This window comes from Flavobacterium myungsuense, assembly GCF_042677265.1.
GTDB classification, from domain to species: domain Bacteria; phylum Bacteroidota; class Bacteroidia; order Flavobacteriales; family Flavobacteriaceae; genus Flavobacterium; species Flavobacterium myungsuense.
Window position 1 is genome coordinate 115,344 of sequence record NZ_JBHTIZ010000013.1, and the last position, 57,671, is coordinate 173,014.

Sequence of the window (57,671 nt, forward strand, 5' to 3'; positions counted from 1 at the left end):
TTTTAAGAAAAATAGGGCTTAATCGTAAAACTTAATTATGTTTTTTAGAAAGGAAATTGCGTCTTTTATTTTGTTTTTTTTTATTACTTCAGCTTTTGCTCAAAAAAGCTCGTTTAAAGGTATAGTAATTGACAATCAAACCTTGGAGCCGATAGAATATGCTAGTGTTTCTTTAGTGAGTCAAATTGATAATTCTGTAGTTTCAGGAGTAATAACAGGTAAAAACGGAAATTTTGTTATTCAAAATATACAATCAGGTAATTACAAAATCAAAATCTACTTTATAGGCTATGAAATTCAGTATTTAGAAAACATTCTTCTTAAAAATAACCAAGTCTTAAATTTAGATACCTTCAAATTACAACGAAGCAATCAATCGTTAGAAGAAGTTATTATTAAAGGAACAAAATCAAATTTTTATAATAAAATCGATAAGCAACAATATAAAGCTGACCAATTTGCAACGGCAAATGGAGGAACTGCAATTGATGTTATAAAAAATTTACCCTCTGTTACAGTTAATGGACAAGGTGAAATTAGTCTTCGAGGTTCTAATGGATTCATGATTTTGGTAAATGGAAAACCAGTACTTTCAGATGCTCAAACTCTTTTGAGTCAATTACCAGCCAATACAATAGAAAATATTGAATTAATAACCTCACCTTCGGCAAAATATGACCCTGATGGAAAAGGAGGTATAATAAATATTATTACCAAAAATAATAAGAATGGTATAGCTCTCATATCAAATTTATCTGGTGGACTTCCAAGTATAAATGATTATGATAATTTAGAAAAACCAAAACGATTTGGTGGCGATATAACGTTTAATTATAGAACCAAAAAATTTGATATTACCATTAGTGGAAATTATCTTCGAAATGATGTCAATGGATATCGTGAAGGAAATGTATTTACCAAAAACTTTATTAACAACACAATCACTCGATTTCCATCGAATGGAGAACGAAGTTTTGACAAGTACAATTACGGAACCAAAACTGCAATTTCTTATACAGCAAATAAAAATGATGTTTTTAATTTCGGTTTCTTCATAGGTAAAAAATTCCAAGCCCGACGCGCAGATATTGTATATAATAATTCAACATCTGATTTAAACACCAATGCTTTAATAAGTGAAAACGCGTATTTTAATTCGAATGTACAAACCAAAGAAGGTACATTTACCCTAACAAACCTTGATTACACTCATACTTTTGCAAACAAATCAAATTTGATGACTTCACTGTTATATGAAAATGCAGATTTATATGGCAATACAATCAACAAGAATTTAGATTTAGCAACAAGATCGATTGTATTACAAGAAGTAAATAATCCCTACAAAAATCCAATAGATGGCTTCCGATTTAAATTAGATTATTCAATTCCAATTGGTTTAGGGAAATTAGAAAGTGGTTATCAGTACAGATTCGATCAACAAAACGGTAAGTTTGATTACATCGTAACACCAATTTCTGTTCAACCAGACGCTGCCAACTTCAGAGGAACTGCAAAATCAGTAAACCATATTAATGGGTTCTATTCTCAATACAGCGGCAAAACAAATAAATTGGATTACATAGCTGGATTGCGCTGTGAGTACTCGTCAAGAGAAGTTGTTTTATCCACAGATTCCAATCCTCATTTGTTGAAATTGAGTAATTTATTTCCTTCAGCCAATTTATTATATACTTTTAATACTTATTGGAATGCAAAATTAGGCTACAGTAAAAGAATACAACGCAACAATAATTTTGAATTAAACCCAATACCAGAAAGAGAACATTCAGAAACATTGGAACAGGGAGACCCAGATTTGAAACCTCAATTTGTAGATTTAGTTGAATTAGGCATGAACCACAGCTTTAAAAAAGGAACTTTATTTGCAACATTATATTATCAAAATATCAAAAACCCAATTCAACGGGTAAATAGTGTTTATGCTGATACAATTCTAAATAGAGTTTTTACAAATGCAGAAAAAGCAAGGTTATTAGGATTAGAATTTGGAACTAATTTAAAACCTGTGAAATGGTTTTCTTTATATTTAGGTGGAAATATCTATAATTATAAAATTACAGGGAAATTAAATATTTTAGGGATTACATCAAACGTGGATAATTCTAATTGGGCCTATTCGCTAAATACTAATAGTACATTCAATTTGGATAAAACTTTGAGTCTTACAGCCAATATAAATTATACTTCAGCAAAACCTACTGCTCAAGGTGAAGATTCCCGTTTTTTATCACCTAATTTATCCGCAAAGAAAACCATTTTGAAGGGAAATGGAACTATTGGAATACAATGGCAAAATATCAATTTTGGCAATATGGGTTCTAACCAACAACGAATTACAACTTTCGGTGCTGATTTTTATACTACAACTAACTACACATACGAAACAAACGTTTTACTATTGAATTTCAGTTATAATTTTAATAAAATAAGTAGTAAAAATAAACTTCCAACCAGTGAAATAGGTGAGAAAGAATTTTAGATTTATTCTAAAATAATTTGAATTTATATTTTTATGTCCGCATGTAACTAAAAAAAGTGCAAGTGCACAGTTGCATAGATGGATAAACGAAAGCGAAACTGCTTTACCAAGACTTGAAAAACTTGGGTATAAATCAGGTATTAGATTATTTACTCCAGCTCATGTGAGGGTTATTATAGATGAGTTTGGGGAGCCGTGATTTATTGTTTTTTAAATGTTTTGCATCTACCCAAAAGTGGCGATTTCTAAGCACATCACTTTAAAGCAAGTACAGCATTATCACTCTGCTTTATTAAATTCTTCAAACCATTTTTCTATTCTCCTGATTTCTATCGCGTCTCTTTAGAAATGATTTTTTGCGACTTAAGCTTTTTAAGCTTTTCCTGAAGTTGTTTCAATTGTTGAACTAACATGTAATGTAATTTTTAAATTATAAATTCAAATTTTCCGATTAAAATGACGAATGGTCTGTTTTTTTAATAGCATCGGAAATTGTACTCATTTGCCTTATCGTTGTTGATCCCGTTTACATTAGCATAATAGTGTAGTAATACCAATGACCGCTATCGAACAGGTATTGCTGCAGGTGTGGAATTCATTGCTTGTCCTGCCCGGAACTGCTGCTCATTAAAGATTTAAAAGTACAAGATAAGAACCAAAAGCCCAAGAGAATTCCGTCCGCCGAAACCGCTGCTGATAGCGAACTACAGCCGAAGATTACAACGTCCTGCCACACTTGCAGCAATTCCCATGTTAGCTACAGTAATTCTCTTAAGGCTGCTACAAATTCTTTTCCATCACCCATTTTCATTTTCTTTTTGTCGTCAAGTATGTAAGGGATACCACTTTCTATTTTTTTAACAACGCCGTTTTTGTCTAAAAATATGTTTACAGGAAATGCTTCCATATTCATAGAGTCAGTAAATTTTTTAGCATTTGCAATCTGCGTAAAACTAAACTTATGCTTTTTGTAAAATGCTTTAACCTTTTCAGATGTTTCAAATGTTATTGCAATAAAGTTTACAGAGTCCTTTAATTGGGTTTTAATTCCACTCAAAACTGGCATTTCTTCAATGCAAGGTTTGCAAGTTGTAAACCAAAAGTTAATTAATGTAGGTTTGCCTTTTAAGTCATTTATGCTAATCTTTTTATTGTCTAATGTCCTTAAGTTTGGTAAATGAAACTCCTTGTCCATATAGTCGTCTGGTTCAAATGATTTACTTTCTTTAACTTTTGGGTCACCGATTTTAATGTCCCATTTATAAGTATAGATTAAACTGTCCTTAGTCCTTTTTATTTCTTTGAAATTATCTTTTATAACTATTTTAATGTCTTTTGTTGGAAAAATGCTTTTCATTTTTTCAACTTGGGCGTCTTTTAGTTTAGAATAAGTAACTGTGTCCACAATTTCTCCTTCGTTTGTCTTTATGTACTTGGTTTGTCCAAAAGCAACGGAAGTCAAAATGCTTAATGTTGTCAGAAGAAGAAAATTTAATTTCATAATTATTTTCAAATTTTAGTGGTCGAATATTATTGTAGCTAACTTGTAAATAGACGCTAAAAACATTCGCTTATCACCCTAAATTGGGGTAGATTGGCGAAGGTTTGTATCCCATTATTTATTTCGAAAAAGTTTGAAATAAATTCACAATTTGTAAAGATAATAAAAAATGCCCACATATATCTACACACACCGCTTTAGAGCTACACACGCCCTCACACGCCCTTTCAACAAATAACTTATCCTGAAGTTTGTCTCCTAAAGAACACACAACTTGATGGAGCAACCTACACATAACGCATTATTCACTACCGCTTCGGGAGTTGTTGGTGGCGTTGGTAAAGCCATAACGGCAAAGCCACTTTTATTAGCCATTACATTACCTGGACTTTCTACTGTTATCATTTATGCAGTTGTATCAGCTGTGGCTGGTTATGTCGTAAAAAAAGGGCTTGACGAATGTTCTTTTCGCATCAAAAATTATTTTAAAAAACATAAAAAATAATTCAGATGAACAAAGTAGTTGGTTTAGCAATAGCAGGAACAATCGTTTATGGAATCGTTAAGTTATTAAAGGTTCAAAACGTATCAGAATTAGCAACGCTTTCGTTGTTAAATCCTCGCGTGCATCAAATCAACTTAGGTGGTTTGTATTTTAGAACAGAGGTTTCTATCAATAATCCTTCACGTGATAGCATCAACATTACTAAACCTGTTGTATCACTTTCAACCAATGGAAAATTCCTTTCGCAATCCAATGCTGAGGATAAAATCATTGTCATCAAACCTCTTGGCGTTACTCAAATTGACACCATCGAATTACAACTATCCTGGACTGTTTTAGCAGGATTGTTATCCAATATAATTACCAAAATTCCAAGTGTGATTGCAGCCTTTAAAGCTGGCAACAAAAAGAATATAGTAGCACAACTTGGAATTCCAATGGAAATGTCTTTTAGTACTTATGTGAACGGCATCTTTTATCAATCACCCCCAACGAAACTTATCTGATGAAAAGCCTGTCACATATTCCTATGAAGACCGTTACAAGCGGTTACCGTTCTATCAAAGACGGGAGTCGTTTCAATGCTTACTTTCCACCGCCTGATGAACGCGACCGTGTCATCATAAACGATGGTGAAGTAACAGATACCGTGGAACTAATGGAGAAGGTAGTTTGGAAGTACCTTGACGACACCAAGCGAATAGCTCCATTACTCCAACGGTCATCTACAATTGAAACATGCCAGGCTATTTGGGAATTTGTTTACCAATTCATCCAATACAAATTGGATAAACGTGGACTAGAACAACTTCGCAGACCTGCACGCTCATGGGCAGAACGCTCTACTGGCGTGGATTGCGACTGCATGAGCATTTTTGTTTCAAGCATATTAACCAACCTTCAAATACCACACAGTTTTCGCATTACCAAGTACAGTGCCGATTCCTGGCAACATGTATATGTGATTGTGCCCTTACACGACAGCAGAAAATATTGTGTTGTTGATGGCGTGTTATCTGAATTCAATTACGAAAAAACTTACACCGATAAAATGGATTATACTATGAACTTAAAAGGCATAAACGTAGCTGTCTTGAGTGGTGTTCCTGGTAATGACTTGCACGATGCTGTTATGGCAACATCGCTTACAGGTTTTGACTTAGGTGCAACATCACCACAAGAAGACTTAGACAAACTGTATCAAAATTTAGTAGCCACTCGTAACGCTGTGGCTCAAAACCCTGGACTGGTATCATCGGTAGATGATCCACAGGCATTGCTTAAAATGTTGGACTATGCTATACAGTATTGGTACACCGACAAACGAAATGAAGCACTGGAAGTACTTGCAAAAAACGAGGCGCAGCTTAACCTCCGAAATGGTGTAAATACGATTAACGGTGTTGACCTAGACCCTGATGATTTAGCCCTTAGTGGTATTAGCATTAAGAAATTTTTTACCAATGTAAAAAACACGGTAAAAACGGTAGGTCAAAAAGTGGGTGATGCCGCTAAAGTTGCTATCAAAGCAATTGTAAAATTCAATCCGCTAACTATTGCAGCTCGTGCTGGTTTTTTGTTAGCCATGAAAATCAATATGGGTAAAATGGCTTCCAAATTAAAGTGGGCTTATGCAACCCAGCAACAAGCTGCTGCAAAAGGCGTGAATGCTGCCACCTGGCAAAAAAGTAAAAACGCACTTGCCAAAATTGAACATTTGTTTGCGGATAAATTACAAGGTAAACGAAGTGCCCTGCAAAATGCTATCCTTAGAGGAAAGGCTGGAAACCTTAATGGTTTTGTGGAAGATGATATGCTAGGACAATTGGGCGACCCTGCTACGGGATCAGTTATTGCAGCAGCAACTCCTGTAATTATTGCAGCCATAAAAATCATCAAGGAATCAGGCTTATTTGCCAAAAATGAAAACGTAGATGTCAATAATCTAAAAAGTGAAGCCATGTCTGACCCAACGGCAGCGGCAGCAGTGGCAGAAATTCAAGCAAGCGAAAATGCTGGAGCCAATTCCGACCCACAGCAAAACAGATCATTAATCACAACGAGTGACAGTGGCAGTGCAGTAGCTACTACCGACCCTTCCACTACTCCCACAAGCACTGGCGGAGGCATTATGAATTTCATAAAGAAAAATCCTGTGCCAGCGGCAATTGGTGGAGGCTTGTTAGCCTTTGGTATTTATCAATTGGTAAAACCTAAAAAAGCGACTAGCCTTTCAGGTTATGGAACTAGAAGAAAGCCTGCAACTACTCGTGCTAAAAAGCCAGCAACCACTAGAAGTACAGCAGCAAACAAAACAACAGTAAAATCAGTAAAATTATTTTAAAAATCTAAAAATCTATATCATGGCAGTTCAACGCAAAAAAACAACCAAGCTCAGTGGCCAAGCTGTGATGGGTGAAATCAAAACCTTGGCTATGCTTACTGGCGGTGTCGTAATTGGCTCCGTAGGCGGAAAAATGATTGATAAAGTATTGAATGTAGATGCTACGGCAACAGGATTCAATGTAAAAGCTATGGCTCGTCCTATTGTATTATTGGGCGTAGGCGCTGCTGGCAACTTAATGCTTAAAGACCCTAACATGAAAATGTTGGCAACAGGTGTTGGAGCAGCTGGTATGTTATCAGGTGTAAAAGTATTTCTGAAAAAAGATTTACTAGCTGGACTTTCAGACTTTAATATGTCGGGCATTGACGGATTGGGAGAACCTGCCGTTTACCGTGAACCGATGAACTTATCTATTGAACGCTACAACCCAGACTTGCCAGCGCTTTCATCTCCAACTTCATTCAATCCTGAAGATTATGCAAGCAACGTGGAAGGAATTGCTGAGGAAGACCTTTCATACATCGAAATCATTTAATTAATAACAATCTAAAAATTCTAAAAAATGCTAACGCTCGGACAAATCGAAAACAGTGAGTACAATTTACTTGGAGCAATGTCGGAAGACGACTTTTTGCAAGCCATAGACCTTAGTGGTCCTAATGACAGAAAGAAATTGTTTCGCAAAATGCAAACGCAATCAAAAGCAGTGGCAGCAGCCACAGGTTCACGCTCTCGTGCAGAGTTTGAAAAACGTATTTCTATGTTACCAAAAGAAATACAAATTGGATTAGCTAATCAAAGCTTACAAGCTGTTGATACAGCTTACTACGTGGTAAAAACTATTAGTGGCTCTAAAGTCATTAAGATGTTTAAAGATGACGACAACAAAGTGGTGGGCTCTAGCAACATCTCTAGTGGTAAACTTGAAAAAGGAAATTACTTCTTGTTGTATGGCATCCATTTATTGGGTGGTACTGCCGACAAAGAAAACAGTCCTGGAAGTGTAAATTTTGACATCGTTCCTGATTACTTACGTAACGGAGAATTTGAGTTCAAAGCAAACGGTACGGTGCTAGTTCCAAATACTTCATGCGAAGTTTTTCAAACTAGTGGTAAGGATACGTTCAAAGGATTATTCATCCTGGACAATCCAAAAATTATCCGTGACCAACAAAGCATCGAATTGAATATTGAGTGGGCTAACAATGCACCAACCAATACCTATCTGAAAGCAATATTGAGAGGTACTGCTGTAATCAAAGCCTAATTTTTAAAACTTATTTACCATGAAGAACCATAAGTTTCAGCAAATCAGAGTGCGTATTGCTGCACCAGGAGACGCTGTTCGCATCAATGCACAAACCGACAAACAATACAGCCGCATCCGTGGTATTTATGTGTCGTTGCCTAAAGGCAAATTGATTCCTGGAACTGCGCTGGGCTTGAAAGTAAATAACCAAGAGGTCTTTGAAGAATTACACGAAGTAAAGTTACTCACTAGCGGCAACCAGGTGTCTCCGAATAAAAAATTCTTTTTTTTTGAAGAGCACTTGGACGCTGGTGGCAGCACCCTGGAAGGTAAATTGACCGATGGCGCTGAACCAATTATTGATGGTGCTAAAAGAGCAAACTTGCCTTACGGTTATCCGTATGAAGCAAAAATTTATTTATGGCTTTGCAATGACAAATAAGCTAAGCCATGGTAAATACGCGCTACAATATCATTCAATTAAAGGTTGAGAGCCCAAAGCAAATTGTACACTTTCAACATAAGATACCAACGTATTTAAAACGTTGCACTGGTTTTTTAGTGAAGCATGTTAAAGGAATTAATGCCGAACACTGCATGGCTGAAATCGGCTGGATAACAGCATCGTTCAATAGTTTAAAGCATGAAAAACTTGTTGCGCCTGTTAGTGTTCAAGCCATTTATGCACTAGAGGAACCTTTCGGTTATCAATCACTTGATGTGTCACTAAAACCAGGACAATTGTTGGTAGGCGTTTACATAGACACCATGGAGGAAAAAGAATTTTCACCCTATACGGTTAGTCTGTACTTGAGATGTGTTGCTGAAAATTTCAAACCAATTGATCCTAAGATTCAATCGGTATTCAAGCAAGACATTCCTGTTAATCCTTGGCTTCGCTCGGAATTTATTTTTCAAGATGAAACCACAATGGATGATGAAGTAGAACAATCCATCACAACTGAACAAGAAAATCAAGACCAGTTATGTATGACCAATTAGTATTTATTCATCAACAGCTCAAGCAACGTGAAGTTGGAATTGAATTACAACGGTTTACCAATGTTGTAACAAAGCCTGGCGTAAGCTATTATGAAGTACCTGCATACAATGAGTATTTACTACTTACCAATGCCAGTGCACTTCCTATCGGTACACGAATTATTTCAGATACCAATAGTATTGAAATCGCAGTCAGCCAAAAATCGCTGGTTGCCATGGAAGAATTTAGTGGACTAATTGCCATTGAAATTCCGAATGAAGTACAAGAATATCCAATATTAGAATTCATACAAATAGTCAAGGAGTGAGTAAGAAAAAAATATATCATGTTATAGAGGTTAGTCAGAAGATGATTAAAACCTTTCCCAAGCAAGGGCATAACCATGTGGTGTTCAATGCTGTTTTTTATCGCAATGGTAAAAAGCTCAACGGTATTGACCAGGCAGCAGTTGAGAACTTCTCTGCCCTGGTACGCAGCTATGATAAATCTGAAAATCCCGACAAAGTAAAAGTAGAATTCAAAGACCAAGACAGTAACCTGCTCATATGGTCGAAAACTTTTGAGTGGCATGATGTAGATGATGAAATTCAAAAGCCGTTTAATGGATATGCAGGACTTGGCGAAGCGGAAGTGAACGACTTAGTACAACGCAAGTTTTCAGAAATGGAACGCAGCAAAGAGCTAGAGCGAATGAGCTCCGAACTAACTAGACTGCAAGCCCTAAACGAAGAGCTGGAGTTTCAGATGCAGGACATGCAAAATAGTTTGGATGCTAAAAAGCAAGTAGAGTACTATACCAACATTATTGGCATGGCGCTACCTGGACTAGCAAAGTTTTTTACCAATTCACCTATTGGAACAGCCATGAACTTTTTGGCTGGTAATGGTGAAACGGATAAAGGCATTGGAACACCAAAGCCCGACACGCAAGACCAAGGTGATGGACAACGTGATACGATATTGGAAATGATAAGTGCGTTTTGCAATACCATGACCAATCAAGAGCTAGGAACTATGTATTTGCTACTGACTGAAATTGAAAAAGACAGAGGCAATTTGCAGCGCATCCTTCACTTTATTACGCAACCAACAACGAATTCAACAACCCCTAACAATCCGCAATAGACATGGCACATCAAGATGTATTAATTCAAGTAAAGGTCGTTAGTGACCAGGAAGCAAGGCATGTACAAAAAGCTTTGCAATCCATTGCCGACAATTTTAAGGCACAGGAATTAGTGGTTATTTCTAAAAAATTAGAATTGCCACTGGTGAAACTAAAAATAAAAAGCATGTTGTAAAAACTAGAGCTATGCCAGGTACAAAAGAAAAAATAATTCAGGTGGTGCAAAGCAATCAGTCAAAGATTGTGAACGGTATTCTCGTGCTTGGTGGTATTTACATAACCTACCGTTTGGGTAAAAAAATCATTGACGGTATCAATAAAAAAGACACGCAAACAAAAGCCGATGACAGTCCCGAAGTAAGACAAGCAATGGCTTTACGCTCGGCTATGAACCCTTCAGGGATAAGTTGGATGATGAGCTTTGATACAACCAATACCAATAACATTTTAGACACTGCTAAAACTATTACCAAACTAGACAGCGTAGGAACTGCTTATAAAAATTTGTATCAAAATAATCTACTCGATGATTTACAAAGTGAATTATCGACTTCCGATTATCAGAAATTCTTAACCATTATCAGTGGCAATCAAAACAAAGATGTTTCAAATGGCGGAACCGCAGCTGTTCAATATGCCAAAGCCAATCAACTGGTAGTGACAAAGAAAGATGTGTATCTAAGAACCTCGCCTGATGCAACTAATCACGGTCGCATTTACGAGATGTTCTCCAACAAAAATATTATTCGCCTTGCGAAGCCAGGTGAATTCCTGGGCTATGCCACAGGCAGACAGGCATTCGATGAAGTAAACAATGTAAAATTTATTGAAGTAGCCTATGTGATTAATGGAGCAAAAGCACCAGCTAGTCTCAAACCAAAAAACAAACAACGTGTTAGTTATTGGGTATCGAGCTCAATAAACTACGTTGATATATTTCCGTATTACAAAAACATGTTTGATGCATATCCAGCAACGATGAGCCTTGTGGGGTGGATGAAGCCAACGGACTATTTCACCCTTAAAGGCCTTCCTATGCCAAGGCTATTAACCAAAGTGCTTACGCCTGTATTAAACGACCGCATGGTAACTATAAATTATGCCCAACCAAATATGGTGCTCGGGCAACTTATTATGTCCATGGATACAGGAGAAAATCAATTCATGCAATTCAAAACCGTTGACAATACGCTTCGTTGGGTTGATGGTCGTTACATCATTTTACAACAATAACCATGAGTACAAAAACAGAAAACTACGTTATCAATAATTACCCACTGGCTAAAAAAGCAGGTGAACGATTCAAAATGGATCCGTTGGTAATTCTATCACAGGGTGCTTACGAGAGTGCTTGGGGAACGTCTTCGCTTTCTTCCAAACACAATAATTTCTTTGGCATCACAGCCGCAGGAAAGCCTAATGAATTTTGGAAAGGTGGCGTGTACCAAGCACAGAACCAATACAAATTAAAATTCAGAACCTATACCAGTGCGCAGGATAGCTTTTATGATTTTGCTCGGTTGATTGCTAGTAACTACAAGGCAGCACATGCCTCGGCAAATGACTACAAAGCCTATGCTGATAAGATTGCACATAGTCCGTACATATCGGAACAAAACGGTGACGACCGAAATGCTTACATGAAAGGGATTATTTCCATTTATGAAAACATATTGGACATCGCCAAAAAAAAAGTCTTCTTGTCAGAGGAGGATTCAGCTTAGGAGCTGCGGCCTTACTGTTTTTAGCAGGCAGGTACATTTATAAAAACTGGTTAAAATAGTAGAGCATGGAGTTTACACTAACGCAATTGCGAACTGGGGAAACAAAAAACTTCGGCATAAAAGACCTGCTCGAATTTTTAGGAGATAAGATAAATGATGAAATAATAATGGGGAGCGAAGTGTATCGCATAAGCTCCGCTGTTAGTGTGGTGGTGATAAATCCAGTCAACAATACTTGCTGCAAAAATTGTCAGTTAAACTATTGTACTTGTTGGAAACATACCAAAATGAGAAAAGATTGTGTCTGCAAAGATTACCGTTTTACCAAATGCACACGAAACAGATGCCGATACCAAAAACAACTATTAGATGAATATACTAACTGTACTTAAACATAAATAAAAAATGAACACACAAACCCGATTGAAACTAACGCTTATAACAGCTGCATTTTTAGCGCTGGTAACATTACTATCCTTATTAGCAAAGATGGAAACTGTTGCCACAGCAAGTATTGCAGGCATCATGACAATATTAACGGCCTATATATGGTCGCAAACCACTAGACCCTCAAAAGATGAATATACTAGCGTTTCTAAACAACAAAAAAGTTCAAAACATACTGCTGGTCATCGCAATCATATTCGCAATATTGATGCTTTGGACAAGCAATAAAAATTTAAAAAAAGACAATCAACGCCTGGTGTCCAATATGGAAACCCTGGGTGCTGATTTAAAATACATACGGATTCAAAACGGTACGCTTGCTGCGCAAAGTGGTGTGCTAGAGCTTCGTTTAAAGGAGCTGCAAACACTCTTTCCAAAACAAAGTAAAAGCATACAAGACTTGGGGATAAACCCTTCTAGGGTGCAGCAGTTAAGTACTACCGTTATTGAATCTCAAAAACAAATTGTAACAACACTGAGAGATAGTGTGATTCATGATACGGTGCATGTAAGAGTGTTTAGTTATAAAGACCAGTGGTACACAATCAAAGGTCAGGCAATTGGAGATACACAACATGTGCAAATTCAAAACACCGATACGCTGGTTCAGGTTGTTTACAAAGGGCAAAGAGTAAAACCTTGGCTTTGGATTTTTTCGCCACGTAAGCTCGAACAAAGAGTAAGTGTGAGTAATCCGAATGCCAATATCAAATATGCGCAAGTGATACAAATACAAAAACGATGAATAAAATATTAATTGGTGCAGCAGCACTGGCAGTACTTTTAGCCTATTCTAAAAAAGGCAAACAAGATGTGGACGATAGCAATCCAGCCATTACGCCTGTGCAAAAACGTGAACGTACCATCACTTTCTATAAAGCATAAAAATGGCAGCACTATCTGTACCAATACCAATGACACCTCGAGTATTTTACTCCAATATTGCTTTGCCTCAAAACAAAGAAAAGCTGGCGCAGATTGCTAAAAAATATTATAAAGAAATCAAGCAAGCCGAAACATTAACCAATGTTCCTGGTGCGCTTATTTTATCAATCATATTTACGGAGAGTGCAGGAAATCCAAGTGTGGTGAGTTATGTAGGTGCAGCAGGACTAATGCAATTAAAGCCACAAACGGCAAACGATGTAATATACCTGGAGAAAAAAGCAGGCAGATTAACACCTGGAGAAATTGCAGTGATAAAAAAATATTTAGGCAACAGAATCAATGGGCCGCTAAATCAATCTTTCCTATCACATAAAACTAGGGAGAATAATTATACAGGCAATTCAGTAACACAGGCAGATATGCTCAACGCTGAATTCAACATTTTAATGGGCGCTATGTACCTGGGCATTTTAATAGACCAACATCACGAAGTGGGCGGTTTAAGATTAGACAAAGCACTACTTCGCTATGCAAGGGGCTATTTCTTTAAACCAGCGGCAGGCAATGTAGAACAAGTGCTAGACCAGGTAAAAGGAAAAAGTACGGAAGCGTATTCCTATGTGATAAAAATATTAGGTAAAAATGGATTACTAGAAACACAAGCATTGGTGTAATGAATCAGTTTGAACTAAATAAAGAAATAGAACAGCTGATCCAAAAAAAGGATAAAGCAAAACAGGATTATTCTGAAAAGGATAAACAGTTTATTGCTCAATACGAAGGTTCAGGAGGACAGGGCTCAAAAGGAGCTACTGGTGAAGGCGTACTCTATGAATTTTTTACTCCTGATTATATCTGTGAGTTGATGTGGAAACTAGCTTACCGATATGGATTTAAAGGAACAGGAACGGTGCTTGAACCTAGCGTGGGAACAGGCAAATTATTAAAAGACGCTCCCAATAAATCCAAATGTTACGCATTTGAAATTAATTCAACTTCTAGGCGCATTACAGAAATATTGTACCCTGAAGCAAAAATATACGAAGGTTATTTTGAAACGGCATTTCTGCAAGAGCCTCGCTTTACCGCGAGACTTAAGCAGAAACTTACGTGGGCCGAGGGTTATCCTTTCTCGCTTGTGATTGGAAACCCTCCCTATGGTAAGTATAAAAATAAATACAGCAGTTATTTCACTAAGCCAAAGATGCACCAAATAGAATTGTTTTTTATGTACCAAGGCTTACAACTTCTAAAGCCTGGAGGACTAATGGTGTATTTGACAGGAAGTAATTTTCTTAGAAACGGAATTACCTACCAAAGTGAAAAGCTGGAACTAGAAAAAATTGCAGACATACTCGATGCGTATCGACTACCGCCTGTATTTAAGTTTTCAAAAGTACCCACAGACATTATCGTTTTTAAACGCAAATAATTATGAAATACAATCAAGCCCATATACAACCACAAATGGTATTTGATAAATCCACATACCAGGATTTAGAAAGCCAAATTGATGAACTGGATGCAGAATTTAAAGTCCGTGAAATAGAAGTCACTTTTAACAAAGAGGCTTATTTTTTTGGACAAGTTTCCAGCACAGGTGATGTTACTAATTTTATTCGGGAGCGCATCCTAAAAGGCATTGAAGTGCAAGAACACTTTATTGCTTTGTATCTAAACCAAGCCAATAAAATTATTGGGTATTACCACCATTCCACAGGAACGATAAATGCCACAATGGTAGATACTGAAATTGTGGCGGCTGTTGCATTAAAGACATTGGCAAAAGCAGTTATCATTTCGCACAATCATCCTAGTGGAAACTTACAACCTTCGGAAGCAGACCGTGTAATGACTAGACGAATCAAAGAAGCTTTAAAACTTTTTGATATAGCATTACTCGACCATGTAATCGTAACAAGAGAAGGATATTTTTCTTTTGCCGAACGTGGCGAACGCTCGCTTAGTGGTATGGCTGGTGCTGATAGTAAGCTCGAACAAAAACTACGTGAAGAAATTTTACGACAATTAAAGAAAGTGACCAATGCCAATGCGCCTAATCTTTTTGAGATGATGCAATCACCCAAAGGATATGAGCAAGTTGAACAAATGGTTATAAACAAAGTGCTGCACGACCAAATGGTTCCTGCCGCTGTGATTCCCTTATTAGAAACTGAACTTGAAATGGTGTAATGGATATTACGAGCCCTATATATCTCCGTGCCCGAATTGACATGATTCGTGATGTGCTATCAAAGTCTGATGCAAAGGACTTTCATGTGGCACTGCTGCGAAACGGTGTGTTTCCAAAGGACAGAGATGAAAAGGGATTGGTTGAAATATATGCCAAACAAAAAGATTATTCCAGCGAGCCTTTAAGCTTTACCGAGCTGTGCACTTTCAATACTTGGTTTGAACGGCATCCTGAAAAAGTGTGTGGCGAACAAGAAATAACCACTAGCCGTGAATTTCCGCTGACTATAAAAGGCGACAAGACCTGGATAATGAATACTATAGGTCATGCGCTAGGTGATTTTAATTTAATACTGGATTTACCAGGCGACTGGTATATCGACTACCACGACCCTGAATACGAAGATTTTTATGTGCACTATAAATGCGGCACTTATTTAATTCAGCTCTTTACGCATGGCGTGGATTATAATTTTCAAATTCAAAATGGAGACTTCTTACTGGAAAACATTAATTACCGAGAAATCAAAGATGCTAATGCCCATGCTTTACGCTTTATGCAATCGCATCCTGTGGCTGACACAAATGTTTCGGCTTTAGAAATTGAGGCTTTAGCACTCGAATACGAACTACAATTAAAAAGGCTATGAGTTACTTATCAGGCATACACAACATACACGAATTGGGTACATTAAACCCATATACCTCTACTAAAGTGAGAGGCAATGCAACTGTCATTGAGCGCATTTTAAAACAAGCTGGCGAGCTCCAAGGATTGGGCGATACCGAAGGGAAAAAGATTCCATTTTCAGATGTGGTGGCTAAATACAATAAAGGCATCACCGAACCTGAAATCAAAGCCTGGGTGTGGTACAAACGCAGAATGGGCGTTCCCATGAGTGGCTGGCAAACCTATTACCTAAAAGGTACAGGCAAAGTATTGGAGGAACAATTATTTGACCTGGTAAAAGCTGGCGCATTGTTTTACCATGCAGGCGAGCTCATGCCGTTTCCAATTTACACCTACGGTAACATGTACGACCGATTGGTACAATTGGAAAAAGACAAAGATGATATTGAAAAACATTTTGGTCAAGGTATTTGGGATTTGCATAAGCAAGCTATTGACAAAGCAAAGCCTGAACTATTAACGGTAGAGAATCCCGATGAAAAAGAACGTCCGATTATTACGGCTATTTCTGATTTTGCTGTGGATCCAATTTTGTTTTATGTAACCAGTGTTCGAGAAGAATACATGGATTTAGAAAATGCCGAAGAACTTAAAAAAGTAAACGGAAAAGTTGAGCGCAAAAAAGACCGTGAAAAAATAAATATCCGTTTTGATGGTGAAGCGAAATTTACACTGCAACATGTATTTGTAAAATGGCTGTTTACCTTAAACGCTGATACCGACTTTGAAAAAAGCTCGGCTATTGACATTGCAGATTATTACCTAGCCAACAGGCAACTAAGAGACGATAAACTTTCCAAGGAAGAAAAGGCTGAACTCAAAGCCAATGCTCGTATTGAAGGAGAAAAGCTATTCTCTAAATTCTTGCATGAAGTGCTTGCCTTTGACGACCAACATAAACTCAACTATGCCTGGAACAGAATGTACAATGGGCAGTCGGATATAAACTATTCCAAAGTGCCTATTGGCTTTGAATGTTCCGCTCGGTTCAAGTCGGGTATTCTACAAATCACCGACATACAACGAGAAGGTGTGGCATTTATGGAAGCCATGGGTTCGGGCATTAATGCCTTTGATGTGGGTGTGGGTAAAACCATGACCGCCATTGTGAACCTGGCACATAACCTGTATTCAGGAAAATGTAAACGACCAATTGTAGTGGTTCCAAAGCCTACTTACAAAAAGTGGATGAATGAAATCATTGGCTTTACCGATAAAAAAACTGGTGAGTTTGTTTCAGGTGTATTATCACATACAGGCATTACTGTAAACGATTGGTATAACCTGGGAACTGATATTGTAGATAAGATAAACCTTAGTGCTGCTGTGCCTGAACGCTCCATTACTATGGTAACTTACGAAGGCTTTAAACGCCTGGGCTTTGGTGAATCTGTTTCGGATGAGCTGTTTACCGAGCTAGTAAATATATTGGGTCAGAGCAAAGAAAAATCAAGCCGAGATAAAGAAATTGAATACCAAAAATTCAGAGAGATGATTGGTGTGGGATTGAAAAATTCCATTGCCGATATTGATGTGCTTGGGTTTGATTATGCGGTGATAGATGAAGCGCACCGATGTAAAAATGTATTTTCATCTGTAAAGAGTGATGATGACGGTAACAAGAGATACAACATTCAATCGGCAACTTCGGAAACTGGACAAAAAGCATTTTTGATTCTTAGTTTTATTCAGCGCAAGTATGGCAGAAATACGATGCTGCTTACCGCTACACCGTTTTCCAATTCACCACTAGAAATTTATTCGATGCTTTCCCTTGTTGCGTATGATTCGCTTCGAGATAACGGCATTGTAAACCTCGATACCTTTTTTGATTTGTTTGTACTGCCAACCGTAGAATGGGCTGCAAATTACAAAGAGGAAATTGTAGAAAAGGAAGTAATTAAAAGCTTTACCAACCGTAGGATTTTACAGAAGCTTATTTACAACCACATTTTATACAAAACAGGAGAGGAAGCTGGCGTGGTTCGTCCTAAAAAAATCAACCTGCCCCTACTGTATAGTTTTGAAAATGCCAAAGAGCGATTGCCACAGGACAAGCAAGTGCTTACCTATATCAACATGACCCCAAAGCAAAGGGAGAATCAAAATGGTATTGTAGCCATGGCAAAAAGTTCTACCCAGGGCAAGCTCGATATGGGTAATTTATTTCGTGCACTGGCTTATAGTTTAGACAATGCGCTTTCACCATACTTGTTAAATGGAACTCCCGAAGATTATAAGGATTTTGTAGAACAAAGTCCAAAGATTGCCTATGTAATGGACTGTATCAAATCGGTAAAGTCCTGGCATGAAGAGCATGAAGAAACAGCCAGCGGCCAGGTGATTTACATGAACCGTGGCAAAATGTTTTTTCCGCTGATTAAAGAATACCTAGAAAAAGAAGTTGGCTATCAGCGTGGCGTGATGTACGATAAAGTAAAAGTGGATGAAGTAGAAATCATATCCTCTGAAATCAACGACACTAGAAAAGAAACCATAAAAGAAGCATTCCTGGACGGTGTGGTAAAAATCATTATTGGAACTGCAACCATTCGAGAAGGGATTGATTTACAAAAAAGAGGAACGGTTATTTATAACTGTTATCCTGAATGGAACCCAACAGATATTCGCCAGCTCGAAGGTAGGATATGGCGACAAGGAAATCAGTTTCAGTATGTGCGAATTGTAATGCCACTGGTGCAGGATAGTATGGACGTATTTGTATTTCAAAAGCTGGAAGAAAAAACCTCACGTATCAATGATATTTGGTTTAGAGGCGACCGTGGAAACGTGCTCGATTTAGAAAGCATGGATCCCGAAGAAATTAAACTGGCACTCATTACCGATGTTGACCGATTAGTGAAAATGTTTTTTGACCAAGCCAAAGAACAACTTAATCGAGACTATAAGAAAATCACCTTGGCAATTGCTGCCATTAAAGAAGTGCAGCGTGATATTGTGGACTATAAACTCTACCGTGAAAAATCACTGGAAGCGGTACGAACTTTTAATACCTCACTATTGGCATCTACCTTTTTGTCAGAAACACCAAAGGTGAGCGAGGATGGTGAAGTGATTAACAAGCAATCCAAAAAAGCAAAGGAGCTAAAAGAAGAAATTGATTTAGTGCTTAATTCCAGCGAACAACAAGACAAGGATATTATTTCATTGGGACGAAAAATTGAAAGTTCTTATCCGCTACTGGGAATCTATTTTTCAAACCGCTACTATTTCAGCTATTTTAAAGAATACGTGAGTAAGGTGCGAAAAACAGAACGTACTATTTTAAAGCCCAAGGGTTATTCACTCAACAGTGATTTAACTCCTGTAACAGCGCAATATGAAGCGGACAAGCAAAACATAATGGCGCAAGCAGAACTCTATAAAGGTGAACAGGATTCACCCAAATGGGCAGAGCTCAAAGTAGAAATACAAGCGAAAAAATCAGCACTCCAGGTAGAAGGTAGAAGTGCACAAAGCAGAGCTACTGAATTTGACCGCTTGAACTATTTGCTAGAATTCCGTACCAATTTGACCCCCTCGAATCCAACAGAAACTTCCACAATCAGTGAGCTTGAATTAGAAGCCCTGGCATTGGAAATAGAACTTGAACTTATAAATTTTTAAACCATGCTCAATACAAATAACTACTTCCAAAAATCACAAAGCATCGACTGGGAATTATTACCCGAAGCCCTTTCTAAAGGTAATAAACTCGTTGAAGGCGCATCTCAAAACAACTGGGCTGCCTATAACTCTAATGAAAACATCAAACGTGTTGTAGATGCTTATTTTCAGAAATTATCCGATTACCTGGATAAAAATCCAAGTGCACCAACGCAAAAATCAATGCCTGCAAAAGTGGTAAAGGCAGAACCGAAAACTGCATCACCAGCAAAGCCTGCGCCAGCTCCTAAGAAAGCACCTGAGAAAAAAGCAGCAGCAGAAAAAGAGGAATACGATAGTGAAGATGTGGAACACATTGATACCGATGTGCAGTTTATCAAACGCTACGCAACCATGCACGGCAAAGTGAAATCTCAAGCGCAAATTTTAACCTTGATTCATAGTTTACAAAAAGCAATCCTGGAGCGTAGAATTAAAAAAGATTCTCCTTATGCCAAGGAAATCGAGCTGATGCAAAACCAACTAATTGGTTGCTATGAAAAAATGGGCGACATGGCAGAAATTAAAATAGACAGCAAAAACCTGAAACGCTATTTGCAAATTGCGCATAGCCAGGAAGGAATGTTATCTGTTGCTTTACTTAAAGCCTATGTAGCGCTGAATGGAAAGCGTGATGTAAAAGATAAAGCAGAACGCTTATTCAACCGCATCAAAAAAGCCGTAGAACAAGGCAAAATAACTAAGTCGGATAAGTACGCCAATAAGCTCAATGAAGCGTTTGGAACACTTAAAAATTATATTGACGGCAATCCTGCAATGCTTACCATTAATAAAACACAGCTTAATGGGCTCATGGGTATTTTAGGAGAAGACCTATTTCAAAAAAAAAGTTTAAACGGATATGATGACGACAATGGAATGATTGTGAGTTCAGGCGAATTACTTGCCATGGACTTTCAAACCATTGGGCTTAAAGGGAAATACAAAGAACTGATTGGTGATCCAAGTGTGGGATTTACAGCCATGGTTTATGGATTGCCTAAAAGTGGAAAATCAACCATGTGTTTGGACTTTGCCAATTACCTGGCAGCTCACCATGGTAAAGTGTTATTTTGCGCAGTAGAAGAGGGCTTTGGTTACACCCTAAAAGAAAAGATAGAACGCTTAAAAGCGCATCACTCCAATTTATACATAACCGACCGTGTGCCTGAAAATATCTCTGATTTTGATTTTGTATTTATCGACAGTGTTTCTAAAGCTGGTATGGATGTAAACGATATTGACCAAATTAGAAAATTGCATCCCAACACTTCATTCATTTTTATTTACCACACGACCAAGGAAGGAAAATTCAAAGGCGTGAATGAACACGCCCATGAAGTAGATGTTATTGTACAAGTTGACAAAGGGAAAGCCACTTCCACAGGCAGGTTTAATGCTGGTGGAAGTATGGATATTTAATATCGCTTATTTGAATTTTACCGCAGTGCCATACATTTGAAGATAGAAATGTTGAAAGCCATTTGTATCTAAATCTATGTCTTGTCTCATAGAGACAATGGCATCGGCTTGTAATATTGAAGCTCTTGATTTCAACTCTTGCACTGCTATAAAAAAAGCTTTGTCAAAATCATTTTGACCTGCTGAAAATTCACCCCATAAAGCGCCCCAATCGATACGTTCTTTTGATAAAAGTGATTCTTTTTTAAGGTTTTCAATTTCACCTTTATATTTTTTTATTAGTGTTCCTAACTGACTACCAAATAGTCCTTTATTAGAAACTGAAAAGTAAACTGGGCCTAAAATTTCGTAATCATTTTTTAGGTCTCCTGTGGTAACAATAATTTTATTAGACATAACTGTTGGTTTTAAATTGCAGCAAAAGAACTCAATGTTTTTGCCAATTGAGGTCAATCGTTTGGATAGCTTAAATCATTTGACTTTATTTGTCAAAATAATTATCAACATGTTTAATCAGAATAGAATATACAGGCTATTTCAGCTGATAAATTACCTAAAGGCAAGACCAGCGAAAACGGTGCGAAGTATCGAAACATTCCTAGATACTTCGGAAAGAACAGTATATCGTTACCTGGATTTGTTGAAAGACTTAGGCTTCAACATTGAGAAAGATAGTAACAACAAAATATTTATTGCATCTACATCGGATATTGACCTTATCCCATTTACACCACAAGAAGCGGACTACCTTAAAAAACTTATTTTATCTACTGGAAAGAAAAACCAATTGGCACAAAGTGTTTTGCAAAAAGTACAGCAATCCAGCGAAATACAATTGGGAGCCGATAGTTTGTTCAAAGCGCACCTGGCAAAAATTGTAGAGCAAATTTCAGTGGCAATTATAGAAGGAAAACAGCTTTTAATAAAAGGGTACAGTTCGGCTAACAGTCAAAGTGTTTCCGACCGTTTAGTAGAGCCTACATGCTTTACCGATAATTACGATGCCGTTTCTGCCTTTGAAATCAAAACAAGGCTCAATAAGTATTTCAACATTGAACGTATGGCTAGTGTTGAAGTATTAGAAACTCCTATGAAGCATGAAGCCCAGCATGAATTCCACAAGCCTGATATTTTTGGGTTCCAGGGCAAGAACATGAATAAAGAAATTGAATTACAAATGACCATGAGAGCTTACCTGGTATTTAAAGAAGAATATCCAATGAGTGCTGCATTTATTAAGCAAATACCTGATACAGGCAAGTATTATTTCAAAGCAAAGGTGCAGAGCTATAAAGCGCCAGGTCGTTTTGTAATGGGCTTTTTAGAGGAAGTGCAAGTGGTAGGCTCAAAAGAATTTATACGGTACATTCAACGAGTGGTGCAAAAAAATACTTAATTACTTTTTACGTCTGTATTTACCCCTGGTGTGGTAATAATACCTGGAACGATTCTGATTTTTTATTGCATTTTTATTGGTGCTCACAGGCATACGTACATGACCTTTATGAAAATGACCTTTGTAATCAATGGAAGGACTAACATACACTGACTTTTTACCTGTACCTGAATCATTGTTATTGCCACAAGCCGCCAGCAGAATGAACAGGAAGGCTATTACAAGGTAACGCAGCTTCATGAAATACATATTTTCCATACGACATATGCCAAAGCCACTGGCATGCTTAATAAAAACACCAAACTGACCAAACAGCCTCTACTGGTTTTGTTATACACTTTATTATACAAAGCTTTCTTAGGGTCGGTTATCCAGCCCATACCTCTAGGTGCTTTAAAACCTAGGTTGTGGCGAATGATGCGCTTTACCGAAGTACGAGCTGCAATTCGTTTGGTGATTGACGGTATGCGGAATCCGAATTTCATCTAAAGATATTATTTCAAAGTTTTAATTTTTTCTAAAAAAGGCTTGAAACACTGTTCAAATTTTACTGAATACTCTATGAAAAAAAGTATCATTTTATCCCAATCATCTTTATTTTCAATATTAACATTTTCTAATTGGAAACTTATTCTGCTAGCATTTTTGTTGTCAATTCTATCCCAAAACAATTCTACTCCTAGCAATTTTTCAATTTCAGTTTTTTGTAAAAGCAGCTGATCAAAAACTTTCTTATTTTCTTGTTTCGATTTATTTAAATAAATCTCAGTCCTTGCAAATGTTTTTGAAATAACCAAACATAGTTGAATACTAGAGCCAAGGCTTTTAGCAATCCAGGAATCTTTGCTTGGGCTAATTGATTCATATAAGTTATTCGTTTTATTACTTGATGCAATAAAAGTTGTCCAAAACTCTAAATTTTTTGCTGTTCTTGCTTTTACAGTAATTTCCTCTCTGTTTTTATCAGAAATAGAAATCATATAATCGTCAACTTCTTTTTTAGCTGGAATAATTTGCTCAATATCTAAAATGTATTGTCCATTTAAATTAGATAAAGAAACTTCGAAACACTTTATATTCAGCAAATATTTATTTCTTAGCCATAAAACGGTTGAAGTGACTTCTTTTCTGTAACTGCCTGAAACTAAAATAATGCGTTGCTCATTATTTAAGTCAACTTCATCGAATGATTTTTTATTTAAAAAATTAGAAATTAATTCTTCTGCATTTTTTTCTGAACCAAGATATTTCTGAAAAACGTCTTTTACTTGGTCGTTCTTTAAAGTAGAACAGTAAGATGCATATTTTAACGCTTGCCAAGTAACGTCCCTTCCTGTATCATCCAATTTGTTTTCTATTAAAACTAAATTCCCATCTTTGTCAAGTGCAAGGAGGTCTAATCTTTCCTGAGTATTATCAAAGCCGTCAAACTCTTTTTGAATTATTAGAAGCTCTTCATTAAAAATGTTAGGCTCATTTGCTATCCATTCTTGAAGATTTTTTCTTTCTTCAAAATTAGCTTCTTTGAATTTTTGAGAATCAAGTTTTTTAACCCTATTTGTTTTCTGGTCTATTACATACATAGTTTAATATAATTAGATTTTCCCTTGTTTAATATCATAAATCTTATCTAAAATTTGCCAAATATTAGAGCTGTAAAATTCTTTTTTTTGAGAGTTTTTAGCTCCTGGGTCAAGTTTTCGAGTAAAGCAAATTTTATTATTTGCCTTTATTTTTTTCATTTGAGAATTAAACTGTTTATTCCTCTTAAAATTTGAATATCGTGAAGGTGCTTTACTAACTATATCATTGTATAATAATGGGAACCTCTCCCTAATATTAGTTTCAGACATATAAATTGGTACACCATTAGAATCATATTTAATTGGTAATCCTTCTTCAAAATTATTTGACTTCCGAAAATTAATATCAATTGATATGGCAACATCGTATTGGGTATCATTATTATCGGTTTCCTTAACTCTGTTTTTTATAAAATCAATATATTTTTCCACTTCCTCGGTTATTATTGAATCAGCTGAAATTTTGCTGTCAACATAGGCTAATGGCATGAGGTAAAAATTGTATTTTGATAAGTCAATATCTAATTTCCATTCCTTAATTATGTGCATATAATTCTTTATGCAAGCAAATCCTAATTCTTGAAGTTCTTTAGTTATAGGTTCAGAATTATGAAAATGGATAGCGTTATCTCTTAATTCTACAATAGATTCAATGCTTTTTACTAGGTTCTGACTAACCTTTATTTTATTGTTTTTAAGTCTATTTATAACATCAAAAATTCCTATTGTTACTGGATTTCCTGACCTATTTGTTTTAGGCTTTTTTCTTGTAGAAGCTTGACCATTTTTATTTAAAACAGATTCTAGTTCATAAAGTGAAGCCATTTTGTATTTACTAACTTTTAAAAGCTGGGCTTTAAATAAAAGCTCCCACGCGTTCACTGCTAAAATAGCAAAAGTCTCCTCTCTGTATTGAAAATTAGGCTTATTATATAGTTCTATTGCTGAAAGCATAGAACTAATAGATTTTTCAAGTAAACTTTTATATGTTTTATTTACTTTCATATTAACTAACCTTCACCTGACCATTCATTAACATTGGTAATAGCCAATCTCGGAGTTCGGTAAGTTTTTGGTTTTGTATACTATTTGAAACAATTTTTTCTAGATTTGAGTTAAAGAAAGTATTTGCTTTTATTTGAAATTCATTATCAGCTTTTAAAATTTTTAAATCATTTACATCTTTTGCGCTTAAATGAGCAACAGTAGTTCTAGATACATTCTTTTCTCTTGCCTGGACAAAGGGTTCAATTGAATATCTTGCCTGTATCTCAGAAATAGATTCATTATTGGATCTAATTCTTAAACTTCTTTGGTTTAAGTAGCAATTATCTCTATTCCAATAGTTAATATGAAAATTTCCGTCCATTCCTACAATAATATCACCTTTATTAATTCTGTACTTATCATCTACCTCTTCTGTAGAATAATTAGAAATACTGCAGTTAAGAATATCTCTTATTCTAATAACAGGAACGCCAATTCCATCATCATTAAAAAGTTCCGTACTAAATGGAAAACCATATTGCAAGTCCATTTCTTCAGTTAATTTTTTCACTTCCCAACCCTCAGGAATCTCCCTTTTCAACTCCTCATTCCAAACCATTTTACCACCACTGGTTTTGTAAGGCTTTCCGTTTTTATTTGGAAAATCAAACTGCACAAACCAATAATCGTAAAGCGTTTTTGCCATGGCTTCTAACTCGGCATTGATGCGGTTGTTGAGTTCTATTTTCGAATCTAATATGTCAAGAGTTTTAGCAATTTCAATTTGATTTTGTTTTTTCGGAACAGGAATTTCCATATCCAAAAACATAAAATGGTTTAAATCAGGAATCGTTGTTACTCCAGCTCTCCGAAGCATGTCCCTATATTTCTCTTTGGTGTTTAAGCAATGATATAAATATCGCCCATGTATTAATTCTTTATTAAAATTTACTTTAAAGAAGTTATTGTGAAAACAACCTTTAACACCCGTAACAATTTGACCAGTACTCCCTGTTCGAACGATTAAGATATCTTCTTCATTGCAAATAGATGATGAAGGAGGGTTCTCAACATAAAATTTATTAGTATGACTGGCTTTCAAAAATTGAACAGTAATATAAAAATAGCGATTAGGTGCATTCTCTGTGAACCTTGATTCAATAGGAATTTGTAGGCCTTGATTTACATCACAAAGCTCTTTGAGTTTTACATAGGAATAAGAATTATTCATACTTTAACCCCTCCAGTTGTTTCTGTATTTCTTTTTCCAAGGTTTTTGATTCTGCAAAAAGGCTATCTAAATTCGATTTAAAGCTATTCATCTTCGCCTCAAATTCAGATTTTGTAATATCAGTGTACTCAATCTTTACTTCAAAATATTGGCCCGCACTAAAGCTGTAATTTTTTTCTTTTATCTGATCGTAAGAAAGCACCACCGTAAAATCTTCAATGGCTTCGTGGTTATTAAATGTGTTGATGATTTTTTGTTCTTCATCTTGGGAAAGCAATGTTTTTTGATTTTTACCTTCTTTTACGGTTGTGCCTAATTTAGACGCATCCATCAAAACGATGTTGCCTTTTTTATTGGCATTGTCTATAAATAAAATACTAACATTAGTACCCGTAGTAGCAAATATATTACTTGGCATGCTTATCACACCGCGCAACATTTTTTGTTCTACTAAGCGTTCCCTTATTTTGCGTTCAATACCACTTTGTGCTGTTATAAATCCTGTTGGCACAACAATAGCAGCCTTTCCTTTTGCAGAAAGTGTATGCATGATATGCTGAATAAACAAAGGATAGATTGCCATTCCTTCTTTTTTAGCTTTGGGCACGTTGGGCATCCCAGCAAAAAAACGGTCGTGATTTTCTTTAGTATCTAAATCCGCAACATAATCACTAAAGTCTAATTTAAAAGGTGGGTTAGATACAATAAAATCAAATTGTTTAAGCTTTCCATTGGCATCTTTGTGGTAAGGCTCTAAGATAGTGTTGCCTTTTACAATGTTTGGTATGGAATGCACCAAATCATTCAAGATTAAATTCAAGCGCAAAAGGTTAGATGACTTTTGAGAAATATCCTGCGAATAAATAGTACACTTGTCTTCGCCAATAGCATGCGCCAGGTTCATTAACAAAGTACCTGAGCCTGCCGAAGGGTCGTAACAGGTAACGTCTTTTTCTACCTGAGTTACCAAGCAGGAAGCCATAATTTTTGCAACGGCATGAGGTGTAAAATATTCAGCATATTTACCGCCACTATTGGTATTGTAATCACTAATTAAATACTCAAATATGGTTGCATAAAAATCAAATTTTTCGTGAAATATGTTTTCAAAACTAAAGCCAATGAGCTTATTAATAATGGCTTTGCAAAAATCATCACGTTTATCCGTAACGTATTTACTAATATTTTCAAATAGCACAATTTTTTCACCACCTTCTGTAACTACCGAGAATATGTCACTGTTTTCTTTGGCAATTTCCAACAAGGTAGTATCAAAAATCTCTGCAAAATTAGCTTCGTTTTGTCGTTCAAATAAACTAGATATAAATTGCTTTGGCTTCAGGTGAGCCGTGCTTTCGCTCAATTGCATCATCAACATTTCGTAATCGTTGGGAGAGTATTTCTTTAACTCAACTTCCCAATTTTCGGCTTTAGCTAATTTTGGTTCTAGGCGTTTTATTTCGTGTACAAATTTATCGTTCAGAAATTTGTATAAAAACACCTGGGTGATAATTTTAAATTCGTTACCATCATTTCCTAAACCGTAATTGGCACATACACTTTTTAAATCGTCAATCAGTGCTTTGGTTTGTCTTTCAAATGTTGCAGTTGTAGTCATTTATTTTTTTAATTTTCATTAGGCAACTCTGCCATAAAATTCATTCATGTATTCTTTTACCATTAATCCATTAATCACTTTTGCTTGTTCAGCATCCAATGGTAAGTTGTGTTTGTTTTTTAATTGTTCAATAACCATTTTCACCATCATACGTTCTACATAACTTTCATTCTCCATCATTTTAGAGTTTTGTAAAATCTGAGCATCAACCTCTTTTTTCAAACTTTGTAACGCTTCAAACAATTTACTTTCACTATCGGTTAATGGGTCTTTCTCCATTAATCGTTTATGAAGGCGTGCATATTTTGCATCGTTATCGTATTTGGCTTTAAGCAGTTGATTTTTTCTTTCTAATTCTTTAGAGGCATTGTATATATCTTGAAGCTCTTTAATATTGCGTTCCATTTCTTCCTTGGTCACTTCGTTTAAGTTTTTCTTTTTAAACAAGCGTTCCAATTCTTCTTTAAGTGAAACAAACATTGGGTCTTTCGGGTCAAAATTACCACCTAAAGATTCACGAGTTTTTTGCAAAATATCTTTCAGTTGATCGGCCAATACCATTTCTTCTTCTTTCACTTTTACAAAAGCAAAAAGCACATCTTCCAAAGCAATATTTAAAAGATTGCTGGTGTCAACATTGTTTTCTAAAGCTTCTTTGGTATTGATAAGCGTTAAACGGTTATTTGCTTCACGCGATAATTGAGTGAGTTTATGAAAGTCTAGTTTATCCAACATTTCATAATTGCCTGATAAACGAATGATGTTATACAAATCACGAGAGTTATTTAGCACCTTCACAATTTCCAACATTTGCTTACGGTCGCTAATTTGTGTTATTTGTTGCGAAAAGACTTCAGCATTTTTTGTATCATACTTAAACAATACATCTTTTATTTGCTTAATCTCAGCAGTAATTTCATCGGCACTTTTAAAGATGTTGGAGTAATGCTGCATTTCATCGCCAAGCTCTGACTGTAGTTCATCAAAATAAGCACGGTTAGTTTTGTCAAATTCTTTTTGAATATCAGCAAAGTCAACAACGTAACCGTATCTGAAATTTTTGTATGTTCTGTTTACTCGTGTTAAAGTCTGTAAAAGGTTATGGGCTTTAATTACACGCCCAATGTATAGTTTCTTTAATCTAGGTGCATCAAAACCAGTTAAAAGCATATTGTAAACGAATAAAAAATCGATTTTACCTTCTTTAAAATCTTCTACTTTTTCTTTACGTTCATCTTTGTTTCCGATGTCATGTAAAATAAGCGCTGCGGATTTTACTTTGCTTTCGATTTTCTTCTTATCACCGTAACTAGTTGAAGGTTCAGCAGCCATTAATAAACTATCCTCTTGACTTGTTGCATACTTGGATTCAAATATCTCAAACATCATTTTGGCTTGGTCTGATGAATCGCAAACTACCATGCCGCCAATAGAATTATCATTCATGGCAATTCGTGCATTTTCAAAATCATGCACTATGTATTCAAGCATTGGTTCTACAAATTTTGCATGAGAATAGACAATCTTTTTTTCAGCATCACCTTTCAATAGTTTTATATCTTCTAACGCTTGCTGTAAACTTAACTTGTATTTTGTCTCAATTTCTTCTCTTATTAAACGCAATGTATAACCATCGGCAATAGAAGAATTATAGTAGTATTTGTGAATGTAGCCTCCAAATAAAGATTTTGAATTAAAATCAGTTCCCAGCAGTGGAGTTCCTGTCAATCCAATTTTTATCGCATTCGCATCAGATTCGTGTAGGTTAGCTAAAAAGCTACCTTTAGGATTATAGCTTCTATGTACCTCATCTAAGAAATAAATACGTTGGATATTCAAATTGTAATCATTGTTTTTGATTACATCTGTGTCATCCTCAAATTTTTGAATATTTACAACAGTGATTTCAGCTTTACCTGAATTATTGTGTATTACACTGGTGGATTTTATATCTCGAGAAAATTCTTCCCTTGAATTTATATTATGGACAACTAGACCTCTGCTTTTAAATTCTCTACCAGCTTGAATTAATAAATCAATTCGGTCAACAATAAAATAAAACTTAGGCACAACTCCCTTTGAGTGGAAATAATCTGTGAGGTACTTTACACTGTAATATGCTAAAGCAGTTTTCCCACTTCCTTGAGTATGCCAAATAATTCCTTTTTTAATTCCTTCTTCTAATTTCTTTTCAATGGCTTTAGTGGCAAACATTTGCGGATAACGCATGATGTGTTTCTGAAGCCCATTTTTTTCTTTAACGTAAGCTAATCCGTATTGCAATAAAAAAGATAAGCGGTCACGTTGAAATAGTGAGGTACAAATTCTATTTGTGGGTGTATCGGGGTTTTTATTAGTAATAAATTCAGCCGAATGTTTTATACCTACCAAATTGGTATCTTTCAAAATAGCAGTTTCAATATCATCAGGCACATTTGAAAGTAATTTAACCAGGTCAAATTTTTCTTCTTCCCTAAAATAATTAAATCCTGGCTTTTGATAAGAAGCCGTTGAATAAAATGCACCTTCAATTGGTAAAGGTGAGTTATTGTCATACTCCATGTTGTTGGAGAATACCATTAACTGAGTAAGGTTTACAAACTTTCTAAATTTCTTATTTTCAAATCGTGTTTGTATGCGTTTGTGTTCTGCTAAAACACCGTCTTGGTTATTAGGTTTCTTTACTTCGATAAAAGCCAATGGCATTCCATTGATTAAAAGAATGATGTCGGGGCGAAACTCATCGTCATCTTTTTTATAGGTAAGCTCTGTAACAACATTGAATGTATTGTTGTTGAAATTTTCAAAATCAATAATTCTTGTTCCTGATATTGCAATTAACTTTTCATAGAATACTTTTCCTAAATCTTCATTTTCTAAACTAAGTGAAACTTCATCGTATAAGCGCTTCACATCTCCGTCTGTAAAATCAGGATTTAAACGTTTGATGCTTTTATTAAAAATTTCCGTAAAAATATTTGTTGTTTCATCCCATGTTTGTCCTCTCAACGACAGGTACTCAAAACCCAACCGCACCAGGTGCAGTATAGTTGGTATTTTTACTCTACTATTTTCGTTAAAAGCCATCTTATTTATTTTTCTTAGTCAAATACATTTGTAAAGCCTCATTAATAAATGGCTCATCGCCATACTCATTTTCAATTTTCTGATTCAACAGTAGTATTTGCATTTCTTTATAATCCAAATCAAATAGTTCTGATAATCCATTAAGCATGTGTGATTGAAGTTGTCTTTCTCCATTTTCAATCTTACTAAGCAGCGAAATATCAATCCCTAATTTATCTGCAACAATTTTTAATGAATACTTTTTTTCTTTACGCAAACCATGAATATACGTTCCAAATTCAATCGGCTTTTCCATTACTTTTATCATTATAATATTCCATTTTAGACAAACGTGTCAAAAGTAGGGAAATATTATGGTTACTCATTAACTATAAATAAAAATATTCTGTCATTTGAGGTCAAACAAAGAAATATCAAGTAATACCATGGTAAATAATAAAGTCCCACGGAAAACCGCAGGACTTTTACCAGAAAACGGGGGGACGAAACTGGCAATTTCGTGGAGAACCACAGAAATATTGTTAGAAAGGAAGCTGTACTAGGGTAAATTCACCGTGAGTTCCAGCGCCTTTTTCAATGATGTTAAGGTCTTTCATGTATTTAATGTAGTTTTTGGCCATGCGTTCTTTTACATACAGCAAATCCATGATGGCTTTTATCAAATCCTGGTAGCTGTAAGATTGTTTGGAGCTAAAAATATCACGTGCAGTACTTGCCAGGTCTTCCATTTTTCGAGCTTCGCTATCGGCTTTACTTTTTTCGCCTAAAAAAACATGTCGGTTTAATTCTTTGTTCCAGCCAAATTGTATTAATGGTACATCAAGTGGACTACCGTCTCTTACTTTTAATGCTTTTACAACACTGGTATTGGTGTTGTCTTCCTTTTCAATAGAAAGTATGCCAGCAGCTTTACGTTGTATCTCGGAACCCAAATGACCTCTTAGTTTCATTCCGCTGGGACTAAGGTGCAATACACTTACAATACAGGTTTTGTAAATACCTGCAAGTCTAAAAAGTTCTTCTACCAATTCCACCGATTGTGTTTCATCGTTTACGCCAGCAATTAAATCGGCAATACCGTCAATCACTACCATGTGTATGCCGCTGTATTCATAATAAAACCGATCCATGCTTTGAAAAATAACTTGCATCCGTTCTTTACGTGACATACCAACTAGGCAATAGGCTTTAAACCAGTTAGGCGGAAAATCTAAATTGGCTCGTTTCAAAATAAACGTAAGGTTTTTAAAGAGCTGGTCTTCGGATTGCTCGGTATCATATACCAGCACGGCATTGCCTGTTCTGTTGTTTTTTATTTCTGTTCCTAAGGTATCAATCACATCACCGTCTTTGCGAATTACGCCCGATATTAAACCGCCCAAGTAGTTTGTTTTTCCGCTGCCTTCACTACCTGTAATGCAAAGCAAGTTTCCTGGTGAACCAACTGTAACATCGTTAATGGTAATAAGTGGCTCGGGCTTTATGGGTGGATTATTAAAATCAATTTCGCAGGATTTTAATATCGCCATGGTTTCCTCATAAATTTTATCAAGCATGTTGCAGAACAATTTCATTAATTGTTCTTTGGTATAACCGAGTTTAAAAAAATCTGAAATATCCTTTTCTGTTTTGGTTCCTTTAAGCGGAAGCAATAGGCATTTCACATCACAATCTTTGAGTGTCTTGCTGTGTTTTTCAGAGGCTTCTTTGCCAGTTTTATCACAGTCATATAGGAGGGTAACATGCTTAAAACGAAAGCTCAATCTGCGAATGATATTTTTAGGAATGGTAGCTGTTTCACTGTTAAAGCATATCGCATTAAAGCCACGTGCAGCAAGGCTCATAACATCTTTTTCGCCACCAGTAATAAATAAAATATCGCCACGTGTAGGCAGTTGTTCCAATCCAAAAACATAACCGTCCACCATTTCACCAGCATACAAAAAACGGTAATTCGATTTTGGTCGGTACAGTTTTATAAATCGTTTTCCAGGATAAGCAAAAATGGGTTCCGCTTCAGTTGACAATAGTCTATAAGCTTTGCCTTCTTTGTTGGTTCCTTCAAAACTATTAATACTCACTACACCGTATAGCTGCAACACATTTTTATCAATGCCATAACTTTGCCAAAACTGCAATTCAGCATCCGTCATGGGTTGAGTAATAGGGGGAATAAAAGTAGTAGCCACATGCTCTGCTGGAATAGCTGGTTCTAGCTCGCTGGCATATTTAATTTTATTACCCAGGTCTTTTTTTAATTCCCGAATTCGGTCGTTTCGGTCTTGTAAATCCAGGTGTAATTCACGGTCAATGATTTCAAGGATGTCGATAAAATCTTCACGGTTGCTGCAATCTTTATTGAATATTTTTCCAACGAAGAAAAAACAATCACCTACAAAGTCGGCATTTCCAAAATCTTTAATCTTATATGTTTTTGTGCCGTTATCAAAATACACATGGCACGATGCCTTAGTGTCATTGTAAAACGGATTCAGGAAAGGCTTTCCAACTTTCCATTTGCCTCTGATAAAATATTTAAAAATATCTAAGCCTGCTGTTGTTTCTTTAAGTATGTTTTCTTTCGTTAATGACATGTTGAGAGATTGGTTTATTGATGAAGTAAATCGATTTTAAATTGGTCGGTTTGTTGGAACAGGTAATGCTCCAAATCCATAAGTCGGTAGAACACCCTTCGTTTCATTTTGAAACAAGGGATTTTGTGATCGTCTCGATGTCGCTCGAGCGTTCTTCGACTTATTTTTAAAATTCGACAGGCTTCCCAACTGTCAACATATTCTTTAGCGAGAAATTTCTTTCGGTCGCTTAGTTCCGCTACTTTATCTTGCAGCTCCCTTAGTGTAACGATGAGTTGTTGATACACATCGCTGGATAGTGTGATTGTTTCCATGCAAACATTTTTTAAATTCGAGTGCAAGAATAATCAGCCAAAAAATGGAAAAGGCTTAGGTTAAGCTTAACCTAAGTGAAATAAATATCACCTGCGTTTCCGTTGTTTTTCATCCAGCTCTTGAGAATAGGCTTGAAAATGTCCTTTTAGGTTTTCAAGGAAAACGGCATTGTCTTTTTTGCGTTCTCGGGCTTGATTAAGTTTGGTACTAGGGGCTTTAATGGGTCGGTTAAACAGCCATTCGGCAATCTGCAATATTTGTCGTTGGCTTAGCTTTCCTTCTTCAGCAACAATGGCTCCTGAACGTTGCAAAGCAATCATTAATTCGAGCAAAGCGGTGTCAGAATTGTTCCAGTGAAGTATGGGAATTGGGCGTTTTTGTTCAACAAATAAGGAGGTCTGTTTAGGCTTTATTTGGTTGATTTCAGCTTGAAGTAGCTGACTGAAATCAGGCTTTGGCTGATTATTTTGTCTAGCAATTCTAATTTTTGCTCGGATAAACAAATCAAGCTTGGAAAGTAGCTCTTTTTGTGCTTCTACAAAATATTGAAGTTTTTTTTATGGCATCATTTGCCGCGTCTTTGAACTGGGGAGCAGTCTTAAATTCGACCGAAAAAAGTATGAAATCAAAATTATCAGGCAGGTAGGTGATTTGATTTTCTTTTATAAGAATCAAATAATCTTCCAGTAATCCCATTGCATTCACAGGCGCTATCGACTGCGAAATTTCCAATTCAATGACAACCTTGGCTTCATCATAAATTTTAGCTAGGTAGAGCCTGTATTGATTGATAGAGCCAAAGGTATTGATACGGATACCTGGTTCAAGTTCTTCTTCAAAGAGATTTATTTTCACTCTTTGTTTTGGCGACCATTCCACTTTGCGTGAGGCCAGCTCATTGATAATTGGTGTCAGGGTTTCTCTCATTAAAAATTTTTTACGTTAAATAAAACAAATGTATTTTTTTGTATTGTCAAATAGGGTCAACAACAATTAAATTCGTTATATGTTTTCTCCCCAAAATCACCCAGGGCAATAGGGCAATCATATATATATATGAATTGCCCTATTGCCCTAGAGATATGATTTTAAAAATTGCCCTAAAAAAACGAGTGAAATCAATGCTTTGCAGCGAATGGGGTGGTGCTAAAAAAATACGTATCTACATTCGTATATTTACGGATAAATACGGATATTTTTTCTAGCAGCTATTAAATTTGAATTGTTGATTTTGATAAATGAAAATAAATCAAAAATTTATTGTTTAGGTTCGGGATTCTTTCTAAATTTGAACCGTTGTAAGAGGGAATTTGGCATTAACGGTCGCCCTGCCAAAAACCATTTTGCAACTTGTGACGTTGACGCGTCATGAACAACGACAACTAATTGACAATCAGATAACTAGCTTATGCGGTGCGAGTACCTCTTTCTCCGCAGAATAACTTTCAAAAGTTATCAAAAACCTCGAAATCATATGATTTTCGGGGTTTTTTCTTTTATCAAACTTCCAAAGGATTCATTCTTTATTAAATATTAAGGTGCATAATCGAGACCCTAAAAAATTATTAAAATCAGGGTCTCGCTAAAAAGGTTCAAAATTTCAAAACAACTATGTTTTATTAGGGTTGCAAACCCTTTTGAGTATAAGAACCATATTATGAACATCTTGTTTGGTGACAAACCTTATCATAAATTAATGTATAATTTAAAGGTTACCAAAATGAATGTAAAAACAACATTGCATTTTTATGCAAAATCAACAAAAGTCAATTCAGTAGGGCTATTCCCAATTTATGTCAGATTAACAGTAGATGGCAAAAGATTTGAGTACAGTACAAAAAAATTCATTGAGCCATCCAAATGGTCAACAGAATTAAGCAAAATGAAGGGCAGTTCAGAGGAAGCTCGTTCAATAAATAGTTTACTGGATTTTACTAAGAACAAAATTAATGAGATTCAATTTGAATTATTAAAAGAGGGTATTTCTTTAAATGTCGATGAATTTAAAAATAGAATTCAAGGTTCGAAAGAACGTCAACGTACCCTAATCCCTATTTTTCAAGACCATAATAACAAAATAAAAGCTTTAATTGGTAAAGAATACGCTCAGGGAACATTAGAACGTTATGAAACCTCTTTGAAGCACACGAAAGACTTTTTAGTATGGAAATACAACATTACAGATATCGACATAATCAAAATAGATCATGCTTTTATAACAGACTACGAATTCTATTTAAGGACCGTTCGGAACTGTGCCAATAATACTGCGGTCAAATACATTAAGAATTTCAGTAAAATAATCAAGATTTGCATTGCTAATAACTGGTTAGACAAAAACCCTTTTAGCAACTATAAATCAAAAGTAAAAGAGGTCGACCGTGTCTATCTATCTGAAGAAGAAATTCAAGAAATAATTAATAAAGATTTCGGCACAGACCGCCTTAGTTTAGTAAGAGACATGTTTTTATTCAGCTGCTTTACTGGACTTGCTTACATCGATGTGAAAAATTTAACTAAATCACATGTATGCATCGGAATCGATGGCGATAAATGGATATTTACCCATCGCCAGAAAACAGAGAGCGCTTCTAAAATCCCTATACTTCCGGTGACTCAAATGATAATTGATAAATATGCAAATCATCCACAGTCTTGCAACCAGGAAAAACTACTCCCAATTCTAAGCAATCAAAAAATGAATGCATATCTTAAAGAAATAGCTGGAGTATGCAAAATAAATAAAGAACTAACCTTCCACATCGCCCGTCACACTTTTGCCACCACAATAACTCTCACAAATGGAGTTCCTATTGAATCCGTAAGTAAAATGCTAGGACATAAAAACCTACGTACTACCCAACATTACGCTAAGGTTTTGGATAAAAAAGTAAGCGAAGACATGAAAATCTTAAAAGATAAATTTTCTAACATATTGATTAACAACGCCTTAAAGCAATCAAAAAATTAATAAGTAAAATCTTATATCAAAAGTTAAAAAATATTCAATTAATTATTAAATTGCACAAAATTTAACATCATACCACCCTTTAGGATGTTAAACAACTAAAATTCCAAAAATAAATTTAGTTTTTACACTAATAATTGTGTTTTTAATAACACAGGAATTTTATTACCTACTATGAAAATCGCATATTTATTAGAGTGCTATGATGTCAGGTTACGACAGGTCGCTTCTCCACATACAGTTTCAAACAAGTATATTCTTGATGACCTTTCAAAAAATGAATCTAATTCTTATCGTATCTACAGTGTAACAATTAAAAAATGGGAAGGAAAAGAAACACTTAATATTAGCAAGCCAAAACATTCCTTCCACCCCAAGGTACTAAGATTAGAATTAAAATCCCTTTTTCAGTTCAATGAATTTGAAAACTATATTCCAATTTTAAAAAACCATATCGAATTTACTGGCGAATCAATATTTTTTGCTGCCGACCCAGAAAGACTAAACACTTTTTTTGTGTATGAAAAATGTGCAATTAGCGAACTACCGCCTAAAGAAAGATTCTTTCTATATTGTCATCAATCGCTAAATCTAGAGAACCAAAACATAAAACTGGCCATCAAAGAAAAAGTCTTTAAGTTCAAATCAAAACTCAAAATTGAACATTACATTCACAAAAACCAACTGACGATTGAATACCAGCTGAATAAATTGATCAAACAAATTAATCCAGAAACAAATAATGAATTATATGAGTTTTTAGATAAATATGATAATTCAGATTGCTTAAAAAGTATTTATCGAAATTTAGAAAACCTTTTAGTCTTCATAGAAAAAGAGTACCATGATTTTCTAAATGTCAATATAATGGTGCCTTGGAGAACAGTACTGATGAATGAATATGAAATCAAACCCAAATTAGATTTTGTAAGAGATTCGTTGCTGTCCATGGAAATAGACCAAGAGCTACTTAAAATAATTTTTGACCCAGTATTAATAGTATCAACTATAAACATTCAAAAACAAATCACCTACTACCAATTTAATTATGCTGTTGAATACATCTCCGAATTAGCTCAATTATTAATTGAAAATCCAAATGAAACAAGAGAATCTGAAATATTTGATTGGTTATTAGATCTAAACATAAATTCATTTAGAAATTTCGATTACATCACAAGTAAATTGCAATTCGAATTAAATACATGCGAATCAGATTATGAAAGATTAGAACTGCTCTATAAGAAATTAAAAAAGTTCAACCAGCACAGGAGTAAAATAAAAAAATCTTTCAATGAAAAACTCCCAGAAATCAAAGTTCAAATCTGCAATTGGTTAGAAGAAGAAATTGAATTCATAAACCGAAAAAGAAACCTAGAGGACCAGCATACAGGAAACCCAAAAGAAATAAAAACTAACAATAAAATACTACTAGGTTTATCAGTAGCTCAAATAAGTTACTTCGTAAACATTTTGATGCAAACAGGAATCATTAAGCACTCCAATCAAAGAGAAGTTTTCCGCATGATTGCTGATAATTTCAAAACCAATGTAACAGACAATATTTCTGTGGACAGCTTAAGTTCTAAATTCTTTAATGTAGAAACTTCAACTAAAAATAGGATTAAAGAAAAAATAATCGAACTATTGAATCTTACGAAGAAATAAAATTTCCTTTAGTAAATGCCATCCAAATCCATTCAGGTCAACTAAAACCTCATCAGATAATAATACAAGTTCCTCAACGGTTTGAATTGTATTCAAGACCATAAATTCTACTAATTCTTTACTATTATTGTATCTTTCTTTCTCTTCCATCTGTCATTGGTATTTGAACTCCCAAACAGTATAAAACAAACTGCGTGGGACATCGATCATCAGCCACAGAGGTACCGCCAAGCACCCACAGCACACGATTAACCGAGCCCACGCATTGCGTAGGCGAACAGTTAAATCTTGAGCTGTTTTTAGAATCTTTGGCGGTTTTCTGTGGCTCCGAAATAAACTTTCGCTATATGAAAATTGAGGTTAACCTCAATTCTTTATTCTTGTACAAATTTATACAAATCAACCTGATTGCAATCAATTTGCACCAATATTATAAAACTTTATTTCAAAATTACTATTATTCACGCCACTTTATAAGGGGTTGTACAACCCCTTGAACTGTTTTTGTGTGTCAATATTATATCCCTTTGCCACAACAATCTTTAAAATCTAAAATCATGGCAATTGAAGTACTTACAAAGGAAGACCTTAACGAATTCCGACACGAACTACTAAAAGAAATTACTGGAATCATTTCTGCAGCACCTCCCAAAAAACAGAAGTGGCTCAAATCCAACGAAGTCCGTGAACTGCTAAACATTTCACCCGGAACGCTTCAAAACCTTCGCATAAATGGTAGTCTAACGTTCTCTAAAGTCGGCGGCACTATTTACTATGCAAACGATGAAATCGACAAACTCTTAGAACGCAACAAAAAAGCGGCCAACCCCACCCTATTCCGTTAACATAAAAAGTCTTAATACTTAAAATGAACTACATAAAACACCTCTCTGGTTTCTTCAACAGAATTGTATTTGACACCGACTTAAACCCAACTCACGTCAGTCTATACATGGCGCTCTTTCAATCATGGAATCTCAACCGCTTCCAAAATCCAATAAGCATTACTCGGAACGAAGTAATGCGCATCAGCAAAATATTTTCCAAAGCTACCTATCACAAATGTGTAAACGAATTACACAACAAAGGCTACATCAATTACGAGCCATCACACAATCCATTCAAAGGCAGTTTAGTGTGGGTTATTGAGTTAGATGTCAATGCATTGCCACTAACAAAAAAAGACCAAAGAAGCTCAAAAATCAGGCAACCTACTGAACATCCTATTGAACAACTAGCGAACAACTACCAGACAAGTACCTCGCCTACTCCTAGACAAGCACTGGTACCTTCTATAAACAGTATAAACAATTCAAACAATTCAAACAGTGAAAACGGGCACGCATTCGAAAATAAAGAAATTCCAAAAAATAATTTTCAAGAAGAAAAGAAAAAAAAGTTCAGCCAAAAAAAAGAAATATTCGAAATCATTCCGCCAAAATTAGAAGATGTCAGGAGTTATTTCATGTCACAGAATATCGATGCAAACGAAGCCGAAAGATTTTTTAACCATTTTCAAAGCAACGGCTGGCTAGTGGGTGGTAAATCCAAGATGAAAAACTGGCAAGCTTCAGCTAAAAATTGGATTATGAATTTACAAAGTTTCACTCCCATTCAGGTTGCTGCAGCAACTCCAGTTCCTGGTAATTTAAAAACATCTAACCAAAAAAAATACGATGAACCCCTATAACGAAATTCAAAAAGTATTCGTAGTAAAAAACGGTGTCAAAATCTATGATTTTGTCAAATGCATCGAAGTACTCGAAGATATCGGTCGTTTTCATTTTGGTCCCCAGTTCAAAGTATACGAAAATGATTTACCGGTAATTAAAAAATTGATCATCTATGCAATTCGAGACGAACTTACAGCTTCCCAAATGAACATGAACATCAACAAAGGAATTATTCTTTCAGGTCCAGTGGGCTGTGGTAAAACATCACTCATGTTCATACTGAATTACTTTTTCCAAAATAGTTTCAATTACAAAATGAAACCATGTCGAGATATTGCTTTTGAGTTTGCTTCAAAAGGTTATGAAGCACTCAACCCTTTCATAAAAAAGGAATCAAAACAAACCCGCATGAACACCTATTGCTTTGATGACCTCGGAACCGAAAAGCAAATCAAACATTTCGGAAACGAGTGCAATGTAATGGCAGAAATCCTTTTAACCCGATACGACAGCTTTATACACGATAAAACAATGACACATGTAACCACTAACCTCTCAGCTTCAGAACTCGAAGCCTTCTATGGTGACCGAGTACGTTCCCGTATGAGACAGATATTTAATTTAATCGCGTTCGATAAAGATTCAATTGACAAGAGATAAATTAAACATTCACGATTTCCAAAATTTAAATAACACAAATGAGTAAATATTTAATTTAATAAGCTTCAGTCCAGATTCTATAGACAAACGCTAGGGAAACATCGAGAAATAAGTATTAACGTCAGTTCGAGTGTTTTTTGTGTAATGCAATGAAACAAAAAATGTATCGAGAACAATAAAGAGAACCAAATCGAGAACCCTATAAAAACTAAAACAAAAAGAATGAAAAAACAAATAACACCCCAAAACCTAAAACAAATCAAATCATTTTGGAAATGGTTCGAACAAAACGAAACCCAAATTCTAGAAGCATTTTTAAACCACACCAACCATTATGAGGTTTTTAACCACCTAAACCGTAAACTGAATTATGTTTCAAAAAGAATAGGTTTTATTTTAATCGGCCACAAATCAAACACCGAGAGAATTAAACTAATCATGACAGCGCACGGCTATAAAAAACTATTCCCAAAAGTAAACGCTTTAATCAACAATGCTCCAAAATCAAACAGCTTTAACTTTCAAGCCTTCATTCAACCCGAAACAGACCTAGAAAAATTCAAAAAAGGCTTTGACAAACCCTATATCTTCCGTGATTTCGAGCTCAAAACTAGCGAATTATACTTCTTACCGCTAGAATTCAACACTTATCAAAAGAAAATGAAAATTGTGGTATACATGAAAAATTTCAAATATCATTTTGATAACGATTTTATCGATGAAGCAATTCAAATAATAATCCAGGACCTTATTGGCGAAGTAGAGTACAAAAAAACTATTTCTTTGGTACAACTAGCACAACTTCCTCAAAATCCCAAAAATCTCATCCATCTCTACGAGCTGCAGGAATACATCGATTTTCTCAATAAAATCAATAGTAGAGTTAAAATTGAAATATAGTTGCTATAAAATGAAACCACTTACCTCCAACCTATTCATCTGAATAGGTTTTGTTATTTGTTAAATAATTGATGTCGCTCCAGAACATATTGTTTGAAAGCCTCAGATGCTATTATCTTTATCTCTCCTGGAAGTCCAAGCACAAATCTACCAACACCCAAGAAATTCCCAACTTCACATTCCAAACGATACAAATTATCTGTTACTTTAGAAATGTACTTTTCAGACAAAGGATATTCCTCAATAATTAAATTATAGGCAACCAAAGAGAGTTCTAAAATAATAGCTGAAGGTTCAAAACTTTGCATTCTGAAAATATCAATAATTCCTTTTTTATGTTTAGGCTTATAATTATAAAAAGACTCTAGCAATTGAACGTGTTTTATTCTCGAGGCCTTAAAAACTTTATTCACTCCATCTTCTATATCATAGCACCATACACCAGTATAATTGACAGTAAAGTCAATTGGTTCCACAATTCTATCCCTAATATTTTTACTATTTCCCGATTTGTAGGATTGCAAAACAACTTGTTTTTGTTGCTTTATACCTTGCAGCAAGGTATAAATATTTTCACTTTCTTCTTTTTTCGAAATAGCATGTATAACCCTGTCGAAATCATACAAACTATATAGCTTTTTCACCAATTTGCTTTTAAATTCATCGGTGTCCTCTATACTGTGAATGGCTTTGCTTAGTATAAAAGCTTCCTCTTCTGAAAAATGTAATAAATGACTAATTTCCTGAACGGTTGTATTTTCTTTATCAATTTTAAAATAACCATTGGTATTTTCAATAACAAAACCTACTTGCTTAAAAGTATCAAGATAGCGGTAAACAGTTCGTGGTGAAATTTCAAATCGTTCCGATAGTTCTGTTATGGTTCGACCATATTGGCAATCCAACAACAACAATACCTCGAGCATTTTCTGAAATTTCGCTTGGTCTGACATAGTGCGTTACTTTTGATATTTCTTAAAATTCTCTGCTTGTTCAAAGATTTCTTTATAGACTTCATCTCTATCAACTGGTGGATATCCATTGTCAGCTAATAGTATAATCAATCCTACTTTAAGTTCAGCTTTAATATCGTCCCGTTTACTCCAATCGGTGTATTTTGCCTTGTCATCAACTACTTCTTTGACTTTTTGAGCAAGTACAATAAGCTTGTCTTCAGGGTACACAAAATCATATTTGATTGCCAAGGCTTTTAAAATATCGTAAAAGGCTTTCTCTTCTATATCTATGCCTAAGTCTTTGAAAGAGTCCTTTTCTTTTTTCAGAGCAAAATACAAATCGATAATCTCATCGGTAAAATCCTCCAGTACTATACTGTCTAAAACATCGTTTTCTTTTCGTTCGTTGTATTTATCGACAATAAATTGCAGACGCTTTGTGAAATCAACTCCCATTATTTTGTTGATTTTCTGAATGTCTTCTATCGCTTTTGCCAAGAGTTTTTGCAATAATTTAATTTTGGTATTCGGGAGTTTAATCTTATCTAGTTTGGCTAAATAATCATCCGAGAAAATATCGACTTCTGTTTCTCCTGTTTCTCCTAATTTAAAAATTTCCTCCACACCTTCACTCTCAATTGCATCCTGAATCATATTCCGAACCTTATTATTCATTTGAGCAGTGTCAGGTGCCACCCCTTTGGTTAGTTTGAATACAATGGATCTGACGGCCAAAAAGAAATGAATTTCGTCTCTTTCGTGATGCGAGAAAGATTCACTTCCAGAACAAATATCATAAGCTGCTTTCAACCGTTTTACGATATACATAAACCGTTTTTCTATATCTTGTGTTATTTGAGCAAACTCAGCTCCTTTATTCAAAGTGTTGAGTTGTTCGAGTGGTGTGCCTTTGAAGTATTTGCTGCTATCAAATTTATGAAACAGTTTATGCAACAAATCCACTTGATCCTTCACTACTACAATGGATTGCTCGATATCTTCGAAAATATCGGAATCCTTTTTGTTATAATGCGCCAATGCCAAGTTCATTTGTTTTTTAATACCGATATAATCCACAATCAAACCCTTGTTTTTTCCTTCGAATTTACGGTTAACCCTTGAAATGGTTTGGATTAGATTGTGTCGCTGGATGGGTTTATCAATATACATCGTATCTAAAAACGGAACATCAAAACCTGTGAGCCACATATCGACCACAATTGCTATTTTGAAATTGGATTTTTCATTTTTGAATTGGCGATCCATTTCTTTTCGATCCTCCTTTGTACCCAATAAATAATATAGCTCTTCAGGATCATCTTTTCCTCGGGTCATGACCATTTTTATGCGCTCCATCGGTTTGATTTCCTTTTTCTCTTTATCGGTAAGGACAGTACCTTCATCACAAACTTTTATTTCACCCCATTCTGGTCTTAGTTCCAAAACGTTTTTATAGAATTCATAGGCAATAGAACGACTACTACATACAAACATCGCTTTTCCTTTTATAGTAGCTCCTTCGGCTATTCGATTCTCATAATGTTTTACAAAATCTTCAGCCAAATCCTTTAATCGTTTTGGATCACCTATGATGGCATTCATTTGAGCCATCACTTTTTTACTTTCCTCTATTTGGTGTTCATTACTACCTACCTCTGCACAACGATTGTAATACTCTTCAATTTCTTGAAGTTTTCGGTTGTTCAATAAAACTTTGGCTGCACGTCCTTCATAAACAATACGCACCGTGATTTCATCTGCAACCGATTCCGTCATGGTATAGGCATCAACAACATCACCAAAAACATCAATAGTGGCATCGATGGGTGTTCCTGTAAAACCTACATAAGTAGCGTTAGGCAATGAGTCATGCAAGTACTTTGCAAATCCGTAAGTTTTGGTAACACCATGTTCACTAACTTTAATTTTCTGGTCTAAATTGGTCTGGCTTCGATGTGCCTCATCCGAAATGCAAATTACATTGGTTCTGTCTGTTAGTAATTTAGTGTCTTCCGTAAATTTATGGATGGTGGTCAAAAAGACTCCGCCACTGTTTCGGCCTTGCATTAGTTCCCTTAAATTAGAACGGCTTTCAACACTGATAATCGTGTCATCGCCAATAAATCCTTTAGCATCGGTAAACTGTCCCGATAACTGGTCATCCAAATCAGTACGGTCGGTAATTAAAACAATGGTAGGACTACCAAAATAAGTGCTTTTCATCAGCAGACGACTCAAGAACAACATGGTGTAGCTTTTGCCGCATCCCGTGGTGCCAAAATAAGTACCGCCTTTACCATCACCATCAGGACGCTGGTGCAATTTTATATTTTGAAATAATTTGGTAGCAGCATAATATTGCGGATACCTACAAACTATCTTTTCATTTTTCTTAGAACTATCAGGAATATAAATAAAGTTATGAATAATATCGCGCAATCGCTTACGGTTAAACATCCCTTGAATTAAAGTAAACATAGCGTCAATACCGTCAACTTCCGTTACCATACCTTCAATTTTGCGCCAGGCATAAAAGAACTCATACGGCGCAAAGAAAGATCCGGCTTTAGTATTCACACCATCACTTATCACACAAAAGGCATTATACTTAAACAATTCTGGAATATCTCTTTTGTATCGAGTAGTCAATTGTTTATACGCATCATGAATCGTTGTGTTTTCCTCTATCGCAGTTTTAAATTCAAAAACCACCAAGGGCAAACCATTGATATACAATATCAAATCGGGTATGCGCATTTCATAGCCTTTAATGGCCAATTGATTCACTATCTTATAAATGTTTTCATCCGCTTCGCTATAATCAATAAGCTGTATATAAATATCTTTCTGACTGCGGTCTTCTCGTTTCAATAAAAAACCATCACTAACCATTTTCATAATGGTTTTATTACTCTCATACAAATCCGAGGAAGGCAACCGTTCCAAATCACGCACTATAGATGCAATCTCGTTTTCAGTAATGTGTTCGGCAGCATAGTGCAAACGCAAATACGCTCTCAAATCACCCGTCACTAAGACTTTTTCGCTCACCACATGACCATAGGCAGTCGGCGGCTCCGATACGCCAATAAATTCAATCTTTCGCACTTCACCGCCTACCACATGAGTCATTTCCTCTTCTTGCAGTAAGTTAATAAAGGCTTGTTCTAATTGTGCTTCTGTGAATTTCATTTTGTTCTAAAATAATAAAATAAAAAGATTTAAACCTTCTTATTTATTTCGATTTGAGGTGAATAAGTTTTTTTTACATTTAAAAATTGCTTATTCACACATTTATATTAGTCATTATTGCCTTTCATTTTCAATGTATTTACCCCAACATTATAAGCATACAAAGCCGCTGGTAAAAAGGTAAATTCAATATCTTGAAAGGTTTTGTTTCCTTCTTGATTTATTGTAGTGATTAATGCACCAGTTAGGTTGTTGTTGTCACAAAATTGTATCATGCTTTTTAATTCATTCGTTTTTTCAAAATACCGATTGCTCCACTTTATTTCAATACCCCAAACCGGTTTAAAATTTTTATCATCGAGTAAAACTAAATCTACTTCACCTTCCTTTTTGTCTTTCCAACGCGCATAATTAAGGTTCAAATTTTCTCTGTGCATCCATTGAGAAAGTATTGCGGTTTCTACCATATTCCCCATTTCTTGATCACTTTCTGAAATAGGTGAAAACAAAGCAGTTCGCAATGAGGGATTGGTTAGATATACTTTGAAACTAGTAACCCTTTTTAATTTTTTAGCGTTGATATCTAATTTGTTAAGCACTTTAATCAAAAAAGCAGCTTCCAAATATTCCAAATATTTTTTTAAAGTATCTTTTTGTATACCACTCTCTTTTGACATGGTTTCATACGAAAATTCATTACCTGTATTATAAGCAATATAGGTAAAAAAGCGGTTGAGTTCTTGCACATCTTTTATGCCATACAAACTAGGTAAATCGCGAAGTAACACCTTATCAACAATGTCGTTTTTTACATATCTTCCCATATCGCCCTGTATTCTTTCAGACAATACTACTTCGGGATAACCACCAAAATTGAGATAATTTACAAATTCTTTATTGAGCTCGTCTATATTATTGGTTAGTTGATACACTATTTCTTTTCCGTTGTATTTTATAGCTCCTTCTACCATTAAATGGGAACGATTTTTTAAATGAATAAACTCCTGAAAGGTCAAAGGAGGCAACATAAAATCAGTAAACCGACCAGCGCCACTCTCTGTACTGTGCCAACGCAAAGCAGCAGCAGCAGAACCTGATACTATAAATTTTGTCTTAGGATAAGTATCCACCAATACTTTTAAATGGCGTTCCCAGTCTTTTAGGTACTGAATTTCATCAAAGAAAATATAACAATCCTCAAGATTTTTAATCTTCAAGGCTTCGGTGCATAAATCCAAAATGTCTTGTAAACTCAAATTGATATAAATAGGATTATCGATACCAATAAAAAAAAGTTTTTGAGGGCTAATCTTATCCTGTATCAATTGATCAATGGTATGAAACATCATCACGGTTTTACCCACACGTCTGGGTCCCATTAATACCACCGCTCTTTTAATTTCTTTTTCTACAACAAATGGATAAAAGAGGTTAAAATACAAACGTTTAGACATAGAACGATAAAGCTCTGGAATAACCTGCGTTACCCACCAAGGGTTTTCATAACGCAAACGTTCTATAATTTTTTCTTGCGGAATAAGGGTTGAAATTTTCATAATTTATCTTATTTAGGCAAATGTATAAAAAATAAGCAGATTTAAAACTATCTATTATTATAGTTTTTACAATAATAAGCGATTTTATGCACTAAAAATTGCTTATATATCATTTTGCATCGTTTTCCCGACGTCGGCAAAATGATTATATATTCTTAAATGTCAAGTTTTCTATTCCAAAAACTTGACATTTACTCTTTTTCTACAACTGACTATAATAAACTTTTAATTTTTTAGCCATCAATCTTCTGCGCTCTTCTAAAAAATCTTCATATACTAGGTGACTTGCTTCCTCTATAATTCCTGGAATGTCATTATTAATCAAGTTTTCTTGTAGGCTACTATCAGAATCCAAAGTACTAATGCCATTGGTTCCTGCTTGTATTTGAGCTTTTACCTTATCTAAATAATCTTTAGGCGTTAACATACCCACTTTTATATTAGTAGCTTGTTCTGTGAATACAAAATTGGCTACCTGATTGTATGCCTTTTGAGGATAGCCATTATTCATCAAGTATTTTTTAGGAAAAATATGGTGTACATCACCACGTTGTTCTATTAAGCTGCTAATTTTCATGTTTTTAGATAAAAAAGCAACCGCATTGTTATTTACTTGTGCCGCTAAATAGATATTGTAAGCATTGTTGTTGACACTTGAAGTTTCCAAATCATTAATGATTCCGAAATCCCAAAAACCAGCTCCTAAATGCGCTTGCTCCATTTGGATTAAATAAGCCGCTATTCCCTTTTCATTAATTTGCTTGATGTCTTCATCAATACGGGATTCAGCAGAACCAGAATAACGACCGATAAACATACTCATCACCATCCAACGTTTTACATAACCTTGAGCTTCTGCTTCTCCCATACCATCTTCTCTTAATTTAAGATATAAAGCATAGGCAAAATTTAAACTGTTTTGAGAAGATATTAATTTCCTGCTTATTAATCCAGTCGATTTAATAATCATCACAAAACGCTGATAATTGGTTTGATTCACAAAAGCAGATAAACCTTCAGATAGTTTGGCATAACTAGCTTCGGCAATGCTACCTTCATAAGAACGTGTTTCAAAATTACGCCCAGATAACAAAGCTACCAAATCACTAAACTTTCCTCGGCTGAATTTAAAAGTAAAAGCTACCCTAAGCATATCAATGTAATCTGGAACATATAAATCATCAATTCCAGTAGCCATCCACTTAATTTCTTTGTAGTAATCAGACTGCGTAAAGACAGTATCATTGTCTTGAATGTGTTTTATAAAACCTTTATCAACTAGTAATCGGCAGAAGTAATCTACCATTTTTCGCATTTTATTACCACCATGTTGCTCGTCAGAAGCAATCTTAGACATGACAAAGTCAGCATTACTCAAAACCACTCCTTTTTGATTGATACGGATAAAAATTTCGGTAACAGTATCAATATCCAAACTAGCATCTAATTCAATAATGCCGACTTGCTTTGTTTTAATACGTTTCAAGTTTTCAATGCGTTCTTCTACCAACTCCTCATCAGCTTCAGGATTCTCTTGGCAATATTTCCGAATAGCTTTAGAAATGGAAATCTCATCGTTTACAATTGGGTTAATATTATCTATCCATTCCGGGCTTTTTTCATAGGCTTTATTGAGTACATCAAATTTTTCTTCCAATGGATTAAACGCAATACGAATATTGATTTCTTTATAATTTTTATCTAATACTCTTTGCCCAACAATGGCAGCGGTTAAAGCAGTAATTCGCTGTTGGCCATCAATCAATACTTTTTTTCCTGCTGATAATTCGCCGTTTTTTAATTTCACATCAGGATTACGCCAAGTGATAATATACCCTACAGGATATCCTTGATACAATGAATCAATTAAATCTCTTACTTTGGCTCCGTTCCAAACAAAAGGTCTTTGTATTTCCGGAATAGCAATATCGCCAGATTTGATCCAACTTAATAAAGTTTCTACGGGTTGTTGATGTACACTGTATTTTGCCATTTGTTTACTCTAAATTAATTTTATAATCATATAATCCTTTGTTATCTTTAATTTCGATAGCTTTTTCAAGATGAGAATTGAAATTATCATTAAACATAAAATCACTCCATTTTACAGTTTTTATGAATGAAGGCTCGTTAGATATAGTAATTATTGAACCATTACATTCACGAGTTTCTTTCTCCCATAAGTTGAACATATTACTACTTAAAATTTTAAATAGTAAATTGGTATGATGAGTTATACTATTACAGTTTGGATTATAAGCATAATACCAATCATAAGTTCCAGATTCATCAGGTAAAACCACCCCTATAACAGCATTCATTTGTTTTGTATTTCCTCCTGTTGGGACTGTTCTCAAAGAATATGAGATTTCCCAAGGAATCCATTGTTCTTTTTGAGTTTTATTAGTTAATTTCATTCCTTTTGAAATCATCACAATTGTTACACTACATTGTCGAATTCTTCTCTTCAATTCCGATTCAATTTCGTGGTCTAAGAATTCTTCTAAACTTTCACCATCCCTTTCACCAAGATTAATATGATCACTTCCGATTTTATTTTGCAATAAATCTACATAATCTCGAACTCTTGTATTTCTGGAATTAAACTGCATACTTCCGTTAACTTCTTCGTAGAAAAAGTCTTTTAGTTTTTGCACTTTCTCATCTTTGTATTTATACGAAACAAAATATTTTCTAGCCATCTTTTATATTTTATCAATTAATAACTTTTGGAATAAACTCATATAGCCATAATCTTTAACTAACCTTTCATTTTTGAATTCTTCAGGAAAAAGATTATCATAAACAATTTTAGTCGCCGCACCAGTGCTAGCAATAGGCAATAATAAAGCTTGTGGGTGTCTATCAATAAACATTTTATATTCGCCTTCTATTCCTTTTTCTTTATCTCCATCAATTCCTTCCATTCCTCCAATAAACACAGCTGCCGAAAACTCAGACTCATCAAGCATTCTTTCTCTCATATGCAATAAAGATTTCTCTCTATCATTATCGATGATATCTGTAAGAATTACATTTTTAAACTTATTATTATCTTCCAGAAAAAACTTTTCAAATAATCTAGATTGATATATGGTTACATGTTCTTGAATATTTAAATCAAGTTTTTCCATTACATAATAAATTAATGGGGTAATAGATGGATGACCTCCCCATATAATTCTATGATGTGGTAAAACCACAGTTGCAAAAGCAATAACTGAGTCACGAATTGCAATAATGTCAGCTGTTTCAATATATTTTTGGTCTCTTTCAGGTAATGGTACACTCGCAGAAAGAAAAATGTTTTTTAGAGTGGTTGTAGCCATGATTCGAAGTCTTGTTTTTTTAAAGTTTTAATATCTTTTTTAAAATTATCATTTAGCCAATCCAGATGATTTAACCATTTATCTCTAATTCTTAAATCATCATAAATTACTTTAATAGTGACATCTTTATATCCTAACAATTCTTTTTTAATTTCTGCCGATTGACAACTTGTTGATTGTGGGATTCCTATTGTAGGGATATAGATTATATGTGTTCCGTCTGGTAAATCCTCTGTTAAAAATCTTTCGGGTTGTACAGTGACAATTCTACCGTTTTTTTCAGCGATATTTCGAAATTCTGTTGTCAAATTATCTTGCCTTGCCGCAAGATTCCTAGCTCTTACCGATTCTACTTCTTGAATAATTCTGTCAACGAAATCTGGTATAAATTTGGATTTATCTTTATCATCGAAAATACCATCTAAAAAATTTAAACTCTTTAACTGTATTGGGTAACTTATGTAAGAGGATGGTTCTATTTTTTTTATTTCATGATTTGGCCAAACTAGTTGAATCATACCGATTTGTTTAGCTCCAGCTTCTGCAAATTCTTCTTTACACCAAAAACTTTTGAGAAAGCCAGGCGTATTTAGAAGCACAATAACATCACAATCTGTCATTCTATGCCAAAGTTCATCTTGAAATGCTTCTCCTTTACCAATAGAATGTGTATCTAAAAAGACATCATAGTTAAAAGACTCAAGAGCTTCATATAATTGAATTGCAACAGATGTAGATTCATTTCTTTTGTAACTTATAAATATTTTTCTAGTATTTCGCAGTAATTCAAATGATTCTAGAATAATATTAGCTATTCTATCTAATTCAGATTCTTTAAATTGAATACCGTTTTGATTGGATAAAATACAAGGAATATCATCTGAAAAGGAATTAAAAAAAATAGGAAGAATCATCGTGCCATACTTGATTAGCTTGTGAGAAACATCCAAGTCTTTATAATTCTTTTCGATGTCTCCAAAATACAAACCGAAAGCTGGTTGGTTACCTAAATATTCTTCATTTAGCTTATCACTCTCAATTATTTTTAAAATAGAGTTTGGTAAGCCTAAATCATTTAGTTTATCAAGTACCTTACTTAGAATATGATGCTTTTCTGGAACATCAGAACCTAATAAAATTAGTTGGTATTTATATTTCATAAATATTTTGTTTATATTTTTATTTCTTTATATTTTCCATCGCACTTTCAACCCTCGTCATCCTCGCCAATAACAAATCCTTTAATTCTTCTAATCTTTGGCTTTGTAGTTCAATGTTTTTTTTATTTTTGAAAAGGGGTTTAATTATTTTATCGAAGGTTTTAAGGGTTGAATCAATAGGAATTAAAAAATCTATATTTTTAATGATTTGAGTATTAATTGACTCAACAATTGAAGAAGTTGAACCTAGAATATTAAATTTAAATTGATTTAGAAAACAATAAATAAATTCAGAACTCAATTTTGTTTTATCATTACGATTAAAATGAACAATAGCTTCATTGGATAACATTTCTTTAGTAGTAATTGCTAATTTTCCAATTGACATCTTAAAACTCATTATAGTCGTATTTTCTTTTATAATTGGAATTGAGAATTTATTAACTGCTTCTAATGTTAAATTTTCATTTGTATCAAAAATATAAGTTTGACAAGAAGCTAAATCTTTAATTGAAATCCAATTTATTGAATTTTCATTTTGATTAAACCATTTTCTTTCAATTCTAGGCGGTGTTCTTCCAATTGTTAATTCATATTCTTTCCCAAGTTTTGAAACATTCCACCCCACAGGAATCTCCTTTTCCAATTCCTCATTCCAAACCATTTCACCACCATTGCTCTTGTAAGGCAAATCCTATTATTCGTTGTTGCATTATTAGTCGTTTATTTTCGTTGAGTCGTTCTTTTAGCCTTGACCATAACGGTCGATACTAGAGCTCGCGGTTGCTTATGGAAAGCTTTTTTCATAACCTTACAGCGAAGTTATGAAAAGTAAACGAACAATTTACCGAAAAACTAGCCATGAGCTTTAGCAAGTGTAGTAAGCCGTTTGATTATTTATTTTTTAAGGAATATCAATAACTTTTCAGGTTCTTGTCTATTGTCCCAAAAACCAGTTATTATAATTTTAAAATTACTTTTTTTATAAAGAATACTATAATGTCCAAGAGAAACTGCTCTAGTATTTTTGAAATCTGTTTTTTTGCCCAACAAAGGATTTTGCTTTAAAAGATCTGTTCTTTCTTTTATTTTCTCATTGAGTTTTTTTACGTAAGTTGTGCTTTGATTTCTTTCAATCCAATATTCGAAAATAAAATTTCTTTGTCTAATTGCTGTTTCGGTCCACTGTATCGTTAACTGAGCCATTTAGAATCTCTTTTGCTTAATTCAGATTCTGAAACCAATTTTCCATCTTCAATATCTTTTTCACTCAAAGATAACATTTCAATTTGCTCAGTTGAAAGAGAAATGATTTCTTCTGATTGAGTCGAGTCAAAAATAATTTTAATAGCTTCCAATAATTGCTCATTTCGTGTTGCAAGTATTCTGTCTATTAAACTATTTTTTATGTTTTCTAATGCATTCATGATTTCTTTTTTTGTAAAGGTCGAAATTTAGTACGGAAATTCCAAATGGCTCACAACATATTATACGCGAAACAGACCTTCATATACACCCAAAATTGGGTAGCTTGGAGCATGTTTGCTTCGCTTTATTTTATTTTCAAATATATAAAAAAATAGTATAAATCTTCGAGATTCGCTCTGCGAAGTCCCCAAATTCGTAGCTAGAAAAATAGCCAACTAAAGCAGTCCTACAAATAAAGGCGTACTAAAATTATAATGACATATCGACCAAGATAGCGCGGATTTGCAATCCGTGCCTACAATAAATATCAAATCTTTTATAGTAAACCCTTTGCTCTGCGAAGTCTCCCGACCGTAGCTAGAAAAATAGGCAACTAACGCAGTGTAACAAATAAAAAACATACTAGAATTATAATGATGCATAGAAATGGGTATAAAGACAGGATACTTCGTGCAGCGTTTTAAAACGTATGAATTACATAACTTTTCATAATTTATATATAACAGGAGCATACTTTTTAATAGTCATATTTGTTTCATCTTACACTTATAAAACCATTCAAAATGTATCACATCTCAATCATCTCTTCCAGTATTCGAACGGGCAGAAAAAGTCACGCTGTTGCACTCTACTTGCAACACTTTTTAAATGAGAATAAATTAGCAACTGTAGAAATTTTGGATTTAGCTTCCTATAATTTTCCCATTTTTGAAGCACCATTAAAACACCAAACCAATCCGAGTTTTGATGCTTTAGAATTCAAAAATAAAATTATTCAATCAAATGGGGTAATTGTAGTTACTCCAGAATATAACGGAAGTTTACCCGCCAGTTTAAAAAACGCCATTGATTTGTTGTATGAAGAATGGCATCGAAAACCTGTAGCTTTTTCAACAGTTTCATCAGGAGACTTCGGGGGCTTACAAGCACTAACTCAGTTGCAATTTATCTTTTGGAAAATAAGAGCTTGGACCTTTACAGCCAATTTTCCAGTGTCGAGAGTACAAGAAAAATTTGACGATTATGGTGTTCCGACCAACAAACAAGAAACTGACGCGTTTGCAGAAATTTTTATTGATGAGTTTATGAAATGCATCGAGTCAAGTAAAAAATGAGTCTTTGAAAAAGATTTTCAAAACTATTTGAAAGACAGAAAACACAGATAAAATCATGAAAAAATACAGAAACAGATAAGCCAATTAAACCAAAGATGCCTGTTTATATAATTCACTTTACCGCTTGGGTGGATAGTAAAAACAATTTAAATTTTCGAAACGATAGTTATAGTCTCGACAAACAATTATCAAAAGCCATCCTCGAAGAAAACAAAATCTGTGAATCCTACAACTTTTTTAAAAAGTTATATAACAAATTAACTGTCTAATGTATAGAATTTTACCATTATAAAATCACTAAAATTAAACTCAAATCAAGATGGAAAATGAAAAAATAATTGAAGCGCTTAATTCCTTAATCGTAATCAATAACGACCGAATAGAAGGATATAAAACAGCTAATGAAGAAACTAATGAGACTGACTTAAAAATGCTGTTTTCAGATCTAATGCAAACCAGTGTAGAATGTCGAAAAGAACTAGTAGCAGAAGTGAAGAAACTTGACGGAACTCCAGATGAAGGTACACGAACCACAGGAAAATTTTTTAGAGTTTGGATGGATGTTAAAGCCGCATTAACAGGAAATGACCGAAAATCTATTTTAGATTCCTGTGAGTATGGAGAAGATGCCGCTTTAAAAACGTATAAAAATGTACTTAGTGATAACCATGAAGACCATGAAGATATCAATTGGAAACAACAAGAGATGTTAAATAAACAGTATGCTTTGTTGAAAGCAGATCATGACAAAGTAAAGCAATTACGTGATACAATTGCTAATGAAAAGCAACACACAGAATGATCAATGTTATTTGTCAAGAGAAGAAAATGTTCACCAAAAATTGAGACTTTTGGTACTAACAGATGACATTGATAGTTTTAAAACCTACAAGATTTTTATGATTTTGTAGGTTTATTTTAATTATTTAAATCAAACCTATGGAGACATTGACTACTATACCAAATAATTGGAAATTAGTAATTTGTATTATAATTTGTGAAGTTGCAGGCATTATTTCAGGGTTATTAACTAACACTCAAAATAATATTTGGTTCAATGCAATCATCAAACCTTCTTGGAATCCGCCAGGCTATATATTTGGACCTGTTTGGACTGTATTATATCTTTTAATGGCTATTTCACTTTGGATAGTTTGGAAGAGTGATGCATTTGAGGATCAAAAAATGGTAGCTTGTCTCATTTTTGCGGCACAATTATTCTTAAATTTTTGGTGGACTATTTTGTTTTTTAAATTCCAATCTCCTCTAACTGCCTTTGTAGAAATTATATTTATGATTGTGTTTATATTTTTTACCATTATCCGATTTTCAGAAATCAGTAAAACTGCTGCTTGGCTATTAGTTCCATACATTTCTTGGGTAAGTTTTGCCGCTATTTTAAATTATACTCTTTGGAATTTAAACAAGTAAAACATGCAAACCTATATCAAAAACATATTTGAAGATACTGGTACTATTTCATTATTTACAGGAAGATTCTTTAAAGAAATTATCAGACTTCCGTTTCCAATCAATGAATTTTTACGCCAATGTTATGCTATTGGATATAAATCATTGCCACTGGTTTCGATAACTGGTTTTATTATGGGCTTGGTACTTACCATTCAATCGAGACCTACGATGAGTAAATTTGGAGCAGAATCTTGGTTGCCCAGTATGGTTTCGCTATCCTTAATTAGAGAAATTGCTCCTGTTGTTACCGCTTTAATTTGTGCAGGTAAAATTGCATCAAGCATTGGTGCTGAACTAGGCTCTATGAAAGTCACTGAACAAATTGATGCTATGGAAGTTTCAGCAATCAATCCCTATAAATATTTGGTAGTATCTCGAATTTTAGCTACTACAATCATGGTACCTCTTTTAGTGATATTTGCAGATTTTGTTGGCATTTTTGGGGGCTATGTAGGGTATAATATACATGGAAGTATGGGAGCGTTTCGGTATTTCTCAGAAGTAATTGAACATCTTGAATTTTTAGATGTAATGCCAGCTGTCATCAAAACCTTTTTCTTTGGATTTTTTATTGGATTAATTGGTTGCTATAAAGGATTTAATGCTTCCCGAGGAACAGCTAGTGTAGGAATTGCTGCTAATGAGGCTGTTGTTACAGCATCATTATCAATATTTATAATTGATATGTTTGCGGTGCAAATAACTGATTTATTTTTTTAGAATTATGAACGAAAAACCTATCATATTAATTAAAAATTTGTGGAAGTCATTTGGAAAGAACAACGTTTTAAAAGGTATAAACCTTACAGTAAATAAAGGAGAAGCATTGGTTGTTCTTGGAAGATCTGGTTCAGGAAAATCAATTATGATAAAATGCTTGGTAGGTTTAATTGAAGCCGATAAAGGCGAAATCAACGTTTTTGGAACGGATATTACGAAACTTAGAAATAATGAACTAAACAAAATTCGGGTAAGAGTTGGATTTATGTTTCAGAATGGTGCATTATATGACTCAATGTCTGTAAGGAATAATTTAGCGTTTACATTAAAGCATCATACTAAAGATTTAACAGATCAAGAAATTGAATTTAAAATTAATGAAGCATTAGAGAATGTAGGTTTAAAAGAGGCTATAGACAAAATGCCATCTGAATTATCCGGCGGTATGCGAAAACGAATTGGATTGGCTAGAACCCTGATTATCAATCCTGAAATTATTTTATACGACGAGCCTACATCGGGTTTAGATACCATAACATCTAGAGAAATAAGTGAATTAATTGTTTCTATACAAAAGAAATACAAAGCATCATCTATTATAATTACACACGATATGTCGTGTGCAAAAATGACAGGAAATAGAATTATGATTATAAAAGATGGGGTTATAAATACCGAAGGAACTTATGAAGAACTTAAAAAAAGTACTGATGAATGGGTTTGTTCTTTCTTTTCATAGATACAACCTAAAAACGAAGTGAGAAAAATTAAAAATTATAAACATGAAAAAATCTTCA

The 57,671-nt window shown here is 34.6% G+C and carries 61 protein-coding genes (1 of these 61 only partly in view); 38 read left to right on the forward strand and 23 right to left on the reverse strand.

Annotated features, from left to right (window positions below):
- Positions 1 to 37 precede the first annotated feature (37 nt).
- Together ACFQ0S_RS05820 and ACFQ0S_RS05825 are read left to right on the forward strand one after the other, a co-directional pair.
- A complete protein-coding gene (locus ACFQ0S_RS05820) occupies positions 38 to 2,503 on the forward strand; it encodes a TonB-dependent receptor domain-containing protein (protein ID WP_379756489.1) in 2,466 nt (821 codons plus the stop codon).
- A gap of 25 nt (positions 2,504 to 2,528) precedes the next feature.
- Positions 2,529 to 2,702, forward strand: coding sequence for a DUF4248 domain-containing protein (locus ACFQ0S_RS05825; RefSeq protein ID WP_379756814.1), 174 nt, complete (start codon positions 2,529 to 2,531; stop codon positions 2,700 to 2,702).
- 558 nt (positions 2,703 to 3,260) lie between these two features.
- Here the strand turns inward: ACFQ0S_RS05825 and ACFQ0S_RS05830 are convergent.
- A complete protein-coding gene (locus ACFQ0S_RS05830) occupies positions 3,261 to 4,004 on the reverse strand; it encodes a TlpA family protein disulfide reductase (RefSeq protein WP_379756486.1) in 744 nt (247 codons plus the stop codon).
- A gap of 277 nt (positions 4,005 to 4,281) precedes the next feature.
- Here ACFQ0S_RS05830 and ACFQ0S_RS05835 point away from each other — a divergent pair, with 277 nt between their 5' ends.
- The 22 genes from ACFQ0S_RS05835 (at position 4,282) to ACFQ0S_RS05940 (ending at position 21,265) form a co-directional block, all read left to right on the forward strand.
- Positions 4,282 to 4,509: a hypothetical protein gene (locus tag ACFQ0S_RS05835; RefSeq protein WP_379756483.1), complete on the forward strand. Its 228-nt coding sequence runs from the start codon at positions 4,282 to 4,284 to the stop codon at positions 4,507 to 4,509.
- A gap of 5 nt (positions 4,510 to 4,514) precedes the next feature.
- Positions 4,515 to 5,015 (forward strand): hypothetical protein, encoded by a 501-nt coding sequence (locus ACFQ0S_RS05840; protein ID WP_379756481.1) that lies wholly within the window; start codon positions 4,515 to 4,517, stop codon positions 5,013 to 5,015.
- Complete coding sequence (locus ACFQ0S_RS05845) at positions 5,015 to 6,853, forward strand: hypothetical protein (protein ID WP_379756478.1); 1,839 nt, start codon at positions 5,015 to 5,017, stop codon at positions 6,851 to 6,853. The genes ACFQ0S_RS05840 and ACFQ0S_RS05845 overlap by 1 nt, the downstream gene beginning before the upstream one ends.
- 19 nt (positions 6,854 to 6,872) lie before the next feature.
- Positions 6,873 to 7,391, forward strand: coding sequence for a hypothetical protein (locus tag ACFQ0S_RS05850; protein WP_379756475.1), 519 nt, complete (start codon positions 6,873 to 6,875; stop codon positions 7,389 to 7,391).
- Positions 7,392 to 7,418: 27 nt separating this feature from the next.
- A complete protein-coding gene (locus ACFQ0S_RS05855; protein ID WP_379756472.1) occupies positions 7,419 to 8,123 on the forward strand; it encodes a hypothetical protein in 705 nt (234 codons plus the stop codon).
- A gap of 19 nt (positions 8,124 to 8,142) precedes the next feature.
- Positions 8,143 to 8,547: a hypothetical protein gene (locus ACFQ0S_RS05860; protein WP_379756469.1), complete on the forward strand. Its 405-nt coding sequence runs from the start codon at positions 8,143 to 8,145 to the stop codon at positions 8,545 to 8,547.
- An 8-nt stretch (positions 8,548 to 8,555) separates the two neighbouring features.
- Entirely contained in the window at positions 8,556 to 9,107 is a 552-nt protein-coding gene (locus ACFQ0S_RS05865; protein ID WP_379756465.1) for a hypothetical protein, read from the forward strand.
- The gene (locus ACFQ0S_RS05870) at positions 9,092 to 9,415 is read left to right on the forward strand and encodes a hypothetical protein (protein ID WP_379756462.1); all 324 of its coding nucleotides are present in this window, start codon (positions 9,092 to 9,094) and stop codon (positions 9,413 to 9,415) included. Before ACFQ0S_RS05865 ends, ACFQ0S_RS05870 begins: the two co-directional genes overlap by 16 nt.
- A complete protein-coding gene (locus tag ACFQ0S_RS05875) occupies positions 9,412 to 10,233 on the forward strand; it encodes a hypothetical protein (RefSeq protein WP_379756459.1) in 822 nt (273 codons plus the stop codon). The genes ACFQ0S_RS05870 and ACFQ0S_RS05875 overlap by 4 nt, the downstream gene beginning before the upstream one ends.
- A gap of 2 nt (positions 10,234 to 10,235) precedes the next feature.
- Positions 10,236 to 10,409, forward strand: coding sequence for a hypothetical protein (locus ACFQ0S_RS05880; RefSeq protein ID WP_379756456.1), 174 nt, complete (start codon positions 10,236 to 10,238; stop codon positions 10,407 to 10,409).
- A gap of 194 nt (positions 10,410 to 10,603) precedes the next feature.
- The gene (locus ACFQ0S_RS05885; protein WP_379819059.1) at positions 10,604 to 11,467 is read left to right on the forward strand and encodes a hypothetical protein; all 864 of its coding nucleotides are present in this window, start codon (positions 10,604 to 10,606) and stop codon (positions 11,465 to 11,467) included.
- Between the two features lie 2 nt (positions 11,468 to 11,469).
- Positions 11,470 to 11,958, forward strand: coding sequence for a glucosaminidase domain-containing protein (locus ACFQ0S_RS05890; RefSeq protein WP_379756450.1), 489 nt, complete (start codon positions 11,470 to 11,472; stop codon positions 11,956 to 11,958).
- Between the two features lie 65 nt (positions 11,959 to 12,023).
- A complete protein-coding gene (locus ACFQ0S_RS05895; RefSeq protein WP_379756447.1) occupies positions 12,024 to 12,350 on the forward strand; it encodes a hypothetical protein in 327 nt (108 codons plus the stop codon).
- A 13-nt stretch (positions 12,351 to 12,363) separates the two neighbouring features.
- Positions 12,364 to 12,633 (forward strand): hypothetical protein, encoded by a 270-nt coding sequence (locus ACFQ0S_RS05900; protein ID WP_379756444.1) that lies wholly within the window; start codon positions 12,364 to 12,366, stop codon positions 12,631 to 12,633.
- A complete protein-coding gene (locus ACFQ0S_RS05905; RefSeq protein ID WP_379756441.1) occupies positions 12,614 to 13,150 on the forward strand; it encodes a DUF6549 family protein in 537 nt (178 codons plus the stop codon). The genes ACFQ0S_RS05900 and ACFQ0S_RS05905 overlap by 20 nt, the downstream gene beginning before the upstream one ends.
- On the forward strand, positions 13,147 to 13,290 hold the full coding sequence (locus ACFQ0S_RS05910) for a hypothetical protein (protein WP_379756438.1): 144 nt from the start codon (positions 13,147 to 13,149) through the stop codon (positions 13,288 to 13,290). Before ACFQ0S_RS05905 ends, ACFQ0S_RS05910 begins: the two co-directional genes overlap by 4 nt.
- 2 nt (positions 13,291 to 13,292) lie before the next feature.
- Positions 13,293 to 13,967 (forward strand): transglycosylase SLT domain-containing protein, encoded by a 675-nt coding sequence (locus ACFQ0S_RS05915; RefSeq protein ID WP_379756435.1) that lies wholly within the window; start codon positions 13,293 to 13,295, stop codon positions 13,965 to 13,967.
- Positions 13,967 to 14,725 (forward strand): Eco57I restriction-modification methylase domain-containing protein, encoded by a 759-nt coding sequence (locus tag ACFQ0S_RS05920; protein WP_379756432.1) that lies wholly within the window; start codon positions 13,967 to 13,969, stop codon positions 14,723 to 14,725. Before ACFQ0S_RS05915 ends, ACFQ0S_RS05920 begins: the two co-directional genes overlap by 1 nt.
- A 2-nt stretch (positions 14,726 to 14,727) precedes the next feature.
- On the forward strand, positions 14,728 to 15,486 hold the full coding sequence (locus ACFQ0S_RS05925; RefSeq protein WP_379756429.1) for a JAB domain-containing protein: 759 nt from the start codon (positions 14,728 to 14,730) through the stop codon (positions 15,484 to 15,486).
- An 86-nt stretch (positions 15,487 to 15,572) separates the two neighbouring features.
- Positions 15,573 to 16,136 carry a hypothetical protein gene (locus ACFQ0S_RS05930; RefSeq protein ID WP_379756426.1) on the forward strand — a complete coding sequence of 188 codons (564 nt, stop codon included), beginning with the start codon at positions 15,573 to 15,575 and terminating at the stop codon, positions 16,134 to 16,136.
- Positions 16,133 to 19,804: an SNF2-related protein gene (locus ACFQ0S_RS05935; protein ID WP_379756423.1), complete on the forward strand. Its 3,672-nt coding sequence runs from the start codon at positions 16,133 to 16,135 to the stop codon at positions 19,802 to 19,804. Before ACFQ0S_RS05930 ends, ACFQ0S_RS05935 begins: the two co-directional genes overlap by 4 nt.
- Before the next feature lie 3 nt (positions 19,805 to 19,807).
- Positions 19,808 to 21,265 (forward strand): AAA family ATPase, encoded by a 1,458-nt coding sequence (locus ACFQ0S_RS05940; RefSeq protein ID WP_379756420.1) that lies wholly within the window; start codon positions 19,808 to 19,810, stop codon positions 21,263 to 21,265.
- A gap of 6 nt (positions 21,266 to 21,271) precedes the next feature.
- Here ACFQ0S_RS05940 and ACFQ0S_RS05945 read toward each other — a convergent pair whose 3' ends face one another.
- Positions 21,272 to 21,661, reverse strand: a complete 390-nt coding sequence (locus ACFQ0S_RS05945; RefSeq protein ID WP_379756417.1) for a heavy metal-binding domain-containing protein — start codon at positions 21,659 to 21,661, stop codon at positions 21,272 to 21,274.
- Positions 21,662 to 21,770: 109 nt separating this feature from the next.
- Here ACFQ0S_RS05945 and ACFQ0S_RS05950 point away from each other — a divergent pair, with 109 nt between their 5' ends.
- Positions 21,771 to 22,661, forward strand: coding sequence for a helix-turn-helix transcriptional regulator (locus ACFQ0S_RS05950; RefSeq protein WP_379756414.1), 891 nt, complete (start codon positions 21,771 to 21,773; stop codon positions 22,659 to 22,661).
- 327 nt (positions 22,662 to 22,988) lie between these two features.
- Positions 22,989 to 23,150, forward strand: a complete 162-nt coding sequence (locus ACFQ0S_RS05955; RefSeq protein WP_379756412.1) for a hypothetical protein — start codon at positions 22,989 to 22,991, stop codon at positions 23,148 to 23,150.
- Positions 23,151 to 23,155: 5 nt separating this feature from the next.
- On the opposite strand, the gene ACFQ0S_RS05960 is transcribed toward ACFQ0S_RS05955, so the two are convergent.
- From ACFQ0S_RS05960 to ACFQ0S_RS06005, 10 genes are all read right to left on the reverse strand, one after another.
- Positions 23,156 to 24,244, reverse strand: coding sequence for a DUF4268 domain-containing protein (locus tag ACFQ0S_RS05960; protein ID WP_379756409.1), 1,089 nt, complete (start codon positions 24,242 to 24,244; stop codon positions 23,156 to 23,158).
- 12 nt (positions 24,245 to 24,256) lie between these two features.
- Complete coding sequence (locus ACFQ0S_RS05965; protein ID WP_379756406.1) at positions 24,257 to 25,249, reverse strand: DUF3644 domain-containing protein; 993 nt, start codon at positions 25,247 to 25,249, stop codon at positions 24,257 to 24,259.
- Between the two features lies 1 nt (position 25,250).
- A complete protein-coding gene (locus ACFQ0S_RS05970; protein WP_379756403.1) occupies positions 25,251 to 26,462 on the reverse strand; it encodes a restriction endonuclease subunit S in 1,212 nt (403 codons plus the stop codon).
- Complete coding sequence (locus tag ACFQ0S_RS05975) at positions 26,455 to 28,080, reverse strand: HsdM family class I SAM-dependent methyltransferase (RefSeq protein WP_379756400.1); 1,626 nt, start codon at positions 28,078 to 28,080, stop codon at positions 26,455 to 26,457. Before ACFQ0S_RS05975 ends, ACFQ0S_RS05970 begins: the two co-directional genes overlap by 8 nt.
- An 18-nt stretch (positions 28,081 to 28,098) precedes the next feature.
- Positions 28,099 to 31,167, reverse strand: coding sequence for a type I restriction endonuclease subunit R (locus ACFQ0S_RS05980; protein ID WP_379756397.1), 3,069 nt, complete (start codon positions 31,165 to 31,167; stop codon positions 28,099 to 28,101).
- 1 nt (position 31,168) lies between these two features.
- A complete protein-coding gene (locus ACFQ0S_RS05985; RefSeq protein ID WP_379819060.1) occupies positions 31,169 to 31,474 on the reverse strand; it encodes a helix-turn-helix domain-containing protein in 306 nt (101 codons plus the stop codon).
- Between the two features lie 214 nt (positions 31,475 to 31,688).
- On the reverse strand, positions 31,689 to 33,761 hold the full coding sequence (locus tag ACFQ0S_RS05990; protein WP_379756391.1) for a bifunctional DNA primase/helicase: 2,073 nt from the start codon (positions 33,759 to 33,761) through the stop codon (positions 31,689 to 31,691).
- 14 nt (positions 33,762 to 33,775) lie between these two features.
- Entirely contained in the window at positions 33,776 to 34,075 is a 300-nt protein-coding gene (locus ACFQ0S_RS05995) for a helix-turn-helix domain-containing protein (RefSeq protein WP_299423592.1), read from the reverse strand.
- Positions 34,076 to 34,162: 87 nt separating this feature from the next.
- A complete protein-coding gene (locus tag ACFQ0S_RS06000) occupies positions 34,163 to 34,579 on the reverse strand; it encodes an RteC domain-containing protein (RefSeq protein ID WP_379756388.1) in 417 nt (138 codons plus the stop codon).
- Between the two features lies 1 nt (position 34,580).
- Entirely contained in the window at positions 34,581 to 35,003 is a 423-nt protein-coding gene (locus tag ACFQ0S_RS06005; protein ID WP_379756385.1) for a hypothetical protein, read from the reverse strand.
- A 793-nt stretch (positions 35,004 to 35,796) separates the two neighbouring features.
- Between ACFQ0S_RS06005 and ACFQ0S_RS06010 the strand changes: the two genes are divergently transcribed.
- Both ACFQ0S_RS06010 and ACFQ0S_RS06015 read left to right on the forward strand, forming a co-directional pair.
- Positions 35,797 to 37,047, forward strand: a complete 1,251-nt coding sequence (locus ACFQ0S_RS06010; protein WP_379756382.1) for a site-specific integrase — start codon at positions 35,797 to 35,799, stop codon at positions 37,045 to 37,047.
- 171 nt (positions 37,048 to 37,218) lie between these two features.
- Positions 37,219 to 38,712 (forward strand): hypothetical protein, encoded by a 1,494-nt coding sequence (locus ACFQ0S_RS06015; RefSeq protein WP_379756379.1) that lies wholly within the window; start codon positions 37,219 to 37,221, stop codon positions 38,710 to 38,712.
- Here the strand turns inward: ACFQ0S_RS06015 and ACFQ0S_RS06020 are convergent.
- Positions 38,689 to 38,862 carry a hypothetical protein gene (locus ACFQ0S_RS06020; protein WP_379756376.1) on the reverse strand — a complete coding sequence of 58 codons (174 nt, stop codon included), beginning with the start codon at positions 38,860 to 38,862 and terminating at the stop codon, positions 38,689 to 38,691. The two genes, ACFQ0S_RS06015 and ACFQ0S_RS06020, sit on opposite strands and share 24 nt — an antisense overlap.
- 407 nt (positions 38,863 to 39,269) lie before the next feature.
- Between ACFQ0S_RS06020 and ACFQ0S_RS06025 the strand changes: the two genes are divergently transcribed.
- The 4 genes from ACFQ0S_RS06025 to ACFQ0S_RS06040 all read left to right on the forward strand — a co-directional run bounded on the left by ACFQ0S_RS06025 (position 39,270) and on the right by ACFQ0S_RS06040 (position 41,945).
- On the forward strand, positions 39,270 to 39,557 hold the full coding sequence (locus ACFQ0S_RS06025) for a helix-turn-helix domain-containing protein (protein WP_379819061.1): 288 nt from the start codon (positions 39,270 to 39,272) through the stop codon (positions 39,555 to 39,557).
- 23 nt (positions 39,558 to 39,580) lie between these two features.
- Entirely contained in the window at positions 39,581 to 40,402 is an 822-nt protein-coding gene (locus tag ACFQ0S_RS06030) for a transcriptional regulator (protein WP_379756370.1), read from the forward strand.
- Positions 40,389 to 41,045, forward strand: a complete 657-nt coding sequence (locus ACFQ0S_RS06035) for an ATPase (RefSeq protein ID WP_379819062.1) — start codon at positions 40,389 to 40,391, stop codon at positions 41,043 to 41,045. The genes ACFQ0S_RS06030 and ACFQ0S_RS06035 overlap by 14 nt, the downstream gene beginning before the upstream one ends.
- Positions 41,046 to 41,267: 222 nt before the next feature.
- Complete coding sequence (locus tag ACFQ0S_RS06040; protein WP_379756364.1) at positions 41,268 to 41,945, forward strand: hypothetical protein; 678 nt, start codon at positions 41,268 to 41,270, stop codon at positions 41,943 to 41,945.
- Between the two features lie 53 nt (positions 41,946 to 41,998).
- Here the strand turns inward: ACFQ0S_RS06040 and ACFQ0S_RS06045 are convergent, their stop codons facing one another.
- From ACFQ0S_RS06045 to ACFQ0S_RS06090, 10 genes are all read right to left on the reverse strand, one after another.
- Entirely contained in the window at positions 41,999 to 42,898 is a 900-nt protein-coding gene (locus ACFQ0S_RS06045; RefSeq protein WP_379756361.1) for a helix-turn-helix transcriptional regulator, read from the reverse strand.
- A gap of 6 nt (positions 42,899 to 42,904) precedes the next feature.
- Positions 42,905 to 46,093 carry a type I restriction endonuclease subunit R gene (locus tag ACFQ0S_RS06050; protein ID WP_379756358.1) on the reverse strand — a complete coding sequence of 1,063 codons (3,189 nt, stop codon included), beginning with the start codon at positions 46,091 to 46,093 and terminating at the stop codon, positions 42,905 to 42,907.
- A gap of 107 nt (positions 46,094 to 46,200) precedes the next feature.
- Positions 46,201 to 47,649, reverse strand: a complete 1,449-nt coding sequence (locus ACFQ0S_RS06055; RefSeq protein WP_379756355.1) for an ATP-binding protein — start codon at positions 47,647 to 47,649, stop codon at positions 46,201 to 46,203.
- A gap of 202 nt (positions 47,650 to 47,851) precedes the next feature.
- A complete protein-coding gene (locus tag ACFQ0S_RS06060; protein ID WP_379756352.1) occupies positions 47,852 to 49,642 on the reverse strand; it encodes a GmrSD restriction endonuclease domain-containing protein in 1,791 nt (596 codons plus the stop codon).
- Between the two features lie 4 nt (positions 49,643 to 49,646).
- Positions 49,647 to 50,351 (reverse strand): TIR domain-containing protein, encoded by a 705-nt coding sequence (locus ACFQ0S_RS06065; RefSeq protein WP_379756349.1) that lies wholly within the window; start codon positions 50,349 to 50,351, stop codon positions 49,647 to 49,649.
- Positions 50,352 to 50,354: 3 nt separating this feature from the next.
- A complete protein-coding gene (locus tag ACFQ0S_RS06070; RefSeq protein ID WP_379756346.1) occupies positions 50,355 to 50,978 on the reverse strand; it encodes an SLOG domain-containing protein in 624 nt (207 codons plus the stop codon).
- Positions 50,960 to 52,138 (reverse strand): toll/interleukin-1 receptor domain-containing protein, encoded by a 1,179-nt coding sequence (locus ACFQ0S_RS06075; RefSeq protein WP_379756343.1) that lies wholly within the window; start codon positions 52,136 to 52,138, stop codon positions 50,960 to 50,962. Before ACFQ0S_RS06075 ends, ACFQ0S_RS06070 begins: the two co-directional genes overlap by 19 nt.
- Positions 52,139 to 52,157: 19 nt before the next feature.
- Complete coding sequence (locus tag ACFQ0S_RS06080; RefSeq protein ID WP_379756340.1) at positions 52,158 to 52,829, reverse strand: restriction endonuclease subunit S; 672 nt, start codon at positions 52,827 to 52,829, stop codon at positions 52,158 to 52,160.
- Positions 52,830 to 53,035: 206 nt separating this feature from the next.
- Entirely contained in the window at positions 53,036 to 53,344 is a 309-nt protein-coding gene (locus ACFQ0S_RS06085) for a type II toxin-antitoxin system RelE/ParE family toxin (protein WP_379756338.1), read from the reverse strand.
- Positions 53,332 to 53,565, reverse strand: a complete 234-nt coding sequence (locus tag ACFQ0S_RS06090; RefSeq protein WP_379756335.1) for a hypothetical protein — start codon at positions 53,563 to 53,565, stop codon at positions 53,332 to 53,334. The genes ACFQ0S_RS06085 and ACFQ0S_RS06090 overlap by 13 nt, the downstream gene beginning before the upstream one ends.
- A 564-nt stretch (positions 53,566 to 54,129) precedes the next feature.
- Between ACFQ0S_RS06090 and ACFQ0S_RS06095 the strand changes: the two genes are divergently transcribed.
- The 6 genes from ACFQ0S_RS06095 to ACFQ0S_RS06120 form a co-directional block, all read left to right on the forward strand.
- The gene (locus ACFQ0S_RS06095; RefSeq protein ID WP_379756332.1) at positions 54,130 to 54,681 is read left to right on the forward strand and encodes an NADPH-dependent FMN reductase; all 552 of its coding nucleotides are present in this window, start codon (positions 54,130 to 54,132) and stop codon (positions 54,679 to 54,681) included.
- A 319-nt stretch (positions 54,682 to 55,000) separates the two neighbouring features.
- A complete protein-coding gene (locus ACFQ0S_RS06100) occupies positions 55,001 to 55,483 on the forward strand; it encodes a ferritin-like domain-containing protein (RefSeq protein ID WP_379756329.1) in 483 nt (160 codons plus the stop codon).
- Between the two features lie 137 nt (positions 55,484 to 55,620).
- Positions 55,621 to 56,112 (forward strand): TspO/MBR family protein, encoded by a 492-nt coding sequence (locus tag ACFQ0S_RS06105; RefSeq protein WP_379756326.1) that lies wholly within the window; start codon positions 55,621 to 55,623, stop codon positions 56,110 to 56,112.
- Positions 56,113 to 56,115: 3 nt separating this feature from the next.
- On the forward strand, positions 56,116 to 56,874 hold the full coding sequence (locus tag ACFQ0S_RS06110) for an MlaE family ABC transporter permease (protein ID WP_379756323.1): 759 nt from the start codon (positions 56,116 to 56,118) through the stop codon (positions 56,872 to 56,874).
- Positions 56,875 to 56,878: 4 nt separating this feature from the next.
- On the forward strand, positions 56,879 to 57,613 hold the full coding sequence (locus ACFQ0S_RS06115) for an ABC transporter ATP-binding protein (RefSeq protein WP_379756321.1): 735 nt from the start codon (positions 56,879 to 56,881) through the stop codon (positions 57,611 to 57,613).
- A 43-nt stretch (positions 57,614 to 57,656) separates the two neighbouring features.
- Positions 57,657 to 57,671, forward strand: partial view of an MlaD family protein gene (locus ACFQ0S_RS06120; RefSeq protein ID WP_379756318.1) — the beginning only. The gene runs 945 nt beyond the window's last position; only the first 15 of its 960 coding nucleotides appear in the window; it begins with the start codon at positions 57,657 to 57,659; the stop codon falls past the right edge of the window.

What these genes read in the sequence shown, in the direction of transcription:
- ACFQ0S_RS05820 (WP_379756489.1), top strand. Translation starts at nt 38, where the DNA reads ATGTTTTTTAGAAAGGAAATTGCGTCTTTTATTTTGTTTTTTTTTATT.
- ACFQ0S_RS05830 (WP_379756486.1), bottom strand. Translation starts at nt 4,004, where the DNA reads ATGAAATTAAATTTTCTTCTTCTGACAACATTAAGCATTTTGACTTCC.
- ACFQ0S_RS05835 (WP_379756483.1), top strand. Translation starts at nt 4,282, where the DNA reads ATGGAGCAACCTACACATAACGCATTATTCACTACCGCTTCGGGAGTT.
- ACFQ0S_RS05840 (WP_379756481.1), top strand. Translation starts at nt 4,515, where the DNA reads ATGAACAAAGTAGTTGGTTTAGCAATAGCAGGAACAATCGTTTATGGA.
- ACFQ0S_RS05845 (WP_379756478.1), top strand. Translation starts at nt 5,015, where the DNA reads ATGAAAAGCCTGTCACATATTCCTATGAAGACCGTTACAAGCGGTTAC.
- ACFQ0S_RS05850 (WP_379756475.1), top strand. Translation starts at nt 6,873, where the DNA reads ATGGCAGTTCAACGCAAAAAAACAACCAAGCTCAGTGGCCAAGCTGTG.
- ACFQ0S_RS05855 (WP_379756472.1), top strand. Translation starts at nt 7,419, where the DNA reads ATGCTAACGCTCGGACAAATCGAAAACAGTGAGTACAATTTACTTGGA.
- ACFQ0S_RS05860 (WP_379756469.1), top strand. Translation starts at nt 8,143, where the DNA reads ATGAAGAACCATAAGTTTCAGCAAATCAGAGTGCGTATTGCTGCACCA.
- ACFQ0S_RS05865 (WP_379756465.1), top strand. Translation starts at nt 8,556, where the DNA reads ATGGTAAATACGCGCTACAATATCATTCAATTAAAGGTTGAGAGCCCA.
- ACFQ0S_RS05870 (WP_379756462.1), top strand. Translation starts at nt 9,092, where the DNA reads ATGTATGACCAATTAGTATTTATTCATCAACAGCTCAAGCAACGTGAA.
- ACFQ0S_RS05880 (WP_379756456.1), top strand. Translation starts at nt 10,236, where the DNA reads ATGGCACATCAAGATGTATTAATTCAAGTAAAGGTCGTTAGTGACCAG.
- ACFQ0S_RS05885 (WP_379819059.1), top strand. Translation starts at nt 10,604, where the DNA reads ATGGCTTTACGCTCGGCTATGAACCCTTCAGGGATAAGTTGGATGATG.
- ACFQ0S_RS05890 (WP_379756450.1), top strand. Translation starts at nt 11,470, where the DNA reads ATGAGTACAAAAACAGAAAACTACGTTATCAATAATTACCCACTGGCT.
- ACFQ0S_RS05895 (WP_379756447.1), top strand. Translation starts at nt 12,024, where the DNA reads ATGGAGTTTACACTAACGCAATTGCGAACTGGGGAAACAAAAAACTTC.
- ACFQ0S_RS05900 (WP_379756444.1), top strand. Translation starts at nt 12,364, where the DNA reads ATGAACACACAAACCCGATTGAAACTAACGCTTATAACAGCTGCATTT.
- ACFQ0S_RS05905 (WP_379756441.1), top strand. Translation starts at nt 12,614, where the DNA reads ATGCTTTGGACAAGCAATAAAAATTTAAAAAAAGACAATCAACGCCTG.
- ACFQ0S_RS05910 (WP_379756438.1), top strand. Translation starts at nt 13,147, where the DNA reads ATGAATAAAATATTAATTGGTGCAGCAGCACTGGCAGTACTTTTAGCC.
- ACFQ0S_RS05915 (WP_379756435.1), top strand. Translation starts at nt 13,293, where the DNA reads ATGGCAGCACTATCTGTACCAATACCAATGACACCTCGAGTATTTTAC.
- ACFQ0S_RS05920 (WP_379756432.1), top strand. Translation starts at nt 13,967, where the DNA reads ATGAATCAGTTTGAACTAAATAAAGAAATAGAACAGCTGATCCAAAAA.
- ACFQ0S_RS05925 (WP_379756429.1), top strand. Translation starts at nt 14,728, where the DNA reads ATGAAATACAATCAAGCCCATATACAACCACAAATGGTATTTGATAAA.
- ACFQ0S_RS05935 (WP_379756423.1), top strand. Translation starts at nt 16,133, where the DNA reads ATGAGTTACTTATCAGGCATACACAACATACACGAATTGGGTACATTA.
- ACFQ0S_RS05940 (WP_379756420.1), top strand. Translation starts at nt 19,808, where the DNA reads ATGCTCAATACAAATAACTACTTCCAAAAATCACAAAGCATCGACTGG.
- ACFQ0S_RS05945 (WP_379756417.1), bottom strand. Translation starts at nt 21,661, where the DNA reads ATGTCTAATAAAATTATTGTTACCACAGGAGACCTAAAAAATGATTAC.
- ACFQ0S_RS05950 (WP_379756414.1), top strand. Translation starts at nt 21,771, where the DNA reads ATGTTTAATCAGAATAGAATATACAGGCTATTTCAGCTGATAAATTAC.
- ACFQ0S_RS05960 (WP_379756409.1), bottom strand. Translation starts at nt 24,244, where the DNA reads ATGTATGTAATAGACCAGAAAACAAATAGGGTTAAAAAACTTGATTCT.
- ACFQ0S_RS05965 (WP_379756406.1), bottom strand. Translation starts at nt 25,249, where the DNA reads ATGAAAGTAAATAAAACATATAAAAGTTTACTTGAAAAATCTATTAGT.
- ACFQ0S_RS05970 (WP_379756403.1), bottom strand. Translation starts at nt 26,462, where the DNA reads ATGAATAATTCTTATTCCTATGTAAAACTCAAAGAGCTTTGTGATGTA.
- ACFQ0S_RS05975 (WP_379756400.1), bottom strand. Translation starts at nt 28,080, where the DNA reads ATGACTACAACTGCAACATTTGAAAGACAAACCAAAGCACTGATTGAC.
- ACFQ0S_RS05980 (WP_379756397.1), bottom strand. Translation starts at nt 31,167, where the DNA reads ATGGCTTTTAACGAAAATAGTAGAGTAAAAATACCAACTATACTGCAC.
- ACFQ0S_RS05985 (WP_379819060.1), bottom strand. Translation starts at nt 31,474, where the DNA reads ATGATAAAAGTAATGGAAAAGCCGATTGAATTTGGAACGTATATTCAT.
- ACFQ0S_RS05990 (WP_379756391.1), bottom strand. Translation starts at nt 33,761, where the DNA reads ATGTCATTAACGAAAGAAAACATACTTAAAGAAACAACAGCAGGCTTA.
- ACFQ0S_RS05995 (WP_299423592.1), bottom strand. Translation starts at nt 34,075, where the DNA reads ATGGAAACAATCACACTATCCAGCGATGTGTATCAACAACTCATCGTT.
- ACFQ0S_RS06005 (WP_379756385.1), bottom strand. Translation starts at nt 35,003, where the DNA reads ATGAGAGAAACCCTGACACCAATTATCAATGAGCTGGCCTCACGCAAA.
- ACFQ0S_RS06010 (WP_379756382.1), top strand. Translation starts at nt 35,797, where the DNA reads ATGAATGTAAAAACAACATTGCATTTTTATGCAAAATCAACAAAAGTC.
- ACFQ0S_RS06015 (WP_379756379.1), top strand. Translation starts at nt 37,219, where the DNA reads ATGAAAATCGCATATTTATTAGAGTGCTATGATGTCAGGTTACGACAG.
- ACFQ0S_RS06020 (WP_379756376.1), bottom strand. Translation starts at nt 38,862, where the DNA reads ATGGAAGAGAAAGAAAGATACAATAATAGTAAAGAATTAGTAGAATTT.
- ACFQ0S_RS06025 (WP_379819061.1), top strand. Translation starts at nt 39,270, where the DNA reads ATGGCAATTGAAGTACTTACAAAGGAAGACCTTAACGAATTCCGACAC.
- ACFQ0S_RS06030 (WP_379756370.1), top strand. Translation starts at nt 39,581, where the DNA reads ATGAACTACATAAAACACCTCTCTGGTTTCTTCAACAGAATTGTATTT.
- ACFQ0S_RS06035 (WP_379819062.1), top strand. Translation starts at nt 40,389, where the DNA reads ATGAACCCCTATAACGAAATTCAAAAAGTATTCGTAGTAAAAAACGGT.
- ACFQ0S_RS06040 (WP_379756364.1), top strand. Translation starts at nt 41,268, where the DNA reads ATGAAAAAACAAATAACACCCCAAAACCTAAAACAAATCAAATCATTT.
- ACFQ0S_RS06045 (WP_379756361.1), bottom strand. Translation starts at nt 42,898, where the DNA reads ATGTCAGACCAAGCGAAATTTCAGAAAATGCTCGAGGTATTGTTGTTG.
- ACFQ0S_RS06050 (WP_379756358.1), bottom strand. Translation starts at nt 46,093, where the DNA reads ATGAAATTCACAGAAGCACAATTAGAACAAGCCTTTATTAACTTACTG.
- ACFQ0S_RS06055 (WP_379756355.1), bottom strand. Translation starts at nt 47,649, where the DNA reads ATGAAAATTTCAACCCTTATTCCGCAAGAAAAAATTATAGAACGTTTG.
- ACFQ0S_RS06060 (WP_379756352.1), bottom strand. Translation starts at nt 49,642, where the DNA reads ATGGCAAAATACAGTGTACATCAACAACCCGTAGAAACTTTATTAAGT.
- ACFQ0S_RS06065 (WP_379756349.1), bottom strand. Translation starts at nt 50,351, where the DNA reads ATGGCTAGAAAATATTTTGTTTCGTATAAATACAAAGATGAGAAAGTG.
- ACFQ0S_RS06070 (WP_379756346.1), bottom strand. Translation starts at nt 50,978, where the DNA reads ATGGCTACAACCACTCTAAAAAACATTTTTCTTTCTGCGAGTGTACCA.
- ACFQ0S_RS06075 (WP_379756343.1), bottom strand. Translation starts at nt 52,138, where the DNA reads ATGAAATATAAATACCAACTAATTTTATTAGGTTCTGATGTTCCAGAA.
- ACFQ0S_RS06085 (WP_379756338.1), bottom strand. Translation starts at nt 53,344, where the DNA reads ATGGCTCAGTTAACGATACAGTGGACCGAAACAGCAATTAGACAAAGA.
- ACFQ0S_RS06090 (WP_379756335.1), bottom strand. Translation starts at nt 53,565, where the DNA reads ATGAATGCATTAGAAAACATAAAAAATAGTTTAATAGACAGAATACTT.
- ACFQ0S_RS06095 (WP_379756332.1), top strand. Translation starts at nt 54,130, where the DNA reads ATGTATCACATCTCAATCATCTCTTCCAGTATTCGAACGGGCAGAAAA.
- ACFQ0S_RS06100 (WP_379756329.1), top strand. Translation starts at nt 55,001, where the DNA reads ATGGAAAATGAAAAAATAATTGAAGCGCTTAATTCCTTAATCGTAATC.
- ACFQ0S_RS06105 (WP_379756326.1), top strand. Translation starts at nt 55,621, where the DNA reads ATGGAGACATTGACTACTATACCAAATAATTGGAAATTAGTAATTTGT.
- ACFQ0S_RS06110 (WP_379756323.1), top strand. Translation starts at nt 56,116, where the DNA reads ATGCAAACCTATATCAAAAACATATTTGAAGATACTGGTACTATTTCA.
- ACFQ0S_RS06115 (WP_379756321.1), top strand. Translation starts at nt 56,879, where the DNA reads ATGAACGAAAAACCTATCATATTAATTAAAAATTTGTGGAAGTCATTT.